The following is a 55888-nucleotide window of genomic DNA, read 5'->3' as shown; positions in this document are numbered from 1 at the left end:
GGGCACGCGTCGGTCGCCGAGTCCCGCCGGATCGCGCAGGCGTCAGTCGCCGAGTCCCGCCAGGTCGCGCAGACGGCGGGCCTGGGCGGCGCGCTCGGCGGTGCGCTGCTCCTCGTACGAGCGGCCGGCGGCACCCTGGAGGAGCGCCTTGGTCTCGGTGACCGCGTCGCGCGGCGCCGCGAGCAGGGCGGCGGCGAGGTCCCGTACCGCGGCGTCGAGTTCGCCGACGGGCACGGACAGGTTGGCGAGACCGGTGCGCTCGGCCTCCTCCGCGTGGACGAAGCGGCCGGTGGCGCAGATCTCGAGCGCGCGGGCGTAGCCGACGAGCGAGACGAGCGGGTGCGTCCCGGTCAGGTCCGGGACGAGCCCCAGGCTGGTCTCGCGCATGGCGAACTGCACGTCCTCGGCCACGACCCTCAGGTCGCAGGCGAGGGCGAGCTGGAAGCCCGCGCCGATGGCGTGCCCCTGGACGGCCGCGATCGACACGAGGTCGCTGCGGCGCCACCAGGTGAACGCCTCCTGGTATGCGGCGATCTCCGCGTCGAGGTCCTCGTCGGAACCGCGCGCGAGATCGAGGAAGGACGGCTCTCCGTCGAAGCCCTCGGGCGTGAACGCCTGCCGGTCGAGTCCGGCGGAGAAGGACTTGCCTTCGCCGCGCAGAACCACGACCCGCACGCTGCCGGGCAACGACCGGCCGGCTTCTGTCAACGCCCGCCACAGAGCGGGAGACTGAGCGTTGCGCTTCGCCGGATTGGTCAGGGTCACCGTGGCAACGGCGTCCTCGACGGTGAGCCGTACACCGTCCTTGTCGAATACGAGCTCAGAGTCGTCGAGCGTAGTCATGGGGCGCCTCCGGTTCCGGTGCAGCACTGCATCCGATGCTAAGTGACTGCACAGTAACCACCTGGCCGGTCCGTGGACCGACCGGGTGGCCACCGAGAGACCCGGTGGCCCGGTCGAGCCGCCCCGATGTCAGGCCGAGGCGGTCTTCTTGCCCCGGGTCGCTCCGCCGCGTCCGCGCAGCGTGACTCCGGACTCGCTCAGCATCCGGTGGACGAATCCGTAGGAGCGGCCCGTTTCCTCGGCCAGCGCCCGGATGCTCGCACCGGAGTCGTACTTCTTCTTCAGGTCTGCCGCGAGCTTGTCGCGCGCGGCGCCGGTCACCCGGCTGCCCTTCTTCAGAGTCTCGGCCACCCGTGCCTCCTCATGGGAAGTGCGCTCTGGACTTCTCATGATCACCCCTCCCGTCCGTCCTGGCCACCCATTCGACAAGGTCCATGCCGCCGGGTTTGTGGACGAGCACGGCGTCGACACGACCGGAAGCTCGAATTCCGCCGGGTCGGAAGAGCGATCCCGCCCCGGCCGGCGCGGGAAGTGCCAGGTCAGCGACGCGGCGGGAACACACGTACGGCGCGGGTCTGCCGGAAGGATTCAGCAGAGCACCGCGCCGGAAGGTACGAGACGCCCTCACTCAGATGAAGGATCTCGCATGAGCCGAATGATCCAGCCCGTCATGATCACCCGAGGCGTTCCGGGGGTGATCGGGGTGTGTTCCGGGGCCGCGGGGGCGAACCCGGGGCACCGGAGCGGCCTCCGGGTCAGGCGAGCGCCACCAGGTCCGCGTAGTCCGGGCCCCACAGGTCCTCGACGCCGTCGGGGAGCAGGATGATCCGCTCCGGCTCCAGCGCGTCGACCGCGCCCTCGTCGTGGGTGACGAGGACGACCGCGCCCTTGTAGGTGCGCAGGGCCCCGAGGATCTCCTCGCGGCTCGCCGGGTCCAGGTTGTTGGTGGGCTCGTCCAGGAGGAGCACGTTCGCCGAGGAGACGACCAGGGTGGCCAGGGCAAGACGGGTCTTCTCGCCGCCGGAGAGGACCCCGGCCGGCTTGTCGACGTCGTCGCCCGAGAAGAGGAAGGAACCGAGCGTCTTGCGGACCTGGACGAGGTCGAGGTCGGGCGCGGCCGAGCGCATGTTCTCCAGGACACTGCGCTCGGGGTCGAGCGTCTCGTGCTCCTGGGCGTAGTAGCCGAGCTTGAGGCCGTGGCCCGGGGTGACCTCACCCGTGTCGGGCTTCTCCGCGCCGGCGAGCAGGCGCAGCAGCGTGGTCTTGCCCGCGCCGTTGAGGCCGAGGATGACGACGCGGGAGCCCTTGTCGATCGCGAGGTCCACATCGGTGAAGATCTCGAGCGAACCGTAGGACTTGGAGAGCCCCTCGGCCGTCAGCGGGGTCTTTCCGCAGGGCGCGGGGTCGGGGAAGCGGAGCTTGGCGACCTTGTCGGAGGCGCGCACCGCCTCCAGGCCGGAGAGCAGCCGCTCGGCGCGCTTGGCCATGTTCTGCGCGGCGACGGTCTTGGTGGCCTTGGCGCGCATCTTGTCGGCCTGCGAGTTGAGGGCGGCGGCCTTCTTCTCGGCGTTCTGGCGCTCGCGCTTGCGGCGCTTCTCGTCGGCCTCGCGCTGCTGCTGGTAGAGCTTCCAGCCCATGTTGTAGACGTCGATCGTGGAGCGGTTGGCGTCCAGGTAGAAGACCTTGTTGACCACGGTCTCGACGAGGTCGACGTCGTGGGAGATGACGATGAAGCCGCCGCGGTAGGTCTTCAGGTAGTCGCGCAGCCAGACGATGGAGTCGGCGTCGAGGTGGTTCGTCGGCTCGTCGAGGAGGAGCGTGTCGGCGTCCGAGAAGAGGATGCGGGCGAGCTCGACCCGGCGGCGCTGACCGCCGGAGAGGGTGTGCAGCGGCTGGCCGAGGACCCGGTCCGGCAGGCCGAGGGCGGCGGCGATGGTGGAGGCCTCGGCCTCGGCCGCGTAGCCGCCCTTGGTCAGGAACTCGGTCTCCTGGCGCTCGTACTGCCGCATCGCCTTCTCACGGGTGCCGCCGGAGCCGGTGGCGATGCGCTCCTCGTTCATCCGCATCTTCTTGAGGAGGACGTCGAGGCCGCGGGCCGAGAGGACACGGTCGCGGGCCAGGACGTCGAGGTCGCCGGTGCGCGGGTCCTGCGGGAGGTAGCCGACCTCGCCGGAGCGGGCGATGGTGCCGCCGGCGGGGACGCCCTCGCCCGCGAGGCACTTGGTGAGGGTGGTCTTGCCCGCTCCGTTGCGACCGACGAGGCCGATGCGGTCGCCCTTGGCGATGCGGAAGGAAGCGGACTCGATGAGGACGCGGGCGCCGGCGCGCAGCTCGATGCCGGAAGCGGTGATCACGGACAGACTCCAGGGCGGTGGGAAACGGCGGAAGGACGGCTGGTGAAGGGCTTCGACGCCGCTAATGCACGGGGAGAATGGCCATACGGCCAGTCTAACGGGCCCCTGCAACTGCTTTTCGGCCATGCGGGCCGCGAGAGCCGGGTCGGGAGCCATCTCACATTCCTGCCGATGTCCCGCAAAAGGGGCGAGCAGGTAAGTACGGCCCGATACTCGGCGCAGGGCGGCGGCCTCTGCCGCGGCGGTGACGCGGAGGGTGGTGGGCCGTGCAGTTCGACGACGACGCCGATCTGGACACCTCGGAGGTCAAGGACGTCCGGACCAGCCGCGTCCCCGGCGGCAGGGCGACCATCGGCGGCGGGATCGCCGGCCTCGTCGCGCTGGTCCTCGGCCTGCTCTTCGGGGTGGGCCCCGATCAGCTCGGGCTCTCCTCGGGCGGCGACGAGCCGGTGGCCGGCTCCTCCTCCGCGGCCCAGGTGAACCAGGCCTGCCGGAAGGGCTCGGACGCCAACACCCGCGAGGACTGCCGGATCGTCGCCGTCGTCAACAGCGTCCAGGACTACTGGCGGACCGAGTACGCGCGCCGGGGCGGCACCTACGGGAACGCCGCCACCGTGATGTTCACCCAGCGGGTCGGGACCGCCTGCGGCTCCGCCACCTCGGCGGTGGGGCCCTTCTACTGCCCCGGCGACCGGCAGGTCTATCTGGACCTGGGCTTCTTCGACGAGCTGCGCACGAAGTTCGGGTCGAGCGGCGGCCCCTTCGCCCAGGCGTACGTGGTGGCGCACGAGTACGGCCACCACATCCAGAACCTGATGGGGACCCTGAGCCGCGCCCAGGACGGGCGGACCGGCGCGGACTCCAACGCCGTGCGGGTCGAGCTCCAGGCCGACTGCTACGCGGGCGTGTGGGCCCGGCACGCCACGGCCACGCCCGACGACCGGACGGGGCGGCCGCTGCTCACCACGCTCACGGACGCGGACATCCGGGACGGCCTGGACGCGGCGGCCGCCGTCGGCGACGACCGGATCCAGGAGAGGTTCCAGGGCCGCGTGACACCGGAGAACTGGACGCACGGCTCCGCGGCCCAGCGGCAGCAGTGGTTCTTCGAGGGCTACCGGACCGGCGACATGGCCCGGTGCAACCCCTTCCGCTGAGTTGTCGGCCGGGACTGCCAGACTGAGACCCAGATCACATACGGCCGCATCGAAGGGAAGTGACCGGGATGGCTGAGGCCCCCCACATCTGTCCGACGCTGACGTACGAGGACGCGAAGGCGGCGATCACCCTGCTCACGGAGGGGTTCGGCTTCACCGCGACCGCCGTGTACGAGGCCGAGGACGGGCGGATCGCGCACGCGGAGCTGTCGTACGGGAACGGCATGGTGATGCTGGGCAGCAAGGGCACCGGCAGCGAGTTCGACAAGCTGATGGCCGGAGCCGGCCCGGTGGGCGTCTTCGTGCACGTGGACGACGTGGACGAGCACCACGCGCGCGCGGTCGCCCACGGGGTCGAGATCGTGATGCCGCCCAAGGACCAGGAGTACGGCTCCCGGGACTACATGGCCCGGGACGCCGAGGGAAACATCTGGAGCTTCGGGACGTACACGCCCGGCGCCGCGGAGTAGCCGGGCGCCGGGCGGCACGCCTGCTCAGGCGCCGCCGGTGTGCACCTGGAAGGCGGCCCTGCGGACCGCCTTGGCCAGGGCCGGGTCCGGGTGAGCCGCGGCGAGGGCGACGAGGACCTGGACGGTACGGGGATGCCCGACGGCCCTGACCTCGTCGAGCAGCGCCGGGACGGTGCCCTGCACGGCCGAGTCGAGGTGCCGGACGAGCAGCGCGCTCTCGCCGTGGTCGGCGACGGCGGCGGCCGTGTCCACCCAGAGCCAGGTCGCCTCCTCGCGGGTGAGCACCTCCTGGGCGTCGTCGGGGTCGGCGCCGTCGTACTCCGCGAGCCAGAGCAGCGCGTACGGGCGCAGCGAGGGCTCGGCGACGGTGGCGCGCACCTCGGCCTCCGCGGGGGCACCGACGACTCGGAGCGCCTCGAAGGCGAGGCCGCGCAGCAGGGCGTCCTCCCCACGGGCGACGGCGAGGAGTTCGGTCACCGCGCTGGAGAGGGTGCGGGCCGCGAGCCAGGCACGGTACTCGGCGCGGGCCGGGCCGGGGGTGAGCCGGGCACAGCCGCGCAGCATGTCCTCTGCGGACTGCTCGATGTTCCCCGCGGGGCTCTGCGCGGCGACGCAGATCTGCTCCAGCTTGACCCAGACCGCCCAGTTGCCGAGCGGGGTCAGGGTGGCGTGCCGCCCCTCCGCGCCGGGGTCCAGGGTGAGCGCGCCGACGGCCGCGAGGCCTTCGAGCGCCCAGTCGAGGAGAGCCGGGAGCCCGTCGGTGCCGCCGCTCACGCCGGGGGCGCCGGCGGCCTCGGGAGCCTGCTCGGCCGGCGGGACCTCGCAGCGCTCCTCGCGCAGCTCCTCGACGCGCTGGCCGAGCAGGTCGAGAAGGGCGGGGACGAGGACCGGGCCCTGCGAGAGCTGAAGCAGCGAGAGGACCTGCGGGACGGCCTCGACGACCTCGGCGACGGCGCTCGGTTCGACCCCCTCGGGGGCCGGGTGGACCAGCGACCAGGCGTCGAAGAGGGCGACCCAGCCGCGCAGCACGGCGGAGTCGTCGCGGTCCCAGGCGTGCAGCCGCCAGCCGGGGCGTGCGGTGTCGCCGTGGAGCTCGATGAGTCCGGCGAGCCGGGCGCGGTCCCAGCCGGCCCTGACCTGGCCGGGCGTCAGGTCCAGTGCGGCCGCGGCCCGTTCCTGGGGGGTGACGGCCCCGGCACCGGTGCGGGGTGCCGCTTCGGCGCCGCGCTCGACGGCGGCCCAGCGGGCGATCCGTACGGCGTCCGCGAGGACGTGCCTGGCCTGGCGGGCGAGTTCCGCGCGGGGCGGAGTGCCCTCGGGCGGCCGCGGCGCCGGCCTGGTGCGCCGGGTCGTCACGGCCCGTCGGGCGGTGGCGAGGGACCGCGGGCGGACGAGTCGGAGTCTGGAGTTGCGCGCCAATGGTTCATCGGGCTTTCGAGACGTCACGGGGGCAGTCTTCCCGCTGACGGCCCGAAAGCCCAATCGGAATCGGACACCCCGTCGGAACGGGCCCGGTGCCGGGCCCGGGAGGGGCGTACCGGAGGCACCGGAGCCCGTCCGGAAAGCGGCGGCGTCCGCCCGGGGAAGGCGGTACCCGGGGTTTCCGGGCGGGCCCTGGGGCGCGTGCGGGGCGCCGAGAGCCCGGCTGATCGACAAGACACGCCCGGAGACACCCCTTAGAGGAGCGGAGTGAGGAAGCGGCGCAGGGACTCCTCGTAGCGGACCGGGTCGGCGTTCCACATGGCCGCGTGCGGAGCCTGCCGCACGGTCTGGAGGGTGACCAGATCGGGGCGGCGGGCGGCGAGTCCGACGGACGGTTCCCAGGGGGCGATGGTGTCGTCGGGGCCGTGCAGAAGGAGGACCGGGACACGCAGGGCGTCCGGTGCGGAGGCGGCCCTGAGGAGGTCGCCGTGCGGTCCCGTCCTGCCCTGGGCGGCGCGGACGGCGAGCGGGAGCAGCGGGGCGGGGACGTGCCGGGCGGCCGCGAGGTTGCGGAGGGTGGCCTCCCAGTCCAGGACCGGGGAGTCGAGGACGAGGCCGCCGATCCTGTCGCGCACCCCTGACTCGGCGGCGGCGCGCAGGGCCATCGACGCCCCTGTCCCCCAGCCGTGCAGGACGACCTTGGCCGCGCCCCTGCGGACCGCGTACCGGATGGCGGCGTCGACGTCGCGCCACTCGGAGTCGCCGAGGCGGGCCAGGCCGTCGGCCGTGGCGGGCGCCCCCTCGTCGCCCCGGTAGGCGGGGACGAGGACGGGGACCTTGCGGCGGTTGTAGAAGGGGACGACGTTCAGCGGGTGCTCGCGGGTGGTGCCGAGGCCGTGGAGGGCGATCACCCAGGTGGGGCGGGGGCCGGGCACCAGCCAGGCGGGCAGCGGGCCGAGCTCGCCGGGGATCTCGACGTCGTCGTGGGCGAGCCCGAGGGCGCCGAGCGGCGTGCCGCGGTGGAGCTGGGGGGTGAACCGGACACGGGCGCCGGGGCCGAGCGCCCCGAGTTCGACGCGTTCCAGGCGGCGGACGACGGTGTCGGCGGTGTGGGGGACCCGGTCGAGGACAGGGCCGACGACGGCGTGCAGGTCGGGGCCTTCGAGGCCGTACGTGCCGGGGCGCAGCGAGGCGAGGCTGCGGGTCAGGGTGATCCGCTCGGGGCCCGTGGCGTGCACGGTCAGCCGTGGGTCCCCGGGCAGGGGACGTCCGGACGGCGCCCTGAGGGCGACGTCGCTGGCGTACCGGCCGGCCGCGACCGCGACCGCGCCGACACCGAGCAGGGTGGTGACGGCCGCTGCCGTCGCTGTAGCCGGGCGCACGCTCCCAGTCTCGGCAGGGCGGGGAGGACCTGCCACCGGACGCACCCGGCCGGGGTGGGGGCGGGCCCGGCGGGCCACCCCGGGGAGTGACATGGGTCTCCTCCACGGGGTCACCCTGTCGGGTGGTTCCGTCCGGGGAGCGGAACGGGGTGCCGGGGGAGGAAGCGGGGCAGGTCGTATGTGCCCGGTGAGGGCCCGGATTGCCCGGGGTCGGGGGTGACCGCATGGTGGACAGTTCAGTCGCCGGGACCGTAAACGGAATCTCTTGACACCGGATCGGGACACCACACCGCCCGGCCCAGTTCACCTTCCGTTCACTCAGGTTGCTTACGTTCGACGAGCCACTGACGTCAAACGATTGCCTGGGTAAATGGAACACATCTCGCTGCTGCTCGCCATTGTGGTCGTGACAGCCCTGGTGTTCGATTTCACGAACGGTTTCCACGACACCGCCAACGCGATGGCCACGACCATCTCGACCGGTGCGCTCAAGCCGAAGACGGCGGTGGCCATGTCCGCCGTGCTCAACCTCGTCGGCGCGTTCCTGTCCGTGGAGGTCGCGAAGACGATCTCCAGCGGGCTCGTCAAGGAGGAGGGAATCCAGCCAGAGGTCATCCTCGCGGCGCTCGTCGGCGCGATCCTCTGGAACCTGGTGACCTGGCTGGTCGGTCTGCCCTCCAGCTCCTCCCACGCCCTGATGGGCGGCCTCATCGGCGCCACGATCGCCTCGATCGGCTTCAGCGGTGTCAACGGCGGGGTCGTCGTCAGCAAGGTGCTCATCCCGGCGGTCGCCGCCCCGCTCGTCGCCGGCCTGGCCGCGATGTTCGCCGCGCGACTGACGTACCGCATGGACAAGAACGCCGACAAGAAGACGACCGAGAAGGGCTACCGGGCCGGTCAGATCGCCTCCGCCGGTCTCGTCTCCCTCGCCCACGGCACCAACGACGCCCAGAAGACCATGGGCATCATCACCCTCGCCCTGGTCGCCGGCGGCATCCTCGCTCCCGGCTCCAACCCGCCGGTCTGGGTGATCGTCTCCGCCGGCCTCGCGATCGCGCTCGGCACCTACCTGGGCGGCTGGCGCATCATCCGCACCATGGGCAAGGGCCTCACCGACCTGCAGCCGCAGCAGGGCTTCGCCGCCCAGACCAGCGCGGCGGCGGTCATCCTCGCCTCCTCGAACCTCGGCTTCTCGCTGTCGACCACCCACTCCTGCTCCGGCGCCGTCATGGGTGCGGGCCTGGGCCGCAAGGGCGGTGTCGTCCGCTGGTCGACCGCCACCCGGATGTTCGTCGCCTGGGGCCTGACCCTTCCGGCCGCGGGCCTGGTCGCAGCCGGTGCCGAGTACGTCGCCCGCCAGGGCGACTGGGGCGTCTACACCGTCGCGGCCTTCCTGGTCGCGTCCTGCCTCGCCATCTGGGTCTTCTCCCGCCGCCAGGTGGTCGACCACACCAACGTCAACGACGTCGAGGCCGAGGCCCCGGGTGCGGTGTCCGCCGCCGTCGCGGCCGTCACCCCGCCGGCCGCCGGTTCCGTCGCCGCCGTCGCGGACGAGGACCTCAAGACCACCATCCCCGCGCCGGTTCCCACCGACCCGGCCGCTCCCCCCGCCCCCGCCGCAGCGGTGTAAGGAACGAACGACATGAAGATCGACTGGGCAGCTCTCGGCTCCGTCTTCGGGGTCAGCCTCGTGGCGACCGTCGCCCTCGTGGGCCTCTTCACCCTCGGGATCGTCGGCCTCGGCAAGCAGGCGGAGGCCGCCGCCCAGGGCGGCACCGCCACCCTGGCCCGTACCGGCGCCTACGCCTGCTTCGCCCTGTGCCTCGCGGCCGTGGCGTACGGGATCTACCTGATCGTCGTCTGACGCGACGAGCAGCACGGGCGGGGCGGTCCGCACCTTCGGGTGCGGGCCGCCCCGCCGTCGTGTTTGTGGTGCTTCGCACAGTGACACGGTGCAGGTCAAGCGCGGGTTGACGGGTGTTCTCGGGGCGTGGTGGACTGCCGAGGCCATTACGGCGGCAGTAGAGGAAGTCCGGTGCGAATCCGGCGCGGTCCCGCCACTGTGACCGGATCCGAAGGGTCCGGGAGTCAGGAACTCACGCCGCCGGTCACGTCGATCCAGGGCGCGGACCCTGAGTGAGGACATGCGCCATGCCCGGCCGCAGCAGAACCAGCCGCCCCTTCCCCGACGGATTCGCGTACGGCGCGGCCGCGGGTCTCGCCGTCGACCTGCTCGTCGGAGACCCCCGCCGTGGACACCCCGTCGCCGCGTTCGGCCGGGCGGCCGCCGCGGTCGAACAGCGCCTCCACCACGATCACCGCGGCTGGGGCGCCCTCCACACCGCAGTCTGCGCCGGCTCCACGATCGCCCTTGGCGCGCTCGCCGCACGGGCCGTACGGAACCGGCCGGCAGCGGCAGCGGCCCTGACCGCCGCCTCCGTCTGGGCCGTCGTCGGCGGTACGACCCTGGGCCGGGAGGCCCGCGCCATCGGCGGGGCGCTCGCGGCGGGCGACCTGGAGGTGGCCCGGGAGCGGCTGCCGCACCTGTGCGGACGCGACCCGCAGTCCCTCGACGGGCCGGCGATGGCCCGCGCGGTCGTCGAATCGGTCGCCGAGAACACCTCCGACGCCGTGGTCGGCGCCCTCTTCTGGGGAGCGGTCGCGGGCGTGCCGGGTCTCGTCGGCTTCCGGGCCGTCAACACCCTGGACGCGATGGTCGGCCACAAGTCCCCCCGCCACCGCCGCTTCGGCTGGGCCTCGGCCCGGCTCGACGACGTGGCCGGCTGGCCCGGGGCCCGGCTGACGGCCGTCCTCGCGACCGTCGCGGGCGGGGACCCGCGCGGGGCCGCCCGGGCCTGGCGGGCGGACGCCGCCAAGCACCCCAGCCCCAACGCGGGACCGGTCGAGGCCTCCTTCGCGGGCGCCCTCGGCGTACGGCTCGGCGGGACGCTGTCGTACGGCGGACGGGTCGAGCACCGGCCGGTGCTCAACGGGGAGGGGCGGCCCGTCGAGGTCGCCGACATCGACCGGGCGGTCCGGCTGTCCCGCCGGGTCACCGGACTGACCCTGGCCGCCTGCGTGGGCGGCCGGCTGATCGGATACGCGCTGAAGCGGAGGAACGCATGAGGGGTGGGGGGCTGCTCGTCGCCGGGACCACGTCCGACGCCGGGAAGAGCGTCGTGACGGCCGGCATCTGCCGCTGGCTGGTCCGCAAGGGCTTGAAGGTGGCGCCGTTCAAGGGGCAGAACATGTCCCTCAACTCCTTCGTCACCCGCGAGGGCGCCGAGATCGGGCGGGCCCAGGCCATGCAGGCCCAGGCCGCCCGCGTCGAGCCGACCGCGCTGATGAACCCGGTGCTGCTCAAGCCGGGCAGCGACCGCTCCAGCCAGGTCGTCCTGATGGGGAAGCCGGTCGGTGAGCTGAGCGCCCGTGGCTACCACGGGGGGCGACAGAAGGAGCTCTTCGAGCCGGTCCTCGCGTGCCTGGAGGAGCTGCGGAGCACGTACGACGCGGTGATCTGCGAGGGCGCGGGCAGTCCGGCCGAGATCAACCTGCGGCGCACGGACATCGTCAACATGGGGATCGCGCGGGCCGCGCGGCTGCCCGTCGTCGTGGTCGGGGACATCGACAGGGGCGGGGTCTTCGCCCAGTTCTTCGGTACGACGGCACTGCTGGGCCCCGAGGACCAGGCGCTCGTCGCCGGGTACCTCGTGAACAAGTTCCGGGGCGACGTGACCCTGCTCGAACCGGGGCTCGACATGCTGCACGGCCTCACCGGGCGCCGGACCTTCGGCGTCCTGCCGTACGCGCACGGGCTCGGCATCGACGAGGAGGACGGGCTCCGGGTCTCGCTGCGGGGCGCGGTGCGCGAGTCGGTCGTCGCGCCGCCGGTGGGCGAGGACGTGCTGCGGGTCGCGGTCTGTGCCGTCCCCCTGATGTCGAACTTCACGGACGTGGACGCGCTGGCCGCCGAGCCGGGTGTGGTCGTGCGGTTCGTGGATCGGGCCGAGGAGCTCGTCGACGCGGACCTGGTCGTCGTGCCCGGCACCCGGGGGACGGTCAACGCGCTGGCGTGGCTGCGGGAGCGGGGTCTGGCGGACGAGCTGGCCCGCCGCGCGGCCGCGGGGCGTCCGGTGCTCGGCATCTGCGGCGGCTTCCAGGTGCTCGGCGAGCGGATCGAGGACGACGTCGAGTCCCGGGCGGGAGCCGTCGACGGGCTCGGGCTGCTGCCTGTACGGGTCCGGTTCGCGCGCGAGAAGACCCTGGCGCGGCCGGTCGGCGAGGCGCTCGGCGAGCGGGTGGAGGGGTACGAGATCCACCACGGCGTCGCCTCCGTGGACGGCGGGGAACCGTTCCTCGACGGATGCCGGGTCGGCTCCGTGTGGGGCACGCACTGGCACGGCTCCCTGGAGAGCGACGGGTTCCGGCGGGCGTTCCTGCGCGAGGTCGCGGCGGCGGCCGGACGGCGGTTCGTACCGGCCCCGGACACGTCGTTCGGGGCGCTGCGCGAGGAACAGCTGGACCGGCTCGGCGATCTGATCGAGGAGCACGCGGACACGGACGCGCTGCTGCGGCTGATCGAGGAGGGGGCCCCGGCGGGCCTGCCGTTCGTGCCGCCGGGAGCGCCGTGAGCATGACGACCGCCGAACATCAACGAGTTGAAGGAGTGACCAGCCGATGAGCACCCGGTATCCGTTCACCGCCGTCGTCGGCATGGACGATCTGCGGCTCGCGCTGCTGCTGAACGCCGTCAGCCCCGCCGTGGGCGGTGTCCTCGTACGGGGGGAGAAGGGGACCGCCAAGTCCACCGCCGTGCGGGCGCTCGCCGAACTGCTGCCCGCCGTGCCGGTGGTCGCGGGCTGCCGGTTCAGCTGTGACCCGGACTCGCCCGACCCCGGCTGCCCCGACGGACCGCACGACGACGGCCCCGGGGCCCGCCGGGCCGCGCGGATGGTCGAGCTGCCCGTCGGTGCCTCCGAGGACCGGCTCGTCGGCTCGCTCGACATCGAGAAGGCGCTCGCCGAGGGAGTGAAGGCCTTCGAGCCCGGGCTCCTCGCCGACGCCCACCGCGGCATCCTGTACGTCGACGAGGTCAATCTGCTCCACGACCACCTCGTCGACCTCCTGCTCGACGCCGCGGCCATGGGCTCCTCGTACGTCGAGCGCGAAGGCGTCTCCGTACGGCACGCCGCCCGGTTCCTGCTCGTCGGCACGATGAACCCCGAAGAGGGCGAGCTGCGGCCGCAGTTGCTCGACCGGTTCGGCCTGACCGTGGAGGTCGCCGCGTCGCGCGAGCCCGTACAGCGGGTCGAGGTCGTCCGCCGGCGGCTCGCCTTCGAGGACGACCCGGCCGCGTTCGCCGCGCGCTGGGCGGACGACGAGGCCGAGCTGCGCGGCCGGATCTCCGCCGCCCGCGCCCTGCTGCCGCGGGTGACGCTCGGGGACGCCGTACTGCTCCAGATCGCCGCGACCTGCGCCGCTTTCGAGGTGGACGGCATGCGCGCCGACATCGTCATGGCCCGCACCGCGACCGCGCTCGCCGCGTGGGCGGGGCGCACCGACGTCACCTCCGAGGACGTACGGCAGGCCGCGCTGCTCGCACTCCCCCACCGGCGGCGGCGCTCGCCCTTCGACGCGCCCGGCCTCGACGAGGACAAGCTCGACGAGACCCTGGAGCAGTTCAAGGGGGACGAGCCCGAGGAGGACCCGGAACCCGACGGTCCGGGTGACGGCGGTGGCGACGGCCCTGACGGGGGTGGTCCCGGCGGGGGCATTCCTCCGCAGAACGAGGGCCCCGTGTCCGAGGACGTATCCGCTCCGGAGGCCGACGTATCCGCTCCCGAGGACGTACCCGCCCCCGCGGAGTCCCCGGCACCCGCGCCGCAGGGCTCCCGCGCCGGGGAGCGTGCCGCCGTACAGGCCGCCGAGCCCTTCCGTACGAAGGTGCTGAGCGTCCCCGGTCTCGGCGAGGGCGCGGCCGGGCGCCGCTCCCGGGCCCGAACCGAGCACGGCCGTACGACGGGTTCCGTACGCCCGCGCGGCGCGCTGACCAAGCTGCACCTGGCCGCGACCGTACAGGCCGCGGCCCCGCACCAGAAGGAGCGCGGGCGGACCGGACGCGGGCTCGTGATCCGGCGGGACGACCTGCGGCAGACCACCCGGGAGGGACGGGAGGGGAACCTGGTGCTGTTCGCCGTGGACGCCTCCGGTTCGATGGCGGCCCGGCAGCGGATGAGCGCCGTCAAGGGCGCCGTCCTCTCCCTGCTGCTCGACGCCTACCAGCGGCGCGACAAGGTCGGTCTGATCACCTTCCGCGGCCGGGAGGCCGAGGTCGCGCTGCCGCCGACCTCGTCCGTCGACGCGGCCGCCGCCCGCCTGGAGAAGCTCCCGACCGGCGGCCGCACCCCGCTCTCGGCCGGGCTCCTCAAGGCCCATGACGTGCTGCGGGTCGAGCGGCTCAGGGACCCCTCGCGCCGCCCGCTGCTCGTCGTCGTGACCGACGGACGGGCCACCGGCGGCGGGGGCGGCGACCCGGTGGCGCTCGCCGCCCGCGCGGCACGGCTGCACGCCGCCGAGGGCACGGCCTCCGTCGTCGTGGACTGCGAGACCGGACCGGTGCGGCTCGGGCTCGCGGGGACCCTCGCGCGCGAACTCGGCGGCACCGCCGTCACCCTGGACGAGCTGCGTGCCGACTCGATCGCCGGACTCGTCAGGGACGTACGAGACGTCCGGTCAGGACAGACAACCAGGAGGGCCGCTTAATGCCGCAGGGACAGCCGACCGTCGTACCCGACGACGGTCTCACCACCCGTCAGCGACGCAACCGCGCGCTGGTGATGGTGCACACGGGCGTCGGCAAGGGGAAGTCGACCGCCGCGTTCGGCATGGCGCTGCGCGCCTGGAACCAGGGCTGGCCGATCGGGGTGTTCCAGTTCGTCAAGTCCGCCAAGTGGAAGGTCGGCGAGGAGAACGCCCTCAAGGCGCTCGGCGAGACCGGCAAGGGCGGCACCGTCACCTGGAACAAGATGGGTGAGGGCTGGTCCTGGATCCAGCGCGAGGTCGCCGAGGGCGAGCAGTCGCACGAGGACAAGGCACGCGAGGGCTGGGAGCAGGTCAAGCGGGACCTCGCCGAGGAGAAGTACCGGTTCTACGTCCTCGACGAGTTCGCCTACCTCCTGCACTGGGGCTGGATCGACGTCAAGGAGGTCGTGGAGGTGCTGCGCGACCGCCCCGGTCAGCAGCACGTCGTCATCACCGGCCGCAACGCGCCCCAGGAGCTCGTCGACTTCGCGGACCTCGTCACCGACATGTCCAAGGTCAAGCACCCGATGGACGCCGGTCAGAAGGGCCAGCGGGGCATCGAGTGGTAGCACGTCTCGTCATCGCCGCGCCGTCGTCGGGCGCGGGCAAGACCACGGTCGCGACCGGCCTGATGGCCGCGTTCGCCGGCCGTGGTCTGGCCGTCTCCCCGCACAAGGTCGGCCCCGACTACATCGACCCCGGCTACCACGCCCTCGCGACCGGCCGTCCCGGCCGCAACCTCGACGCGTACATGTGCGGTACGGGGCTGATCGCGCCGCTCTTCGAGCACGGGGCGCGCGGCTGCGACCTGGCCGTGGTCGAGGGGGTGATGGGCCTGTACGACGGCGCCGCCGACCAGGGTGAACTGGCCTCCACCGCACAGGTGTCGAAGCTGCTCAGGGCGCCGGTGGTGCTCGTCGTCGACGCGTCCTCGCAGTCGCGGTCGGTGGCGGCGCTGGTGCACGGGTTCGCGTCATGGGATCCGGAGGTGCGGATCGGGGGCGTGATCCTCAACAAGGTCGCGACGGACCGGCACGAGCATCTGTTGCGGGAGGCGCTCGGGGAGTCGGGCGTTCCCGTGCTCGGGGTGCTGCGGCGGGCGCCTGCCGTTGCGACGCCTTCGCGGCACTTGGGGCTCGTGCCGGTGGCGGAGCGGCAGGCCGCCGCGGTTGCCGCTGTCGCGGCGCAGGCGGAGCAGGTGCGGGCCGGGTGCGACCTGGAGGCCCTTCTGGCGCTGGCCCGCAGCGCACCGGCGCTGCCCTCCGAGCCGTGGGTGCCCGAGGTGGCCGGAGGGCCGCACGCCGGTGGCTCCGGTGTGCCCGCGCCCAGGATCGCCGTCGCCGGTGGGGCCGCCTTCACGTTCTCGTACGCCGAGCATGCCGAGTTGTTGACCGCCGCCGGGGCCGAGGTCGTCACCTTCGATCCGCTGCGGGACGAGGGCCTTCCCGAGGGGACCTCCGGGCTCGTCATAGGGGGTGGGTTCCCCGAGATGTACGGGGCCGAGCTGTCCGCCAACGAGCCGCTGCGGAAGGCCGTCGCCGGGCTCGCCGCCTCCGGGGCGCCGATCGCCGCCGAGTGCGCCGGGCTGCTGTATCTGGCGCGGTCGCTCGACGGCAGGCCCATGTGCGGGGTGCTCGACGCGGACGCGCGGATGTCGGAACGGCTCACCCTCGGGTACCGGGACGCCGTCGCCGTGAGCGACAGCGTGCTCGCTCCGGCCGGGGCGCGGATGCGGGGGCACGAGTTCCACCGGACCGTGATCGATCCGGGTGCCGGGGCACAGCCGGCCTGGGGGCTGCGGCAGCCCGTGCGGCGCGTGGAGGGCTTCGTCCAGGGAGGGGTGCACGCCAGTTACGTGCACACGCACTGGGCGGGTGCTCCCGAGGTGGCCGCGCGGTTCGTCGAGCGGTGCGCGGGCGGTCCGGTCGCGTGAGATCAGCCGCCGGAGACGCCCACCACGAGCCAGATGAAGGCCACGCCCGCCACCGTGCACAGCAAGGTGGAACGGGCGGGGTGGTCGTGGTGGGCCTCCGGCAGGATCTCGGCGGCCGCCAGGTAGAGCAGGGCGCCGCCGAAGAAACCCAGATAGCCGCCGAGAAGTTCCTCCGGAAGGGTGAACAGGAGGGTGGAGGCCGCGCCGAGGACCGGCGCGACCGCGTCGGCGACGAGCATCGCGACGGCCTTGCGCCGGGCGTTCCCGTAGAGGCTCGTGATCGTGTACGTGTTGAAGCCGTCGGCGAAGTCGTGGGTGATGACGGCGACGGCGACGGTGGCTCCCATGCCGCCGCCGATCTGGAAGGCCGCGCCGAGGGCGATGCCGTCCATCAGGCTGTGCAGGACCATCGCGGCGGCCGCGGTGAGGCCGACCTGCGGGACCCGCCCGCCCGTCTCCCGGCCACCGCCCCTCATCGAAGTGCTTTGCGCTGCCCCCCAATCGGCCCCGACCCCGTGTGCCGCACGGCGGACGGCGAGGAGGCGTTCCACGACATGGGCGAAGAGGAAGCCGCCGACGAAGAGCAGCAGGGCCTCCGGGACGCCGAACACCTCGGCGCCCGCCGCCTCCAGTGCCTCCGGCAGCAGGTCGAGTCCGACGACGCCGAGCATGAGCCCGCCGGCGAGGCCGAGGACGAGGTGGCGCCGGTCGGTGACGCGCCCCGCGACCCAGCCGCCGAAGAGCGTCATGAGGAACGCGCCGAGCGCGACGACTACAGCCATGGGCCTTTGGTACCGGATCGGGCGGAGTCCGCGCACCTCGGTGCGGGCGCCCGGGCTCAGGGTGCGGTGGGGGCGTCGGCGTCGCACGTCGGCGCCCGGGGCCAGAGTGCGGTGGGGACGTCGGCGTCGCACGTCGGCGTCGGTGCACCGGCTCAGAGTGCAGTAGGGACGTCGGCGTCGCACGTCGGCGTCGACGCCCGGGGCCAGAGTGCAGTAGGGACGTCGGCGTCGCACGTCGGCGTCGGCGCCCGGTCGGGGGTCACGGTGGACGAGGTGCTCGGTCTGGTCGACGCGGTGCTCCGGGAGGCGGGGCTGACCCGCGCCGACGTCCGGTCGCTCGGCACGCTCGACGCGCGGGCGGCGGAGCCGGGCCTGACGGGGGCGGCGGCGGTTCTCGGCGCGCCGGTACGGGGGTACCCGGCCGCCGAGTTGGCCGCCGTGTCCGTACCGCATCCCTCGGCGCTTCCGCTGGCGGTGACGGGCACGGCGTCCGTGGCGGAGGCGGCGGCGCTCCTCGCGGCGGCCGGCTTCCCCACGCGGGCGTGTACGGGAGCCGGGGCGGAGCCGGACGGGGGCACGGGCGCGCGTACGGGAACCTGGGCGGAGCCTTGTGCGGGGGGTGCGGGGGCCTCCGCCGGGTCGGCGGCAGGGGACGGCTCGGCGCTCTCGGGCGGCTCGGCGGCAGGGGATGGCGGGGAGGCGTCGGCTGGTGACGGAGGGCCGGGTGGGGCGGCCGGCGGCGCCGTGCTGCTCGTACCGAAGCGCAAATCCCGGCGCGTAACGTGCGCCCTCGCCGCTTCCGTCCCGTTTCGTCCGAACGAAGACGCCCCGGACGTACGGTTGTTGCCTCTGCCTCACGGGTACATCGCTGGCGAGCCTGGCTCACCCCCCACCATCCCCACCCCCCACACGACGGCGGCCATGGACATGCACACGCATACCGACGCCCACGACCTGCGCCACCACGGTGACGCCGAGGTCCGGGACGAGAAGCTCATCGATCTGGCGGTCAACGTCCGGACGAACACCCCCCCGGACTGGCTGCGGAAGCGCATCGCGGACTCCCTGACCGGACTCGCCGCCTATCCCGACGGCCGGGTCGCGCGGGCGGCGGTCGCCGAGCGGCACGACCTGCCGCCGAACCGGGTGCTGCTCACGTCCGGCGCCGCGGAGGCCTTCGTGCTGCTCGCGCGGGCGCTGCCGGCGCGGAGACCCGTGGTGGTGCATCCGCAGTTCACCGAGCCGGAGGCGGCGCTGCGTGACGCCGGGCACGAGGTGCGCCGGGTGCTGCTGCGCGAGAGGGACGGTTTCCGGCTCGACGCGGCGGTGGTCCCCGAGGACGCGGACCTGGTGGTGATCGGGAACCCCACGAACCCGACGTCCGTGCTGCACCCCGCCGCCTCGATCGCCGCGCTCGCCCGGCCGGGGCGGATCCTGGTGGTGGACGAGGCCTTCATGGACGCGGTGCCGGGTGAGCGCGAGGCGCTGGCCGGGCGGACGGACGTGCCGGGCCTCGTGGTGCTGCGCAGCCTCACGAAGACCTGGGGTCTGGCCGGGCTGCGGATCGGGTACGTGCTGGCCGAGCCGGACACGATCGCCGCCCTGGAGCGGGCGCAGCCGCTGTGGCCGGTGTCGACTCCGGCCCTGGTGGCGGCGGAGGCGTGCATGTCGCGGGGGGCGCTCGCGGAGGCCGAGCACGCGGCCCACCGGATAGGAGTGGAGCGGGCCCATCTGCTCGCCGGTCTCGCGGAGTTCGAGGAGGTGCGGACGGTGGAGGGATCGGAGGGTCCCTTCGTGCTGATCCGTATCGACGGGGCGGACACGGTCAGGGAGCGGCTGCGGTCGCTGGGCTTCGCGGTCCGCCGGGGCGACACGTTCCCCGGGCTCGACCGGAACTGGCTGCGGCTCGCGGTCCGGGACCGGGCGACGACGAACCGCTTCCTCCAGGCCCTCGACCAGGCGCTGCTGATCGGCGGCTGACCGCCCGGCGTCCGACGCGGGTCCGGGGAGGGCGACGTCGTCACCGTCGCCCTCCCCGGACCCCACCCCTCGCCCTCCTGTCCCCCTGCACGGCTCCCCCCGGAGCCTCCCGGGCGCTCCCCCCTACGACACCCCCCGCGCCCGTCCCCCTCGGGCCGTCAGCCTCGGGCGCGCGAGCGGGTCAGCGCGAGGGCTCCGCCGCCGGCCACGACGAGGGCGAGCGCCCCTCCCGCGATGTACGGGGTGGTGGAGCTGCCGCCGGTCTCGGCGAGATTCTCGGTGGGCGTGGCGCCGCCGTTGTCGGTGGTGATGCCGCCGCCGTCGTCGCTCGGCTTGGCCGTGGGCTGGTGCGTGGGCTGCTCGGAGGGCCGCTCGGTGGGCTTCTCGGTGGGCTTCTCGGTGGGCTTCTCCGTCGGCTTCTCGGTGGGCTTCGTGCCCTTGGGTGTCTCGCAGGTCGCCTCGGCGAGGGTCACGGTGCCCTTGACCTCGGCCACGCCGAGCTTCAGCGGGTCGACGTCCACGGTGAGTTCGAGGGCCGTCGCCGCGGCCGTGCGGGAGGTCGTGGAGGTACGGGAGAGGTCCAGGGTGACCTGGCCGACGTCCGGCACGGTGACCTGGGTCCGGCCGCCCGTGGCGAGGGTGGTCTTCTTGCCGAAGACCGTGACGTGGCCGAGGACGTTCGACTCGGCGACCGGCCGCTCGCCCACCGCGCACAGCGCCTTGGAGGTGACCTTCTCGACCTCGATGAGCGAGAGCAGCGGGATACCGGGCACGTGCACCTGCGCCTTGACGAGGTTGACGTACCCCTCGGCCTTCTTCTCGTCGACGGTGGCCTTCGACGTGGCCACGTCGGCGGCGAGGATGTCGATCGGCCGGCCGTCCTCGGCCCCCTGCACCTTCACGGAGAGCGCGGTCTCGCTCTCGGTCTCCGGCGCCTTGACCTCGTTGAGGGAGGTCCGCAGCGGTACGTGGACCGCCTTGCCGAGGAGGGAGACGTCGAGGCCGGTCCGCAGGACGACGGCGGTGGCGCGCCCTTCACCGCCCGTGGCCTGCGCCGCCGGAGCCAGGAGGAGGACAGGGCCGGCGGTCAGGGCGGCGACGGTCGCGGCGGCGGCGGTACGGCGTACGGGCATGCGGAAGGTGTTGCTGTTCAAGGTGGTGGAACCCCCACAAGAGACATGGCGTCGCCGGCCGCTCACCACGGGGACGGTGGGTCGGCGCGGCCTCGGCGACTTGAGACACCGGAATCTTTACGCACGGAGAGTGAACCAGCAGTCGCCTGGCGTGAGTTCACTCCAAAGGGGGGTTTCCGTGTTCATTTTCGATTTTTTGCGGCACAACCGTTCTCGGGCGTCCCGCGTCTCTCGCACGTGCGGGCGGGAACACCGCCGGGCGAGAGGAAGGAGAACGATCCGCACACCGCCGAAGTAACGGATCGTCAACGCGGCGCGTTCAGCTCGGGCGCCAGTACCCGAGGGCGTGGACGCGCTCCTTGGGGAGGGCCAGCTCCTTGCGCGCGTACGCGGCGAGGGTGCGGGTGGTCGTGGTGTCGCAGGCGATCCAGACGTACGAGGAGGCGTCGGCGAGCGCGGGGAGCTCGGCCTTCACCCGGGCGACCAGACCGGCGCCGCCGTCCCTGCGCGGAACCCGGCGCAGCTCGTGCCGCTCGACGTCGAGCCGGACCGGCAGATCCTCGTCGGAGGCGTGCTGGGTCTCGAACCAGATGGTGGCCGGAACGCCGGGAAGCGCGTCGAGGAGGGAGTTGACCGCGGGCAGGGAGGCCGGGTCGCCGACCACGAGCAGCCGCCCGGGGAGCGGTTCGGGTGTCTCGAAACCGGTGCCCTGGAGGGTCGCGTCCACGGTGTCGCCGGGGGCGCAGGTGCGGGCCCAGCGGCTGGCGACGCCGTCGTGGAGGGCGAACTCCAGGCTGAACGTGCCGGCCTCCACGTCCGGGTCGACCAGGGTGTAGGCGCGCTGGTGGGGCTTGCCCGCGCCGTCGAACCAGACGCGTACCCACATCGTGGGGTGGACGCCGGTGGCGGCGAGCAGACCGCCGTCCGTGAGGTGCACCCTGCGGTAGTCGTCGGTGACCTGCTCGGCCCCCGTCACGGTGAACGTGAAGTCCTTGCCGCGCATCAGCTTGAGAACGGCACCCTGCCAGCCGTGACCCACTGCGATCCCCTCCGCCGAGCTCCTGTAGATTAGGTCAGCCTAACCTAAAAAAATCGCAGGACGGCATGGCAGCGGGCCATGCACGACACAAGGACGGGATCGGGGTCTCCGTGAGCATCGAGGTCTACCGGGACGACTGGGGCGTCCCCCATCTGCGCGCCGCGGACCCGGACGAACTCGCCTTCGCGCAGGGCCGGGTCACCGCCCACGACCGGGCCTGGCAGCTGGAGGTCGAACGGCACCGGGCCCAGGGCACCACGGCCGCCTTCCTCGGCGCCGCCGAACTCGGCTGGGACACCTTCGCCCGCAGGTCCCGGCTCACCGACACCGCCCGACGCTGCTTCGAGCGGCTCGCACGCGAGGACGCGCGGACGGCCGCGTGGGTACGCGCGTACGTGGAGGGGGTCAACGACGGTCTGGCGGAAGGGGCGCGGCGCGCCCCCGAGTTCACGGAGACCGGCCTCACGCCCGGCCGGTGGGAGCCGTGGACCCCGCTCGCCGTCTGGCTCTCCACCCACATCCTGTTCGCCGGCTTCCCCACCAAGCTGTGGCGCGAGGAGGTGGCCCGGCGGCTCGGCGAGGAGTGGACGGAGCTCTTCGCGACCGACGGCCCCGGCACCTCCGGCTCCAACGGCTGGCTGGTCGCGGGCGAGCGGACCGCGAGCGGGGCGGCCCTGGTGGCCGGCGACCCGCACCGGTTCATCGAGGCACCCGGCGTCTACCAGCAGATCCGGCTCGCCTGCCCGGCGTACGACGTCGTGGGCATCGCCGTGCCCGGCGTCCCCGGCCTCGCCCACTTCGGCCACACCGGTCCGGTGGCGTGGGCCATCACCAACGCGATGGCCGACTACCAGGACCTCTACCGGGAGCGGCTGCGGCGGCTCCCGGACGGCGGGGTGGAGGCGTACGGCCCCGAGGGCTGGCGCCCGGCGGCCACGCACACCGAGAAGATCGAGGTCGCGGGCGCGGAAGCGGTCGTCGTCGAGGTGATCGAGACGGACCGGGGCCCGGTGATCATCGGAGCGGACGAGGAGCCCGGCTCCGTCGCGTGGGAGGCCGTCAGCCTCCGCTACCCGCCCCGCGTCACGAGCGAGCTCGGCTTCGGCGTGCTGCCCGCGCTGCTGCGCGCCCGGACCGTCGGCGACGTGGACGCGGCCCTCGACGGCTGGATCGAACCCGTTAACGTCGTCCTCGCCGCCGACACCGCGGGCGGTCTGCTCCACCGGGTCGCCGGCCATGTCCCCGTCCGGGACCGGGCCAACTCCCTGCGGATCGTGCCCGCCTGGGATCCCGCGCACGAGTGGGCGGCGGCTCCGGCGCCGCTGCCCCGCGCCGAGGTGCGCGGGCACGCCGTGATGGCCAACGCCCGGGGCCTGGCCTCGCCCCTGGGCATCGAGTTCGCCCCGCCGCACCGCGCGGCCCGGATCGACGCGCTGCTCGGCGCCTCGGCGGAGTGGACCCCGGAGACGACGGCCGCGGTCCACAGGGACACGGACAACCCGTCGGCGGCCCGCCTCCTCGCGGCGGTGGCGCGGGCGGGCGACGCGGGGGCGGGCGGTACCGGTGTGGGTGCCGAGCTCTCCCCCGCCGCGTCCGCCGTACGGGACCGGCTGCTCGCCTGGGACCGGCGGATGGACGCCGGGAGCACGGACGCCGGGCTCTACGCCGCCGTGCGCGGGGCCGTGGTGCGCCGGCTCGCCGCCCACGAGGCCTTCGCCGCGCTGCGCGAACCCGCCCCGTACCCCGAGGTGTTCCGGCCCTGGCTGGCCCTCGGACCGCGCGTCGCCTACGCCCTGGAGACGCTGCTCGTGGCCGGGCCCGTGCCCGCCGGTGACGTCGACCGGATCGTACGGGAGGCGCTCGACGAGGTCGGGGCGGGCGAGCCGCCCGCCGCCTGGGGCGTCACGCACCGGCTCGCGCCCTGGCAGGCGCTGCCCGACGCCGACGACGGGCAGTGGCCGGGGCTCGGCGGGGACCACGACTGCGTGCTCTCCACCTCCAGCGTGCCCGGGTGGACCGACCGCAGCGCCCGTGCTTCCGCCGCCCGCTACGTCTGGGACCTCGCCGACCGCGAACGGAGCGGCTGGATCGTGCCGTTCGGCGCGTCCGGTGTCCCCGGCGACCCGCACCACCGCGACCAACTCCCCCTGTGGCTGAGGGGCGAACTCGCCCCCGTCACCACCGACTGGCAGAACCTCACCGAGGAGCAGGGATGACCACCGCCGTATACGTCCACCCCGTCGAGGGCTTCGGCACCGTCACGGTCCGGCCCGTCGAGCCCGGGCACGACGCCCCGCTCCTGCACGGCTGGGTCAACGAGGAGCGGGCCCGCTTCTGGGGCATGACCGGAACCACCGTCGAGCAGGTGCGGGAGATCTACGCGCACCTCGACTCGCTCACCACCCACCACGGGTTCCTGGTCAGCCTGGACGACGAGCCGGTCGCCCTCTTCCAGACGTACGACCCCCGGGCCGACCGCGTCAGCGAGTGCTACGAGGCGCTGCCGGGGGACATCGGCGTCCACGTGCTGGTCGCCCCCGGCACGACCCGGCGGCCCGGCTGGACGGGCCGGCTGCTCAGCACGCTCATCGCCTTCTCGCTGCGGGACCACACCAGGATCGTGGTCGACCCGGACGCCGCCAACGAGAAGGCGATCGCCCGCATGGTGCGGGCCGGGTTCGAGCTGGGCCCGGAGGTCGTCCTGCCCGAGGTGGACCTGCCGGAGGTCTTCATCCCGGAGAAGAAGGCCCGGCTGGCCTTCCTGACCCGCCGCTGACCGGCGGGGGCTGCGGGCCGGCGGGGGCCGCGGGGACCGCGGGTCAGCCGACCACCCGGCCGTTGACGACGACCCGGCGCGGCGCCGCGAGGACGCGGACGTCCGCGCGCGGGTCCTCGCCGTAGACGACGAGGTCGGCCGGGGCGCCCTCCTCCAGGGACGGGCGGCCCAGCCAGGACCTGGCCCCCCAGGTGGTGGCCGCGAGCGCGGCGATCGGCGGGATGCCCGCCCGGGTCAGCTCCACGACCTCCTCGGCGACGAGCCCGTGCGCGAGGGAGCCGCCCGCGTCGGTGCCCACGAAGACCGGGACGCCCGCGTCGAAGGCGGCCCGCACGGTGTCGTACCGGCGCTCGTGCAACCGGCGCATATGGGCCGACCAGCGGGGGAACTTCTCCTGGCCGCCGTCGGCGAGGTGCGGGAAGGTCGCGATGTTGACCAGGGTCGGCACGATCGCGACACCCCGCTCCGCGAAGAGCGGAATCGTGTCCTCGGTGAGTCCGGTGGCGTGCTCGACGCAGTCGATCCCCGCCTCGACGAGGTCGCGCAGCGAGTCCTCCGCGAAGCAGTGCGCGGTGACGCGGGCGCCGAGCCGGTGCGCCTCGGCGATGGCCGCCTCGACCTCGGGGCGCGGCCAGCAGGCCGTGAGGTCGCCCGCCTCGCGGTCGATCCAGTCGCCGACCAGCTTGACCCAGCCGTCGCCGCGCCGCGCCTCGCGGCCGACGTACGCCACCAGGTCGGCGGGCTCGATCTCATGGGCGTAGTTGCGGATGTAGCGCCGGGTGCGGGCGATGTGCCGCCCCGCGCGGATGATCTTCGGCAGGTCCTCGCGCTCGTCGATCCAGCGGGTGTCGGAGGGCGAGCCGGCGTCCCGGATGAGCAGGGTGCCCGCGTCCCGGTCGGTGAGGGCCTGCTTCTCGCTGGTGGCCTCGTCGACGGGGCCGTGCCGGTCGAGGCCGACGTGGCAGTGGGCGTCGACGAGTCCGGGCAGCGCCCAGCCCTCGACGGTGACCGCCTCGGCGGCGGGCCGGTCGAAGGTGATCCGTCCGTCGACGCACCACAGTTCGTCCCGTACGTCATCGGGGCCGACGAGCACCCGTCCCCTCACGTGCAGCACCGCGTGATCGCTCATGCCTGCACTGTACGAGGACGGGTGCCCGGCGGGGAGTCCGGGCCCCGGGGCTTCCGGGCGGCCGTGGCGGGGGCCTCGGTACCCTGCATCCGGAGTTCCGCCCGCACCGCACCGAGTCGAAGAAGGCACCACCGTGACCGTGACACATCCGCTCCTGGACCTGGCCCCGCTGACCGCCGCGCATTTCGCGTCGATCGAGCGGCGGGTGGCCGCGCTGCTCTCCACGGAGCAGGACGTGGTGATCACCCAGGGCGAGGCGCTGCTCCCCCTGGAGGGGTGCATCCGCAGCGGGGCGCGGGCCGGATCGACCGCGCTGAACGTCGTCACCGGGCCGTACGGGCAGACCTTCGGCAACTGGCTGCGGGACTGCGGCGCGACCGTCGTCGACCTGGAGGTGCCCTTCCACACCGCCGTGACGGCCGAGCAGGTGGAGCAGGCCCTCGCCGAGCACCCGGAGATCGACTTCGTGTCCCTCGTGCACGCCGAGGCGGCGACGGGCAACACCAACCCGGTGGCGGAGATCGGAGAGGTCGTACGGGCCCACGGCGCGCTGTTCTACCTGGACGCGGTGGCGTCGATCGGCGCCGAGCCGGTGCTGCCGGACGCGTGGGGCGTGGACATGTGCATCATCGGCGCACAGAAGGCGATGGGCGGTCCCGCGGGTGTGTCGGCGGTGTCGGTGAGCGCGCGGGCCTGGGAGCGGTTCGCCGCCAACCCGGCCGCGCCGCGCCGCTCGTACCTCTCGCTCCTCGACTGGAAGGAGCGCTGGATCGACGGCGGCCGGAAGGCGCTGCTCCACGCTCCGGCGCAGCTGGAGATGCTGGCCCTCGAGGCGTGCGTGGAGCGGATCGAGGCGGAGGGTCTGGACGCCCTGATGGCGCGGCACGCCTCGGCGGCCGCGGCGACCCGGGCGGGTGCGCTGGCTCTCGGCGGCGGTCTCGAACCGTATGTGTACGAGGCTAAGGACGCGGCCCCCGTCGCGACGACGCTGCGCACGCCGGCCGGGGTGGACGCCTCCGAGCTGGTGGCGAAGGCGCTGGCCGCGGACCCGTCGCTGCCGCTGATCGCGGGCGGTGGGGCGCTCGCCGCGGAAATGATCCGGGTCAACCACTACGGGGTGGACGCGACGCCGGGCGCCGTGCAGTCCTCGCTCGCCGCCCTCGGCGCGGCGCTCGGCGAGACGGGCCGCGCGGTGGACCTGGAGGGCGCGCGCCGGGCGGTCACGGAGGCCTGGGCCTGATCGGAGCGGCTGTGACGGAAGGGGCGGGGTCCGGGGTCCGGACCCCGCCCCTCCGCCGTGCGGGGCGGGCGGGACGGCCCCTCGGACACCGGTCCCGGACCCCCGCGTAACCCTCAGGGGCGGTACGGCGCCCCCGGCCCCCGCGTAACCCTCAAGGGCGGTGCGGCGCGCCGCCGGCTCCCCCGTAACCCTCAGGTGCGGTACCGGCCTCAGCCCGAGAGGACGTCCAGGGTCCGGTCCACGTCCGCCGCCGTGTTGTACAGGTGGAAGGAGGCCCGCAGGTTGCCCGCGCGGGCGGAGAGCAGGACGCCGGCCTCGCGCAGGGCGTCCGCGCGGTCCCCGAGGCCGGGGACGGCGACGACCGTCGAGTCGTCCGCGACCGGCTCGTGGCCCAAGGCGGCGAGTCCGGAGCGGAAGCGGGCCGCGAGCCCCTTGTTGTGGGCCTCGATCCGCTCGATGCCGGTCTCTTCGAGGAGCGCGAGCGAGCGGGCCGCCCCGTGGTACGAGAGGAAGGCCGCGGGCTCGTCGAACCGGCGTGCGGTGCGGGCCAGTTCGCGGACCGGACCGTAGCTGTTCACCCACAGCTCCTCGCCCGTGACCCAGTTGGCGTGGATGGCGAGGAGCGAGTCCTGCGCCTCCTCGGTGACGGTGAGGAAGGACGCCCCCCGCGGGCAGAGCAGGTACTTGTAGCCGCCGGCGACCGTGTAGTCCCACTCCCCCGCGCGCAGCGGCAGCCAGCCGGCCGACTGCGTGGCGTCGAGGAGCGTACGGGCGCCGTGCGCGGCCGCCGCGGCCCGGATCGCCGCGAAGTCGGCCGTCCTGCCGTCCGCCGACTGCACGGCGGAGAAGGCGACGAGCGCGGTCTCGGGCCGGACAGAGTCGGCGAGCCGCTCCAGGGGCACGAACCGGGTCTTGAGGTCGCCGCGGATCGTGAAGGGGGTGATGACGGAGGAGAACTCGCCCTCGGGGAAGAGGATCTCGGACCCGGCGGGCATCGACTGGGCGATCATTCCGCAGTGCACGGCGACGGAGCTGCCGACGGCGACGCGCTCGTGCGAGACCCCGGCGAGGCGGGCGAAGGCGGCACGGGCCTCGTCGACGATCGCGAAGCTTCCGGCGCCGTCGGGACGGCCGTCGGCGGTCTCCTCGGCGAGGAGCGTCACGGCCTCGATGGTCCGGCGGGGCAGCAGCCCGCAGGCGGAGGTGTTCAGATACGTCTTCTTGGGCGCGAACTCGGCGCCCCCGAGGGGCCGGTCAAGGGATTCCATGACCCCACCCTGGTTTCCCCGCGATCACCCGTCAATGGCGATCCGATCGCGAGGAAACCCAAGCCGCGCTTATCTCCGCAGGTCAGAGGGGGAGGCCGGAGGGTCAGGCGCCCGGAACCTCGCAGGCGCCGTCCGGTCCGCACGCCTCCGCGCCGGAGCCGACGGGCTGGAGGACGCGGCCCTGCCAGGCCTGCTCCAGGGCCTGGGTGAAGACCTCGGCGGGCTGGCCGCCCGAGATGCCGTAGCGACGGTCGAGGACGAAGAACGGCACGCCGTTCGCGCCGAGTTCGGCGGCCTCACGCTCGTCCTCGCGCACGGCCTCGGCGTAGGCGGAGCCGTCGGCGAGGACGGCGCGGACCTCGGTCTCGTCGAGACCGGCCTCGACGCCGAGCGTCACGAGGGTCTCCGTGTCGAAGACGGAGCGCTCCTCGGCGAAGTTGGCGCGGTAGGCCAGGTCCAGGAGCTCGTTCTGCACCCCGCGGTCCTTGGCGAGGTGGAGCAGCCGGTGGATGTCGAAGGTGTTGCCGTGGTCGCGGCCCTCGGTGCGGTAGCCGAGGCCCTCGGAGTGCGCGTTGGACGCGACGTGCGCCTCCATGGCGCGGGCCTCGTCGAGCGTACGGCCGTACTTCCTGGCCAGCATCTCCAGGACGGGGCCGGTGTCGCCCTTGGCACGGTTGGGGTCGAGCTCGAAGGAGCGGTGCACGACCTCGACGTCGTCGCGGTGGGCGAAGTCCGCGAGCCCCTTCTCGAAGCGGGCCTTGCCGATGTAGCACCAGGGGCAGGCGATGTCGCTCCAGATCTCGACGCGCATGTGACTTCTCTCCGAGGGTTGCCGGTGGGGGTGTGCGGTCGCGACAACGTCACCGCCGGCACGGTTCATTCCGTTTCCGGGCCCAGTGTGAGCCGGAGCACGAGGTGGGCGCCGTCGCGCGGCTTCTCCGTGTCGGGGGTCCAGCCGTGGGCCGCGTAGAAGGCCTGGGCGCGCTCGTTCTTCTCGAAGACCTCCAGGCGGGCCTCGGTCACCCCGGCGGCCCGCCAGGCGCCGGTGCAGGCGGCGTGCAGCTCGGCGCCGACGCCCGCGCGCCAGCGGGCGGGGAGCACATGGAGCTGGGTGAGGTGCATGAGGCCGTCGCGCTCCCCGTACGCGGCGATCCCGGCGATCTCTCCGTCCCGTACGGCGCAGAGCACGGCCCCGCGGTCGACGGCCGCGGCCCATCCCGCCCGGGAGCGGGCGACCTCCTCGGGGCCGAGGAACTCGGCGTCGGGGACGTGTCCGCGGTAGTAGGTGGCACGGGCCTCGGTGTGGAGGGCGACGACTGCGTCGAGGTCGGCGGCGTTCGCGATTCTGATCATGCTCCTTCAGGACGCGCGGGGGAACGGACCGGTTGCGGTACGCGGGCGCGGGGGCACCTCCGGAGGGAGGGCGCTGCGGGAGCGCGCGGGCCTCACCGGAGAGACATCGGTACGCGCACGCGTGGGCGTCTCCGAAGGCGCGTCCGTACGCGCGCGTGTGGGCGCCTCCCCAGCGGTCGCCGGAGGCCCTGTGAGGCGGGTGAAGGCCGACCGGTAGGCGCTCGGGGTGAGGCCCGTGCGGCGCAGCAGATGCCGGCGCAGGGAGTCCGCCGTACCCAGGCCGCTGGCCCGGGCCACCCCGTCCATCGGGAGCGCGGTGGTCTCCAGGAGTTCCTTCGCCCGCTCCACGCGCTGGTGCAGCAGCCACTGGAGCGGGCTGACGCCGGTCTCGGCGTGGAACCGCCGCGAGAGGGTGCGGACCGAGACCCCGGCGTGCCGTGCGAGGTCGGTGAGGCCGAGGGGTACGTCGAGGTGTTCCATGGCCCACGCGCGCGTGACGGCGAAGGAGACCCCCCGTTCGGGCGGCAGCGGGGTCTGGGTGAACTGGGTCTGCCCGCCTGGCCGTACGGGTGCGACGAGGGCGAGGCGGGCCACGGTGTTGGCGACGGCGGCGCCGTGGTCGGTCCGGATGACGTGCAGGCAGAGGTCGATGCCCGCCGCGTACCCCGAGGAGGTGAGCACGGGCCCGTCCTGGACGAAGAGGACGTCGCCCTGGAGGTCGACGGCCGGGTGGCGGGCGGCGAGCAGCGGCCGGTAGGTCCAGTACGTCGTCGCCGCCCGGCCGTCGAGCAGTCCGGCCCCGGCGAGCGCGAAGGCTCCGGTGCAGAGGGAGGCGATGCGCCTGCCCGCGGCCGCGGCGCCGCGCAGGGCGTCGAGGATGCGCGGGTCGGGGTCGGTGGAGGTGCCGCTGCCCGTCAGGATCACGGTGTCGGCGTCCGCGACGGCGTCGAGGCCGTGGGGAACGACCAGGTCGAGGCCGCCTGTGGTGGCCACGGGCCCGGGGTCGGGGGCGCAGATGACCGTCTCGTACCCGGGTTCGCCGTCGATCTCGACCTTGCCGAACAGCATCTCGGGGATGGCCAGGTTGAACATCGAGACGGGCGGGACGGCGATCACGGCGACGCGCCGGACCCGGGGCGGGACCCTCATGGCCAGAACCTCCGGAGGTATGGCATTCGGGCCGCTACTGTACGGCTCCGCCGATCATGAAGCTGGGGGCATGTCCTTCACGCTCCGCCGCCCCGAGGCCTCCGTCGGCCGGCCCGCTTCCCCGAGGCCCGCCCTGGCCGCCGCGATGCTCGGCTTCGCCCTCATCACCCTCGACACGTCCGTCGTGAACGTGGCCCTGCCGGCGATCGGCGCCGACCTGGGGGCCGGGACGGCCGGGCTGCCCTGGGTGGTCGACGCGTACACGCTCGTCCTCGCCGCGCTGCTGCTGTCCAGCGGGGCGCTCACCGACCGGGTCGGGGCGAGCCGGGCGTACGGGGCCGGGGTTGTCGTCTTCGTCCTCGCCTCGGCGGCCTGCGGTCTCGCCCCGGGGTTTCCGGCGCTCCTCGCGGCCCGGGCGGTGCAGGGCGCGGCGGCGGCCGTGATGCTGCCGGCCTCGCTCGCGCTCGTACGGGAGGCGTACGGCGATCCGGCGCGGCGGGCCCGCGCGGTGTCGCTGTGGGCGGCGGGCGGCACGGTCGCGGTGGCGCTCGGGCCCGTCGTGGGCGGGGCGCTGACCACGGGGTGGAGCTGGCGGGGGGTCTTCTTCGTGAACCTGCCGCTGGGGCTGCTGGCGCTCGTCCCGCTGACCCGGGTGGCGCGTTCGGCGCGCGGGTCCGCCCCGCTCGACCTGCCGGGTCAGCTGACGGCGGTGACGGCGCTCGGGGCGCTGACCTTCGCCGCCGTCGAGGGCGGTACGGAGGCCTGGTGGGCGCTGGGGCTCGCGGGCTGCGCCTTCGCGGCGTTCCTGATGGCGGAGGCGCGGCGGCGGCATCCCATGGTGCCGCTGGGCCTCTTCCGGAACACGACGGTGGCCGTGGCGATGGCGGCGGGCTCGGCGAACAGCGTGGCCTTCTACGGGACGCTGTTCGTGTTCAGCCTCTTCTTCCAGCAGGTGCTGGGGCTTTCGGCACTGTCCGCGGGACTGATGTTCCTGCCGATGACGGGGCTGCTCGCCGGGGTGAACCTCCTGTCGGCGCGGGTGGCGGCGCGGTACGGGGCAAGGCTGCCGGTCGTCCTGGGGCAGGCGGTCGCGGTGGCGGGTCTCCTCGGGCTGCTCACGGTCGACGCGGACTCCTCGCGGGTGGCGCAGGCCCTGCTGCTCGTCCCGCTCGCCCTCGGCGCGGGCTTCTCCCTCCCCCCGCTGATCGCCTCGATGATGGAGGCGGCCCCCGCGGAGCGCGCGGGCACGGCCGCGGGCCTCCTGAACGCGGTCCGGCAGACGGCGGGCACCCTCGCGGTCGCCGTGTTCGGCTCGATGGCGGCCCGGTCCGTGGAGACGGCCCTGCGCACGAGCCTCCTGATCAGCGCGGGCCTCCTGACCCTGACGGCCCTGGCGTCCCTGCGCCTGCCGGGCCGCCGGGTGACGGAGGCGTCCGGAGAATGAGGCCGCATCCTGTCAGGTCGGTCACCACTGTCGGGCTCGGGTCCTCCGCCGCCGAGGAAGCCGCCTCGTCGCCCCGCGCAGCTCCGGCATCCCGTGGGCGCGCGGGGAGGTCGGCCGGAGCGAACCGGGCGGACGTCGACTGCCTTGTCCTCAGGCCCCCTTGCGGTACTGCCCCGGCGCCACTCCGTACTCCCGTTTGAAGGCCTTGGCGAAGGCGAACTCCGACGAGTAGCCGGAGCGTTGGGCCACCACGCGGAGCGGGAGGTCGGCGGAGCGGAGCAGGCGGCCCGCCGTGGTCATCCGCCACCAGGTGAGATACGCGAGGGGGGAACGGCCGACCAAGGCCGTGAACCGGCGGGCGAAGGCGGCGCGGGAGAGGCCGGTCAGGGCGCCGAGTTCCTCGACCGTCCACGCGCGCGCGGGATCTCCGTGGAGGGCGCGGAGGGCCCCCGCGACGGCCGGGTCGCCGAGGGCCGCCGACCAGCCGGTGGACCGGTCGGCGCGTTCGGTGAGCCACCAGGTGCGCAGGAGGTACAGCAGCAGGGTGTCGAGCAGGGCGGGCACGACGGCGTCGGCCCCCGGCTGGTGTTCGGCGAGTTCGGCGCCTAGGAGGTCGACGGCGGCGCGCAGCCGGGGGTGGGCGCCGACCCGGGCGGGGAGGTGGACGTACGGGGGCAGTTCGGTGAGGAGCGGGTGGGCGCGGGCGCGGCTGAGCTGGTAGGCGCCGCACAGGAGCAAGGTCTCCTCGCCGTCGACGGGTCCACGGACGGGCGGGGTGGGCCAGGAGCCGTCGGGGGCGGGGCGGGCGTCGACGAGGGGGGTGTCGGGGTGGTCGGCGAGGCCGTGGCCGGCGCCGTGGGCGAGGAGGACGACATCGCCGGGCCCGAGCCTGACGGGGGCGGCGCCGTCCGGGGGCATCAGCCAGGCGGCGCCCTGGAGAACGACGTGGAATCCGGCGCCCTTGCTCTGCGGGAAACGGAAGCCCCAGGGGGCGAAGCGGACCGTGCGGGAGGAGTGGGGGCGGCCGGTGCGCATGGCGGCGATGGCATCGCTCAGTACGTCCATTCCGGCACCGTACTCGCCTCAGGGTGTGCGAGACGATCGGACATCGAGGGGAGCCATGAGGACATGGATCGTCTCGCCCCGTCCTCCTAGGGTCGACGTCATGACGACAACGGATGTGACGACGAGGGCAGTTCTCTTTCACGAGCTCGGCGGTCCCGAGGTGCTGAAGGTGACGGAGGTGCCGCTGCCGGCCCCGGGACCCGGTGAGGTGCTCGTACGGGTCCAGGCGATCGGGCTCAACCGCGCCGAGGCGCTGTTCCGCGCGGGCACCTACTACTACCCGCCCACGCTGCCGGGTTCGCGGCTCGGTTACGAGGCGGCCGGGGTGGTGGAGGCGGTCGGTGCGGGGGTCACGGCGTACGCGCCGGGCGATCCGGTGATGGCGGCGGCCAACTTCGACTTCGGGGTGCACGGCGTGTACGCGGAGCGGGTGGTGCTGCCGGAGGAGTACGTGGTGGCCCGCCCGGAGGGGGTGGACGCGGTGACGGCGGCGGCGGTCTGGCTGACGTACTTCACCGCGTACGGAGGCATGGTGCTGACCGGCGGCCTCGGCCCCGGCGACCACGTGGTGATCACGGGCGCGTCGAGCGGGGTGGGGACGGCGGCGATCCAGACGGCGCTGCGGGTCGGTGCCGTGCCGATCGCCACCACGCGCCGCGAGGGCAAGCGGAAGCGGCTCCTGGAGCTCGGGGCGGCGCACGTGATCGTGACGGAACCCGAGGGCGCGGGGGACGGAGGGCAGGCGGGGGACGCCGGGGACCTGGTCGCGGAGGTGCGGCGGATCACCGGCGGGGCCGGGGCGGACCTGGTGTTCGACGCGATCGGCGGGCCGGGGTTCGCCCGGCTCGGCGACGCGCTGCGGCCCGGTGGCACGGCGGTGCTGTACGGGTGGCTGGACCTGCGGCCGACGGCCCTGTCGATGAACTGGCCGCAGACCGTCCACACCTACGCCAACGGGGTGCTCGCCAGGACCGAGGAGGGGCGCCGCCGCGCGGCCGGCTTCATCGGCTCGGGGCTGCGCGACGGCTCCCTCGCGCCGGTGATCGCCGAGACCTTCGACGGTCTGGAGCGGATCGCCGACGCCCATCGCCTGATGGAGTCCGACGCGCACCTCGGGAAGATCGTGGTGCGCGTCGGATCCTGAGGCCTGGCGGGCTCAGCGGCGGGGCAGCCCCAGGGGGTTGGCGTCGCGGAGCTCCGGCGGGAGCAGGTGGTCGGGGGTCGACTGGTAGGTGACCGGGCGCAGCCAGCGCTCGATCGCGGTCGCGCCGACCGAGGTGGACGTGGAGGTGGTGGCCGGGTAGGGGCCGCCGTGGTGCTGGGCCTGGGCGACGGCGACGCCGGTGGGCCAGCCGTTGACGAGGACGCGGCCGGCCAGCGGGGTGAGTTCGGCGAGCAGCGAGGCGGCGTCGGCGTCCTCGCCGGCCTCCGTGGCGATGTGGAGGGTGGCGGTGAGGTTGCCGGGCAGCCGGGAGAGGACCTCGGTGATCTCGGTCCGCGAGTCGTAGCGGGCGACGACGGTGACCGGGCCGAAGCACTCCTCCAGGAGGAGGTGGTGCCGGTCGCCCTCGGTGAGCAGGGCGGCGTCGACGGCCAGGACTCCGGCGCTGACCGTGTGCTCGTCGCCCGCGCCGGGGGTGACCGGGGCCCGTACGCCGTCGAGCGCGGTGCGCTCGGTGACCCCGGCGACGAAGGCGTCCCGCATCCGGTGGTCGAGCAGCACGGCCGGTCCGGTCTCGGAGACCCCGGCGGCGAGGGCGTCGAGGAAGCGGTCGCCGGCTTCGCCCGAGGGGGCCAGGACGAAGCCGGGCTTGGTGCAGAACTGGCCGCCGCCCAGGGTCATGGAGCCGGCGAGGCCCGCGCCGATCTCCTCGGCCCGTTCCTCGGTCGCCGCGCTGGTGAGCACGACCGGGTTGAGGGAGCCGAGTTCGCCGTGGAAGGGGATGGGGACGGGCCGGGCGGCGGCCGCGTCGAAGAGGGCCCGTCCGCCGCGGACCGAGCCGGTGAAGCCCGCCGCGGCGACGAGCGGGTGCCGGACCAGTTCCACGCCGGCGTCGAAGCCGTGAACGAGGGTGACGACGTCCTCGGGGAGGCCGGCCTTGGCGGCGGCCCCGCGCAGCAGGGTGGCGCAGAGCGCGGAGGTGGCCGGGTGGTCGGGGTGGGCCTTGATCACGACGGGGCAGCCGGCCGCGAGGGCGCTCGCCGTGTCGCCGCCGGGGACCGAGAAGGCGAGGGGGAAGTTGCTGGCGGCGTAGACGGCGACGACGCCGAGCGGGATCTTCCAGCGGCGCATGTCGGGCCGGGGCGGGACGGCGCCGGGGTCGGGCAGGTCGATCCGGATGTCGAGGAAGGAGCCCTCCTCGACGACGTCGGCGAAGGCCCGCAACTGACCGGTGGTGCGGGCGAGTTCGCCGGTGAGGCGGACCGGTCCGAGCGCGGTCTCGGCGTCGGCCGTCTCGACGATCCGCTCGCGCGCCCCGTCGAGGACGTCGGCCGCGGTACGGAGGAAGGAAGCCCGTACGCCGCGGTCGGCGAGACTCTCACGGACGTCGTGGGCGGCCCGTACGGACCGGTCGACGTCCTCGGCCGTGGCCTCCACCGCGACCTGTTCGCGCGGCTTCCCCGTCCGGGGGTCCACACTCCACACTGGTTCTGCCGCCACCGCCACGCCCCTGTTCGCTATTCTGAACACAGTTCTTGTAGATGAACGCATCTGTACGGGACTCTAGGGACGGCCGGGCCGTCTCCACAAGGGGCCCCGTTCGGCCAGGTGGCCACGGGACGACCGGACGAACGGAAATGGGGCGAGGGTCATGGCGACTGCCGACGCGGGCGGAGCGCAGGTGAAGTCCGCTGTGCGGACCGTGGAGCTGCTCGAGTACTTCGCCGGCCGCCCCGGGATGCACTCGCTGGCCGCCGTCCAGGAAGCCGTCGGCTACCCGAAGTCCAGCCTGTACATGCTGCTTCGCACCCTGGTCGAACTGGGCTGGGTGGAGACGGACGCGACCGGCACCCGGTACGGCATCGGGGTGCGGGCGCTGCTCGTCGGCACCTCGTACATCGACGGCGACGAGGTGGTGGCCGCCTCCCGGCCCACCCTGGACCGGCTCTCCGACGACACCACCGAGACCATCCACCTGGCGCGGCTCGACGGCACCAACGTCGTCTATCTGGCGACCCGTCAGTCCCAGCACTACCTGCGGCCGTTCACCCGGGTCGGGCGGCGGCTGCCCGCGCACTCGACCTCGCTCGGCAAGGCGCTGCTCGCCACCCACACCGACGAGCAGGTGCGCAAGCTGCTCCCGGAGACCCTGCCGGCGCTGACCGAGCACACCATCACCGACCGCGAGCAGCTCATCGAGGAGCTGCGTGTCATCCGTGAGCAGGGCTTCTCGGTGGACCGCGAGGAGAACACGCTGGGGCTGCGCTGCTTCGGCATCGCGATCCCGTACCGGACCCCGGCGCGGGACGCGATCAGCTGCTCGGTGCCGGTGGCGCGGCTCACCCCGGCCCACGAGCAGATGATCAAGGACGCGCTGTTCGACGCGCGGGACCGGCTGACGCTGGCGACCCGCCGCCTCTGAGCCCCTGGGGACTCAGCCCCGCTCGGCCAGGGCCGCCTGCCAGACCGGGCTGTCCACGTAGTGGTTGTCGTACTGCTCCGACGAGGCCTTGATCTCCTCGAAGCTCGCCTCACCGCGCATGACCCGGCCGAGGAGCCGCAGGTAGTCGAAGCGGGCCATGCCGGGCGTGAAGACGAACAGCACGTCGGCCTCGGCGCCGGGCGCGGCCGCGAAGGCGTGCGGGGTGTGGGGCGGGACGAGGAGGAAGTCGCCCTGCTCCAGGACGGACAGTTCCTCGCCGACCAGGACCTGGAGCGAGCCGCCGAGCACGAAGAACATCTCCGAGGCCCTGGTGTGGAAGTGCGCCGGGGCACCGACCGCTCCCTTCGCGAAGGAGGAGCGGTAGCTGGTGAGCCGGCCGCCGGTGGTGTCCGAGTCGGCGAGCAGGGTCATCACGCTGCTGGGGTCGGCGGTGGTCTCGGCGTCGGCGGCGCGGGTCAGGAGCGGGGCGAAGGGCGCGTTCTCGTTCATGATCCTTACTCTAGAGGGCTATTGACCATGCCCAGGGGTGCAATTGATCATCAAAAACATGGGTCAATTCACGTGAGGAATGAGGGCTCCTCCCCCGCGCGGCGGAGACGGATCACCGGTGCGCAGGACGTGGCACCGGGCCGCCACGCGCGAGCGTGGAGCCATGACACAGACCGCGCACCTCCCCGCCCCCGCACCCCGCGCCGACCACCGCACCAGCACCGCCCGCCGGGCGCTGCGCGTGCTCGCGATCCTCGCCTGCCTCCCGTACATCTCGCTCAAGATCGCCTGGGTGGCGGGCAGCGAGATCGGCATCCCGGCCGGGAGCGTGCTCCTGGAGCACCCCAGGATGCTGGCGATCGGCAACGCGGTGACGGTGCTGGCCGACGCCCTCGTGATCGTCCTCGCCCTGCTGCTCACCCAGGCCTGGGGCCGGCGGTTCCCCGCCTGGCTGCTCGCCCTCCCCATGTGGGCGGCGACCGGACTGCTCGTCCCGATCATGACCGGATACCCGGCACAGCTCGTGGTCGCCGCCGTCACCGGCGACGAGCGGGCCGCCGCACCCGCAGAACCCTTCCTGGACCCCTGGGTCTTCGCTGTCGTCTACGGCGGCTTCATCCTCCAGGGCCTCACCCTCGGCACCCTCTTCGTCCTGTACGCCCGGGACCGCTGGGGTCACCTCTGGAGCGGCCGGCTCGGCGAGCTGCCCGCCCGTACGTCCGGGCCGGGAGTGCGCGTCGCCGCCCTGGCCGGCTCGGTGACCGCGCTCGTGTCGGCCGTGCCGCACCTGCTGTGGGCGGTGGGCGCGACCACCGGCCTGTCCGCCCGGCGGATCGCCGAGCGGGACGCCGACTTCCACGTCCTGGAGGCCCAGTGGCTCGGCTTCCTCCTCGTCGCCGTGGTCTTCACCCTGCTCCTGGTCCTGCGCAGGCCCGCCGGGGCGCGGGTCCGCTCCACCCTCGCCCTGGCCTGGACGGCGTCGGCGGTGGTGGGCTGCTGGGGTGCCTACATGTCGCTCGTCGCGCTGCTGCCGGAGACGGATCCCGCCGAGCGCGTCCCCGAGCTCGTACAGCTGTCCTACGCTGGCGACATGATCACCGGGTTCCTCCTCGCCGCGTGCGTGGCAGTCGTCCTGCGGCGCCGGAGCGCCGAGGCGTGAGACGGTACGCGGCCGCCCTCCTCGGGCAGCGGGCCAGGCGGCGCTGGCTCCATCTGATCGTGGGCGGCGCGCTGTTCATGCCGTTCTGGATGGTCGGCTCCGTGATCGTCGCGCTGCTGCTCGGCGGCGGCGGCGGGATGTTCTCCGGGGGGATCGGGGGGCAGTTCGGGGCGTACGCGGCGGGGTTGCCGCTCGTCACGGTCGCCGCGCTGTCCCCGCTGACCCGGCCGATGTCTGCCGCGGCGGCGCGGGCGCTCTGCGGGGTGCCGGCGGACCGGTTCGCGGACGGCCCGGCGCGGGGCACGGAGGCGAGGGCCAGGACGGCCGGCTGGTTCACCCTGCACCTGGGCGTGGGAGCGCTGATCAGCGGGGCGACGCTGGCGCTGCCGCCGTTCGCGGTGTCGGTGATGGCGCTGCCGTTCTCGCCGGCGCTCCGGGAGTCGGAGCTCGGCAGGCTGTGGGGGCTCGACCGGCCCTGGTGGGGCTGGGCGGCGCTTCCCGCGGGGCTCCTGATGCTGCTCGCGCTCGCCGCCACGGCCGCCGGGACCGGCGCCCTGCTGGCCCGGCAGGCGCCCCGGCTGCTCGGACCGAGCCCGAAGGACCGGCTCGCGGCGGCCGAGCGGCGCGCGGCGGAGGCGGAGTCCCGCAACCGGCTGGCCCGGGAGCTGCACGACTCGGTCGGTCACGCGCTGAGCGCGGTCACCCTCCAGGCGGGGGCGGCCCGGCGGGTCCTGGACAGCGGGGCCGGAACGGACCTGGCGTTCGTGCGGGAGGCGCTGACCGCGATCGAGGAGACCACCCGGCGCACGGTCGGCGAGCTGGACCGGGCCCTCGGCCTGCTGCGCCGGGGCGACGAGGTCGCGGAGGGCGTGGGCCCGGGGCTCGACGCGCTCGGGTCCCTGGTGCGGGGCGCGGGGCCGAGGGTGGCGCTGACCGTGTCGGGCGACCTGGGCACCGTACCGGAGGCGCTGTCCCGGGAGGCGTACCGGATCGTTCAGGAAGGGCTGACGAACGCGGCCCGGCACGCGGGCGGGGAGCCCGTCACCGTACGGCTCGACGCCGGTACCGAGAAGATGGAGATCACCATGGAGAACCCCCTGCCCGAGCGGCCCCCGGTCGCCCGTCCGAACGGCGGGCGCGGGCTGCGCGGTGTCGCGGAGCGGGCCCGGCTGCTCGGCGGCACCGCGGAGGCCGGCCCGGTGGACGGTGTCTGGCGTCTCGCGGTCAGGATCCCCCGGTGAGCGCGGCCGCGATCAGGGTCGTCCTGGCCGACGACGAGCGGATGGTGCGGACCGCCCTGCGGGTCATCCTGGACGCGGAGTCCGGCATCGAGGTCGTCGGGGAGGCGTCCACCGGCGCGGAGGCGGTGTCGGTGGTGCGGGCCGAACGGCCGGACGTCGTCCTGATGGATGTGCGGATGCCGGAGATCGACGGTATCCGGGCCACCGAACAGATCCTCGCCGGGATGGCGGAGCCGCCGCGGATCGTGGTGGTGACCACCTTCGAGAACGACTCCTACGTGTACGACGCGCTGCGCGTGGGCGCGGCCGGCTTCCTCCTGAAGCGGGCCGCGGCGGAGGAGCTGGTCGGCGCGGTCCGGCTGGTCGCGCGGAGCGACTCGCTGCTCTACCCGGCGGCCGTACGGGGCCTGGCCGCCGAGCACGCCCGCCACCGGCCGCCCGTTCCGCCGCCGTGGGTGGGGCGTCTCACCGAACGGGAGGCGGAGGTGCTGCGGCTTGTGGCGACGGGCCTGACGAACGCGGAGATCGCGGACCGGATGGGCGTCGGCGCGGCCACGGTCAAGACGCATGTGGCGGCGGTCCTGGCGAAGTCGGGCGCCCGCGACCGTACGCAGGCGGTGATCCTGGCGTACGAGTCGGGGTTCGTACGGGCAGGGTGAGACCCGGCCCGCACGACCGTCCCGGATGAAGGTTCCCTGAGAAACCGGACACATCCGGAACGTCTCCTGCCGGCCCGTTCGTCCCCACAGGTGCGATGAACAAGACGATCAGGCACACGTCGGTCTTCGTGCTGCTCCTGGTGCTCGCCCTCCTGGGCCGGGCCACCTGGGTGCAGGCGTACGAAGGCAAGGCGCTCGCGGACGACTCGAAGAACCGGCGGAAGACCATCGCGCAGTACGCGCAGCCGCTCGGCGACATCGTCGTGGCCGGCTCGCCGGTCACCGGCTCGAAGAGAACGGAGGGGGACGACCTCGCGTACAAGCGCACGTACACGGACGGCGAGCTGTACGCGGCGGTCACCGGCTACAGCTCCCAGGCGTACGGGGCCACCCAGCTGGAGGGCATCTACGACGACGTCCTCGACGGCACCGACGACCGGTTGAAGAACCCGCTCGACGCCCTCACCCGCAAGCAGCAGGATCCGGGCACGGTCATCACCACGATCGACCCGGACGTACAGAAGGCCGCCTACCGGGCGCTCGGGAACAAGAAGGGCGCGGCCGTCGCGATCGACCCGGCGACCGGCCGGATCCTCGCCCTCGCCTCCACCCCGTCCTACGACCCGTCGAAGATCACCGGGACGACGGATGGCGCCGCCTGGAAGGAGCTGACCACCGACGAGGACAAGCCGATGGTCAACCGGGCCCTGCGCCAGCCGCTGCCGCCCGGCTCCACCTTCAAGCTGGTCGTCGCCGCGGCGGCCCTGGAGGACGGCCTTTACAGCTCGGTGGACACGGCGACGGAGAGCCCCGACCCGTACACCCTCCCGAACACCCGGACCGTGCTGAAGAACGAGAACGCCTCGGCGCCCTGCGAGAACGCCACGATCCGCACGGCTCTCCAGTACTCCTGCAACAACGTCTTCGCCAAGATGGCCGCCGACCTGGGGCAGGACAAGGTGAGGGCGATGGCGGAGAAGTTCGGCTTCAACGACGCCGAGCTCGACGTCCCGGTCCGCGCCTACGCGAGCGTCTACCCGTCCGGCATGGACGCGGCGCAGACCGCGCTCACCGGCATCGGGCAGTTCGACGTGACCGCCACCCCGCTCCAGATGGCCATGGTGTCGGCGGCGATCGCCAACGACGGCCTCCTCGCGGCCCCGCACATGGTCTCGGAGGTCGTCGACTCCGACGGCGACGCGCTGACCTCGTTCAAGGACGGGGACAGCGAGCGGATCGTCTCCGCCTCGACGGCGGAGCAGCTGCGCAGCGCGATGGTGACGGTGGTCGAGAAGGGCACGGGCACCAACGCGGCGGTGGACGGCGCCGAGGTCGGCGGCAAGACGGGCACGGCCCAGCACGGCGAGAACAACAGCAAGACGCCGTACGCCTGGTTCACCTCGTACGCGAAGGACCCCTCGACCGGGAAGGGGGTCGCCGTCGCGGTGATGATCGAGGACTCGGGCGCGGCCCGCTCCGAGGTCAGCGGCAACGGCCTGGCGGCGCCGGTGGCGCAGAAGATGATGGCGGCGGCGCTGAAGTGACCTGGGGCGGGACGGGGTTCGGGGACGCCTGAGGGGCGAGCGGGGCCCCGCGAGAGGGGATTCGGCGGGCCCGATTAGCCGTCGCACCCCGCGAGAGGGGATTCGGCTGGCCCGATGGGGCGTCGGCCCCCGCGAGACGGGATTCGGCGGGCCCGATGGGCCGTCGCACCCCGCGAGACGGGATTCGGCGGCATCCGATTGGCCGTCGGACCCCGTCACACGGTATGCAGGGCACGCTCGCGTTCGAGCACGTTTGCGAGCCCCGACCCCGTACTCACCTCGCGGAGGACCCGCCGTGCGCCTGCCCCGTTCCCTGTCCGGCTGGACCATGGCGGTCTTCGGCGTGCTCGCCGCCGCGCTGGGGGTGGTGGGCCTCGTCGTCCCGGACGCCCTGCTCACGGTGATGGGCTTCGAACCCGTGCCCGCGGACGGCCGCGCGGACGGCGACCACACCCTCGTCTTCCTCACGGCGTCCTCGATGGCCGCGCTCAACATGGGCGTCTACTACGTCCTGGCCTCGCTCGCCGACTGGAAGCCCTTCTTCCGCTGGACGGTCCCGTTCCGGCTCCTCACCTGCGCGGTCTTCACCCTCGCGGTCGTCACCGGCCGCGCCCCGGCCGGTTTCCTGGGCGTGGGCCTGTGGGAAGGCCTGGGCGCGGTGGTGACGGGGGCGGCGCTGCGGCACGAGAGGCGGGGGGCGGCGGCCCCGGAGACCCCCTAGGGAAGGTGACCGATCCGCGGGGCCGACGGGGGCGGGGGTCGGGTGGCGGCCACCACGAACACCCTGGTCCTCGCCCCGAACGCGCCGGCCCTCGCCCTCGGCGCGGGCCTGGTGGCCCTGGTCGACGTCCGCGTTCTGCCGCCGCTGCTCGCGGTGGCGGGCACGGCGTGGGCGGGTGGCACCGGCCGTACGGATGCCCGGCCGTCACGCGTGACCGGCGGCGCTCGCGGTGCGGGGCGACCGGCGGGCGGCGAGCATGGAAGGAGGCGCGCGCGGCGGGAGGAGGGCAGTGTGACGGCCGGTTCCTTCCCGGGGGCGACGGGGCGGGTGGGTGTGCCCCTGGACGGCAAGGGGCTCCTCGACGTGATCGGGGTCGCCGCGATCGTCGTGGACGCGCGCGGCCGGATCGTGCTGTGGAGCCCGCAGGCGGAGATCCTGTTCGGCTTCCGCTCCGACGAGGCGCTCGGCCGGTACCTGGCCCGGCTGATCGTCGGCGCCGAGCACCGGGAGGAGGCGATGCGCCTCTTCGGCGAGATGCTGCGCGAGGGCGCGGCCTGGGCCGGCACCTTCCCCGTACGGCACAAGGACGGCAGCGTCCGGCGCGTGGAGTTCCGCAACATGCGGCTCACCGACGACCTGGGCGGCCTGTACGCGCTCGGGATCGCCGCCGACCACTCCGCCGTCGAACGGGTCGAGACCGAACTCGCCCTCACGGACCGGCTCGTCACCCAGTCCCCGATCGGCCTCGCCGTCGTGGACGGCGACCTGCGGTACGTCCTGGTCAACCCGGCGCTCGAACGGATCAACGGCGTACCGGCCACGCTGCACATCGGACGGCGGATCGGCGAGGTGCTGCCGCTGTTCGACACGCGTGTCATCGAGACGTCGCTGCGGACCGTACTGGCCACGGGGGCGCCTCTGCTCGACCGGCACATCGTCGGACGGACGCCCGCGGACCCCGACCGCGACCACGCCTGGTCGGTGTCCTTCTACCGGCTGGAGGGGGCCGAGGGCCGGATCCTGGGTGCCGCGACCTCGGTGATCGACGTGACCGAGCGGCACCGGGCGGACACGGTCGCGGACCGGTCCCGGCGGCGGCTCGCGCTGATCGCGGACGCCTCGGCCCGGGTGGGCACCACCCTGGAGGTGGAGCGGACGGCGGACGAGCTCGCCTCGGTGGTGGTCCCGGAGCTCGCGGACATCGCCGCCGTCGACGTCCTCGACTCCGTCCTGACGCTGCGGAGGCCGGGCGCGCCGGAGGAGGGGCCCGAGCTGTTCCGGGCGCTGGCGGTGAAGGCGGCGGCGCGGACGGAGGCGCTGCCGGCGGCGGACCCGCCGGGGGCGGTCGCGATGTACGGGGCGGACCGGCTGGTCACCCGCTGTGTGCACACCGGTCTGCCGGTCCTGGTGGAGCACGTGGGCCCCGGTGATCTGTCCCGGATCGCACGGAGCCCCGAGGCGGCGGAGCTCCTCGCCCGGGCCGGGGTGCACTCGTATCTGGCGGTGCCGCTGATCGCGCGCGGCGAGGTGCTCGGCGCGCTCGACCTCAAGCGGGACCGGAACGCGCTGCCCTTCGACGGCGACGACGTGCTGCTCGCGACGGAGCTCGCGGCCCGCGCGGCGGTCAGCATCGACAACGCGCGCTGGTACCAGAGCGTGCGGAACTCGGCCGTGACGCTCCAGCGCAGTCTGCTGCCGGGCACGCCGCCGGAGCGCGCGGGCCTGGAGATCGCGGCCCGCTACCAGCCGGCGCAGGCGTCGAGCGAGGTCGGCGGCGACTGGTACGACGTGATCCCGCTGCCCGACGACAAGACGGCCCTGGTCGTCGGGGACGTCATGGGCAGCGGGATCGACGCGGCGGCCACGATGGGGCGGCTGCGGACCGCCACCTGCGCGTTCGCGGACCTCGATCTCGCGCCCGCCCAGGTGCTGCGGCATCTGGACCGGATCACGGCGGGCCTCGAGCACTACATCGCGACCTGTCTGTTCGCCGTGCACGACCCGGCCCTGGGCCGGTGCCGGATCGCGAACGCCGGCCATCTGCCGCCGGTACGGGTCCCGGCGGAGGGACCGGCCGAGCTGGTGGACATGGAGCCGGGGCTTCCGCTCGGGGTGGGCGGCGCGACGTTCCGTACGACCCGGGTGCCCTTCCGGCCGGGGGACCTGCTCGTGCTGTACACGGACGGTCTGATCGAGACCCGCGACGAGGCGATCGACGAACGGCTCGCCCTGCTGGTGGGCCTGCTCGACAAGGCGCGCGGGCCCCTGGAGGAGACCTGCGACACGCTGCTGCGGGCGCTGCGCCGTCCGGGCGCCGCGGACGACGTGGCGCTGCTCATCGCCCGGAGCACGGGATGACGGCCCGGGAGCGGTGGGCCGAGCGGCGGGCGCGCGAGCGGCGGCCCGGTGGGGGCGGGCGCGGGACCGGGCTGCGGAGCGTCGCCGGGCAGGTGTTCGCACTGGAGGCGCTGATCGCCCTCCTGGTGATCGCGGCGGCCGTGTTCGTGACGTTCCACCAGGCGCGCAGCGACAGCGAGCACGACGCCCAGATCCGTTCGCTCGCGGTCGCGGAGGCCTTCGCGAAGGCGCCCGGCGTCGACGACGCGCTGACCTCCGCCGACCCGACGGCGGAGCTCCAGGACCGGGCGGAGGCGACCCGGCGGGCGACGGGCCTGGACTTCATCGCGGTCCTCAGCAGGGACGGCGTGCGGTACACCGATTCGCAGCCGGAGCTGATCGGCCGCAAGGCGACCGGCGACCTGACGCGTGCGACGGTGGACGGCGAGTCCTACACCGAGCTGTTCCGTGGCGCCCCCAACGACGCCGTACGGGCCGTGGTGCCCGTGGTCGACGACCGGGGCAGGATCGTCGGCCTCGTCACCAGCGGCATCGAGGTGGAGAACATCACGGACGCGGTACAGGGGCGGCTGCCGCTCCTCATCGGCGCGGCGGCCGGCGCGCTCGTGATGGCGGTGGGCGGGGCCGCCCTGGTGAGCCGGCGGCTGCGGCGGCAGACGCACGGCCTCGGCCCGGCCGAGATGACCCGGATGAAGGAACACCACGAGGCCGTCCTGCACGCGGTCCGCGAAGGGGTCCTGATCGTGGGCGCCGATCACCGGCTGCTGCTCGCCAACGACGAGGCGCGCCGGCTGCTCGGGCTCACGGAGGACGCGGAGCGGCGGCACGTCTCGGAACTGGGCCTCGACCCGCGGACGGTCGAGCTCCTGGAGTCGGGCCGGTCGGCGACGGACGAGGTGCACCGCGCGGGCGACCGGCTGCTCGCGGTGAGCGTGCGGCCCACGCTCCCGGCCGGGCGCGAGTCCGGTTGTGTGATGACGATGCGGGACACCACGGAGCTGGCCGCCCTCAGCGGCCGGGCGGCGGTGGCCCGCGGCCGGCTCCAGCTGCTCTACGAGGCGGGGGTGCGGATCGGAACGACGCTGGAGGTCGTACGGACGGCGGAGGAGCTGGCGGAGGTGGCGGTGCCGCGGTTCGCGGACTTCGCGACGGTGGAGCTGCTCGAACCGGTGCTGCGGGGCGAGGAGCCGCCCGAGTCCTCGTCGGCGACCACGGAGATGCGGCGGACGGCGCTGAGCGGGCTGCGGCCCGACCAGCCGCTGCAGCCGGTCGGGGACACCGTACGGTTCGACGTCCCCAGCACGCCGATGGCACGGGCCCTGGACGCGGGTCACGCGGTGGTGCAGGCGGAGCTGGCCTCGGCGGAGGGCTGGCGGGCGCAGGACCCGGAGGGGGCCGCGCAGGCCCTCGCCTTCGGGATGCACTCGCTGCTCACGGTGCCGCTGCTGGCCCGTGGGGTGGTCCTCGGGATGGCGAACTTCTGGCGGGCGGACACTCCGGAGCCGTTCGGGGAGGAGGATCTGTCGTTCGCGGAGGAGCTGGCGGCGCGGGCGGCGGTCGCGATCGACAACGCGCGCCGGTTCACCCGGGAGCACGCGATGGCGGTGACGCTCCAGCGGAGCCTGCTGCCCCGGGTGCTGCCCGAGCAGAGCGCGGTGGACGTGGCGTACCGGTATCTCCCGGCCAAGGCGGGGGTGGGCGGCGACTGGTTCGACGTGATCCCGCTGCCGGGGGCGCGGGTGGCGCTGGTGGTGGGTGACGTGGTGGGGCACGGGCTGCACGCGGCGGCCACCATGGGACGGCTGCGGACGGCGGTGCACAACTTCTCGACGCTCGACGTGCCGCCGGACGAGCTGCTCGGTCATCTGGACGAGCTGACGGGCCGGATCGACGCGCGGGAGTCGGAGGGGCCGGAGGGCGAGGGGCGGCGGCGCGAGGAGGGCATCACCGGGGCGACCTGCCTGTACGCGATCTACGATCCGGCGTCCGGCCTGTGCACGGTGGCGAGTGCGGGGCATCCGGGGCCGGCGCTCGTGGGTCCCGACGGGCGGGTGGAGTTCCCCGAGCTGTCGCCGGGGCTTCCGCTGGGTCTTGGTCTCGGCGACGTGCCGTTCGAATCGACGGAGCTGTGGCTGCCGGAGGGCAGCAAACTGGTGCTCTTCACGGACGGCCTCCTGGAGAACCGGGCGCGTGACCTGGACACGGGGCTCGGGCTGCTCCGGTCCGCGCTCGCCCACTCGGACCGGAATCCGGAACAGACCTGTGCGGACGTCCTCGCTACCCTTCTGTCGCCGACGCCGAGTGACGACATCGCTCTCCTCGTGGCCAGCACGCGGCTGCTGGAGCGTGACCGGATCGCGGAGTGGGAGGTGGCCCGTGACCCGTCGGCGGTGTCGCCGGTGCGGAACGCGGCGGCGGCGAAGCTGGCGGAGTGGGGGCTCGACGGGCTCGCGTTCTCGGCGGAGCTGATCCTCAGCGAGCTGATCACGAACGCGGTGCGGTACGGCGCCGACCCGGTGCGGGTACGGCTGCTCCACGACCGGACGCTGATCTGCGAGGTGTCGGACGGCAGCAGCACCTCGCCGCACCTGCGCCACGCGGCGGCGACGGACGAGGGCGGCCGCGGGCTGTATCTGGTGGCGCAGTACGCGGAGCGCTGGGGCACCCGGTACGCCCGGCGGGGCAAGACGATCTGGGCGGAGCTGCGGGTGGGCGCGGAGGGTGCGGAACCTGCGCCCCCGGTGGTGCCCGACCTGGACGCCCTTGAGGATCTGGCCTGGTGAGCGGGGTGTCCGGCGGATCACGGCGGGGACGGCCGGATCCGCCGGGACGGTCTCAGCTCAGCTTCCGCAGGGCCGTGCGGACCGCGGTCAGATCCTCGTCGGAGGCGAGTCCCGCGTGGTAGAGCCGCAGTTCCGTCGCGCCCGCGTCACGGGCGTCCTCGGCGTCGTGGGCCAGCCGTCCCGGGGCGCCGCCCATGCCGGAGACGACGGACAGGTTCGCGGCGATGACGGTGTCCTGGCGGGCGTGCGCGGCGAAGGCCGCGACCCGGGGCGGGCGGGCGACCACACCGTCCGCGAGGCCCAGGACGTGCGCCGGGTCCGTGCCGGAGTCGGCGCCGCAGCGGTACGGGTCGGGGTCGGCGTGCAGCAGGATCCGGAAGCCGGGCGGGGCCGCTGCCCGTACGGCGGCCACGGTGGCTTCCTGGAAGGTGCGCGCGGTCCGGGCGCGCCAGGCGAGGACCGGGGCCTCCAGGTCGCCGAGCCCGCCCGCGGGGCCCGCTCCGGCCCAGACCGGTTCCAGGGCGGCGCGGACGGCGGCGGCCAGCTCGTCGGGTTCTGCGCCCCCGTCCCCGTATCCCGTGCGGCAGGAGGGGCAGAAGCAGAGCGACATCAGGTACTGCTCCCGCTCCCCCAGGGCGACGCCGCCGGTCTTGTCGTGGGCGTGCAGGTGGGCGAGGCCGTACCAGCCGCAGGACTCCAGCTCGGTGCCGGCCGCGCCGGGCCGTACGGCGGCCTCGGCGGCGAGGCCGACGAGCAGGGTACGGACCTCGGGGCGGGCGATGCAGGGGGCCCAGGGGTAGCGGTCGCCGTAGGCGTTGACGACGGAGGTATCGGGATGCTCGGCGCCCAGGCGGGAGTTGTGGGCGAGGACGACCCAGCTGTGCACCTCGACGCCGGTGGCGGCGAGGGACTCGGCGGCCCGCCCGAAGGAGTCGCCGGGCGCCCACCGCCCCGCGGGGTACGGGCGCAGCGGGCGGTCCGCCCAGCGGTCGTGGTCGGGCGGGTAGAGCACGGCGGCGTGCTCGGCGGTGACGACGCGGTGCGCCGGGTGACGGGGGGTCAGCGCCCTTGTGGAGTGGTAGGCGGCGGCGAGGGTGATCTGCGCGACGCCGAGCCCGGCGAGGAGCGCGGGCGCTGCGGGGTCGCCGTCGATGTCCCAGGGGTAGGCGAAGGCTCCCGCCCTCATGCTCCGGCCTCCTTCAGGAGGGCCCGGCCGCGCTCGACGAGCAGCATGAGCTCGTCGATGTGCTCGGGGGCGGGGTCGCTGAGCGGGGGCCGTACTCCGCCCACGTCCAGGCCTCCCCTGCGGACCGCCGCCTTCACGAGCGAGACGGCGTACCCCCGTCCCTGGGAGCGGAGTTCGACGAGGGGCCGGTAGAAGCCGTCGACGAGCAGGTTCGCGGTGGTGGTGTCGCCGGTGGTGAGGGCGCGGTGGAAGGCGAGGGCGATGTCGGGGGCGAAGCAGAAGACGGCGGAGGAGTAGAGGGTGACGCCGATGCCCCGGTAGGCGGCGCCGGTGAGTTCGGCGGTCGGCAGGCCGTTGAAGTAGAGGAGGTCGAGGCCCTCGGCGCGGACGGCGCTGACGATCCGCTGCATGAGGTCGAGGTCGCCGAGGCCGTCCTTGAGGCCGATGATGCCGTCGGTGCGGGCGAGGGCGACGGCGGTGGCGGGGGTGAGGATCGCGTTGTCGCGCTGGTAGACGATGACGTCGAGCGAGGTGGCGGCGGCGAGTTCGGTGTAGTGGCGGAGCAGTCCTGCCTGGTCGGCGACGACGAGGTACGGCGGCATGGCGAGGAGCCCGTCGGCGCCGGCCTCCTCGGCGAGCCTGGCGTACTGGACGGCGAGTGCGGTGCCGTAGCCGGTGCCCGCGACGACGGGGACGCGGCCCGCGGTCTCCTCGACGGCGGCGGCGACGCAGTCCCGGAACTCCTCGGGGGTGAGGGCGTGGAACTCGCCGGTGCCGCAGCAGGCGAAGACGGCCGCGGCGCCCGCGTCGACGCCCGCGCGCACGTGCGCGCGGAAGGTGTCGAGGTCGACGGAGCCGTCCGGCGCGAAGGCGGTGACGGGGAAGAACAGCAGGCCGTCGAGCCGGCCGGCGAGCGGGGCAGTGGTCACGGGCACTCCTGGGAATCCGTCGTGCACAGCCGTCGTGTGCACAGTTATGACTGTCATCCATATTCTTGAACAGCGACGCTCCGCACGCTAGAACAGCCCGGAGGGGCGGTCAAGGAGAGAACGCGGTCTATCGCACGCTCTTGACGCTCCGTCGCACCGCTCCCTAGCGTGTCCACGGTTGTGAATAACGCCCATCAGAGGAGACCTGCTCCATGTCCGCACCCCGCACCGTCCTGCTCACCGGCGCCGCCGGGGGCGTCGGCACGCTGATGCGGGAGCTGCTGCCCCCGTACGGCTACGAGCTCCGCCTCCTGGACGTCGCCCCGGTGCCGGGGGCCCCGGACGCGATCGTCGCCGACCTCGCGGACCGGGCGGCGCTGGCCGAGGCGGTCCGGGGCGTCGACGCGATCGTGCACCTGGCGGGCATCTCCCTGGAGTCGAGCTTCGAGAAGATCATGGCCGCCAACATCGCCGGGACCTACCACCTCTATGAGGCCGCGCGCGAGGAGGGCGTCCGTCGCGTGGTGTTCGCCTCCAGCAACCACGCCGTCGGCTTCACCCGCCGCCCCCGCGAGGGCGAACCGCTCGTCCCGGTCGGCACCCCGCACCGCCCCGACACCTTCTACGGCCTCTCCAAGTGCTTCGGCGAGGACCTGGCGCAGCTCTACTGGGACCAGCACGGCATTGAGACCGTCTCCGTCCGCATCGGCTCCTGCTTCCCCGAGCCCACCTCGGTGCGGATGCTGTCGATGTGGCTCAGCCCCGCCGACTGCGCCCGGCTGCTGCACACCACGCTCACCGCCCCGGACGTCGGCCACACGGTGGTGTACGGCTCCTCCGCCAACACGCGCGCGTGGTGGGACCTCTCCACGGCCCGCGCGCTCGGCTTCGAACCCCGGGACGACTCGGAGGCGTACGCGGAGAAGCTCATCGCCGAGAAGGGCCTCCCGGCCGAGGGCAGCGCCGACGACCTCTACCTGGGCGGCCACTTCTGCGTGGACCCGCCCCGGTGGCCGCACTGAGACGGCGGACGGACGGACCGCGCGGAGGCGGAGATACGCAGGACCCGGCCGGACTGATACGGGGGAGCCGGCCGGGGCCCGGGTCGCGGCGCGCGCTGGCAGACCGGACGTGATCACCGTAGGCCGGGCCGAAGATCATCGCGAGCCGCGGAACGCGGCACCTGTCCGGATTGCGCGGTGGGTCGTCGCACCGGGTCACGGCGGGATGCCCGCGCCACGGCCGGCGGGCGGCGCTCTCAGCGTGACGCGCGCAGGGTGCGGGACGGCGACTCGCCGAACTTCTCCCGGTAGCTCGCCGCGAACCGGCCCTGGTGGGCGAAGCCCCAGCGCCAGGCCACCTCGCTGACGCTCACCTCGTCCGGCGCGGCCGCCCGCAGCTCCTCGCGGACCCGGTCGAGGCGGACCTCCCGTACGTACGCCATCGGCGACATCCCCACGTACTCGCGGAACGACTCCTGGAGGCGGCGCACGCTCACCCGTGCCAGGGCCGCGAGCTCCGTGGTCGTGAACGGGTGCTCGGGCCGTTCCCGCACCGCGTCCATCGCACGCTTGACGGGGGCCGGCCGCCGCGGCTCCCCCGGATGGGCCAGCGCCTCGCGCCAGGGATGCTCGGCGGCGAGCAGCAGCCCGTTGAGCAGCGCCTCCTGCAGGGGCCCCGCCACCAGTTCGTGCCGGGCGATGCCCTCCCCCGCGAGCGCCTCCGCGGCGACCTGGCGGGCGAAGCGCACCCAGCTCAGGCCGGGACCGCGGCTGATGTCCAGGCCGGGCGCGAAGACCAGCGGACCCCGGGGCGGGCGGCCGATCAGTCGCTCCAGGCGGTCGCGCAGCTCGGCCGCCCCGATCTTCACCGACAGGGTCCGGCAGTCCCCGCTCCAGCGGTCGAGGAAGGTGTCGCCCGCCGGGTCGAGGAGCAGCGCCTCGCCGGCCGTCGCCACGATCGCGGACCCGCCCTGGCGCATCTCCATCCTGCCGCTGAGCGGAGCGTTCAGGTGGTACGCGCCCAGTTCCCCGAAGCTCATCCGCACATCGGCACCGCAGCTCAGGTCGCCGATGACCAGCGGGCCGAGCTCGACGGTGTCGAAGCGCGCCGCGAAGGGGCGCCGCTCCCGGTCGACGACGTCCATCCGGTTCGCGTAGTAGCGGGCGTCGAGCTCCTCGCGCGCCTCGTCCACGTCCCGCGTCCGGAAACGGCTCCCCGCCACGGCCTCTCCCCCCACCCCACCCATGGGTCGAAAGAATATTCATATGACGGATCTGACCGGGAACGGCAGGATGCCCGTCATGCCACGACCCCATGGATTCACCTACGAGCGGCGCCGCGACGGCTCCGTCGTCCTCACCCACCTCGGCCGCGCCGCGGGCGTGCTGCGCGGCGGGCGGGCCGAGAAGTTCCTCGCCGAGGTCGGGTCGGGTGACGAGCAGCTGGTGATGGCCCGGTGGACGGGCGCGTACCGCTTCGGCAACGAGCGGCAGGCCAGGAACCATCCGCGTCATCAGGGTGGCCGAACCCGGCGGGGGTGAGGGAACGGCGAGGGTGCCCGGATCGTTAGCCCTGGCATGACCGCTATGACCCCCGGCTCGAACATCCCTCTCACCGTCACGCGCGTGGCGGTGGACGTCGCCGCCCCGGTGCGGCTCGACGTCTCGGGCCTGCTGCTCGGCGCCAACGGCAAGGTGCGCTCGGACGACGACTTCATCTTCTACAACCAGCCGTCCGGCCCCGGTGTCACCTACCGCTCCGGCGGCGGTGCCGCCCCCGACGCGATCCTGGTGGACACCGGCGCAGTCCCGGCCGGGATCGAGAGGATCGTCGTCACCGCGAGCCCCGACGCCGCGGGCCAGACCTTCCAGGGCATCGAGCCCACCGCCACCCTGCGGAACGCGGACGACGGCAGCGTCCTCGCCACCTTCACCCCGCCCCAGCTGGCGACCGAGACCGCGCTCGTCGTCGTCGAGATCTATCTGCGCAACGGCGCGTGGAAGGCCCGCGCCGTCGGCCAGGGCTATGCGAACGGGCTCGCCGGCATCGCGACGGACTTCGGCGTCTCCGTGGACGACGAGCCGGCCGCCGCCCCGGCGGCGGCTCCCGTCGCGCCCGCCCCCGTCGCCCCGCCCACGCCCCCGTCGGCACCGCCCGTCGCCCCGGTGGACCCCCGGATCGCGGCCGGTGCGCCGTCCGCTCCCCCGGCCGCCGCCCCGAGCGGCAAGATCAACCTCGACAAGGGCCGGGTCAGCCTCCAGAAGAACCAGACCGTGTCCCTGGTCAAGGGCGGCCGCCCGCTGCTCTCGCAGGTCAAGATGGGCCTCGGCTGGGAGCCCGCGTACCGGGGCAAGGACATCGACCTGGACGCCTCCGTCATCGCGTACGGCCCCCAGCGCAACCACCTGGACAGCTGCTACTTCGGCAAGCTCTCCATCCTGGGCGGCTCGGTGAAGCACTCCGGCGACAACCTCACCGGTGAGGGCGCGGGCGACGACGAGGTGATCGTCGTCGACCTCGGCCGTCTCCCGGCCGAGGCCACCGGTCTGGTCTTCACGGTCAACTCCTTCTCCGGCCAGAAGTTCACCGAGGTCGCCAAGGCCTACTGCCGGCTGATGGACGCGGCGACGGGCGAGGAGCTGGTCCGCTTCGACCTGACCACCGCGGAGCCGCAGACCGGCGTGATGATGGCCAAGCTCATCAAGCAGTTCAGCGGTGAGTGGGAGATGACGGCGATGGGCGAGTTCGTGAAGTCCCGGACCGTCAGGGGCATGGTGAAGCCGGCCGCCCAGTCCCTCTGAGCGACCGGCCACCAGGTCCAGTCGTCGCACTCCCACCGTCGCCCGGAGTGCGGGCCGGGCGGGAGTGCGACGGCAGGGCCTAGAACAGCGCGCTGTAGGCGTTGAGGGCGGGCTGGCCGCCGAGGTGGGCGTAGAGCACGGTCGAGTCCCGGCCGATCTCCCCCCGGTCCACCAGGTCGACCAGGCCCGCCATCGACTTCCCCTCGTAGACGGGGTCGGTGACCATGCCCTCGGTGCGGGCGGCGAGCCGCATCGCGTCGAGGGTGGTCTCGTCGGGGATGCCGTACACCCCGGCGTGGTAGCGCTCGTCCAGCTCGACGTCGGCCGCCGTCAGCGGCCGTTCGACGCCGATGAGGGCGGCGGTGTCCCGGGCGATCCGGGTGATCTGCTCATGCGTGGGGCCGGGCTTCGCGGAGGCGTCGACGCCGATGATCCGGCGGGCCGGGCCGCCCTCCTCCGCCAGCGCGGCGAAGCCCGCGACCATGCCCGCCTGGGTGGATCCGGTCACCGAGCAGACGACCACCGTGTCGAAGAAGACGCCCAGCGCGCGCTCCTGCTCGGCCACCTCGTACGCCCAGTTGGCGAAGCCGAGTCCGCCGAGCGGGTGGTCGGACGCGCCCGCCGGGATCGCGTACGGCTTGCCGCCGCCCTCCTCGACCTCCCGCAGGGCCTGCTCCCAGCTCTCCTTGAAGCCGATGCCGAAGCCGGCCCGGACGAGCCGTACGTCGGCGCCCGCGAGACGGCTGATCAGGATGTTGCCGACCTTGTCGTACACGGAGTCGGGCCAGTCGACCCAGCTCTCCTGGACGAGGACGCAACGGAGGCCCGCGCGGGCAGCGACGGCCGCGACCTGGCGGGTGTGGTTGGACTGGACGCCGCCGATGGAGACGAGGGTGTCGCAGCCCTGCGCGAGGGCGTCGGCGACCAGGTACTCCAGTTTGCGGGTCTTGTTCCCGCCGTACGCGACACCCGAGTTGCAGTCCTCGCGCTTGGCCCAGAGGGTGGCGCCGCCGAGGTGGTGGGTGAGCCGTTCGAGCGGGTGGACCGGCGAGGGCCCGAAGAGGAGCGGGTAGCGGTCGAAGTCGGTGATCGGCAAAGCGGCTCCCGGTGAGTGACGGCTGCTGGTCCTGGACGCTCCTACGGAACCGCGGGCCCCGGGATGCCGGTGACATCGGCCACGTCGATGGCGTCGTCCGCGAGTTGTTCGAGCGCCGCCCATATCGCCGTGGTGACCCGTACCGCCTCCGCCGCGTCCCCCGCCGCGCACGCGTCGATGAGCCGGGCGTGCAGCTCGGCCGAGCCGCAGCTTCCGGCGTCGCCGAAGAGCCGCCGCTCGACGCGGCGGATCAGGGGGGTGTACCGCGCGATCGTGGCGGCGGCGGCGTGGTTGCCGCTGGCGACGACGAGGACCTGGTGGAGCTCGTCGTCGGCGTTCAGGGCGGCTTCCACGTCGGAGGCGCGGACGGCCGCCGCGAAGCGTTCGTTGGCCTCGCGCATCGCCCGGACGCCCTCGGGCCCGAGGAGGGGCACGCCGGTCCTGGCGGCGAGTTCGTGCATGACCCGCACCACCGACGCGGCGTCCCTGACGACCCGGCTGACCGGCCGGGTGACACGGGTGTAGCTCTGCGGCTTGGACTCGACGAGCCCCTCGTCGCCGAGCCGGGCCAGGGCCTCGCGCACGGGTGCGCGCGAGAGCCCGAGCCGGTCGGCGAGGTCGGCGTCCTTGAGCGGGGCGCCGGGGGCGAGGTCGCCGCGCACGATGGCCTCGCGCAGCGCCTCGTACGCCCGGTCACGCAGCAGGGTCCGGCCCACGGGCCGTAGTGCGTCCATGGACTGACATGTTAGATGTCAGTCCATGGAACTGACCAGGGGTCAGCGGCGGGGCTGGCGGCGCCAGGGGCCGGTGATCGCGACCATGATGCCCGGGTTCTGGATGCCGGCGAACAGCGTGTCGCCGTCGGGCGAGAAGGTGACGCCCGCGAACTCGCTGTCGTTCAGGTCGTTGCGGGCGATCGGGTAGGTGCGGCCCGAGTCGGTCGCGCCGAAGAGGTGCTGGACGCCCTCGCCGTCCTCGGCGATGACGAGCCCGCCGTACGGGGAGACGGTGATGTTGTCGGGGCCGTCGTAGGCGCCGTCCGCGCTGTCGTCGTCGGGATGTGCGTTCACACCGAGCAGCACCTTCAGGGTGAGGGTGCGGCGCTTCGGGTCGTAAAACCAGACCTGGCCGTCGTGCGCGTCGCCGGGGCTCTCCGCGCGCGCGTAGGAGGAGACGACGTAGGCGCCGCCGTCGGCCCACCACATGCCCTCCAGCTTGCGGGCGCGGGTGACCTGGCCGTCCGTGAACTGTTTACGGACGGAGGTGGTGCGGCCGTCGCGGTCGGGAACGTCGACCCAGTCCACGCCGTAGACGGTGCCGATCCGGCTCGCCCGGGAGAGGTCGTCCACGAAGCGGCCCGAGGGGTCGATGCACTTGGCGGCCTGGAGCACGCCGGCGTCGTCGGCGAGCGTGCGGAGCTTGCCCCTGCCGTGCTCGAAGCCCTTCGGCGGCACCCAGCGGAAGAGCAGTCCGTTGGGGTTGGAGGCGTCCTCGGTCAGATAGGCGTGGCCGCGCTTCGGGTCGATGACGACGGCCTCGTGGTCGTACCGGCCGAAGGCCTTGATCGGCTTCGGGTCGCGGTTGGCGCGGCGGTC

At 73.9% G+C, this 55888-nt stretch carries 48 protein-coding genes and 1 riboswitch (1 of these 49 only partly in view); of the genes, 26 read left to right on the top strand and 22 right to left on the bottom strand.

What is annotated here, in order from left to right; translation table 11 throughout:
- Window positions 1-42: 42 nt before the first annotated feature.
- From ACFVYX_RS28885 to ACFVYX_RS28875, 3 genes are all read right to left on the bottom strand, one after another.
- Window positions 43-843: an enoyl-CoA hydratase/isomerase family protein gene (locus ACFVYX_RS28885; protein WP_389684422.1), complete on the bottom strand. Its 801-nt coding sequence runs from the start codon at window positions 841-843 to the stop codon at window positions 43-45.
- A 129-nt stretch (window positions 844-972) separates the two neighbouring features.
- A complete protein-coding gene (locus ACFVYX_RS28880; protein ID WP_005477683.1) occupies window positions 973-1194 on the bottom strand; it encodes a helix-turn-helix domain-containing protein in 222 nt (73 codons plus the stop codon).
- A gap of 404 nt (window positions 1195-1598) precedes the next feature.
- Window positions 1599-3197: an ABC-F family ATP-binding cassette domain-containing protein gene (locus ACFVYX_RS28875; RefSeq protein WP_389684421.1), complete on the bottom strand. Its 1599-nt coding sequence runs from the start codon at window positions 3195-3197 to the stop codon at window positions 1599-1601.
- 266 nt (window positions 3198-3463) lie between these two features.
- Between ACFVYX_RS28875 and ACFVYX_RS28870 the strand changes: the two genes are divergently transcribed.
- Together ACFVYX_RS28870 and ACFVYX_RS28865 are read left to right on the top strand one after the other, a co-directional pair.
- Window positions 3464-4354, top strand: coding sequence for a neutral zinc metallopeptidase (locus ACFVYX_RS28870; RefSeq protein ID WP_389684420.1), 891 nt, complete (start codon window positions 3464-3466; stop codon window positions 4352-4354).
- 68 nt (window positions 4355-4422) lie between these two features.
- A complete protein-coding gene (locus ACFVYX_RS28865) occupies window positions 4423-4824 on the top strand; it encodes a VOC family protein (RefSeq protein WP_389684419.1) in 402 nt (133 codons plus the stop codon).
- Window positions 4825-4848: 24 nt separating this feature from the next.
- Here the strand turns inward: ACFVYX_RS28865 and ACFVYX_RS28860 are convergent, their stop codons facing one another.
- Complete coding sequence (locus ACFVYX_RS28860; RefSeq protein WP_389684418.1) at window positions 4849-6270, bottom strand: hypothetical protein; 1422 nt, start codon at window positions 6268-6270, stop codon at window positions 4849-4851.
- A gap of 230 nt (window positions 6271-6500) precedes the next feature.
- Window positions 6501-7628, bottom strand: coding sequence for an alpha/beta hydrolase (locus ACFVYX_RS28855; RefSeq protein WP_389684417.1), 1128 nt, complete (start codon window positions 7626-7628; stop codon window positions 6501-6503).
- A 370-nt stretch (window positions 7629-7998) separates the two neighbouring features.
- Here ACFVYX_RS28855 and ACFVYX_RS28850 point away from each other — a divergent pair, with 370 nt between their 5' ends.
- The 7 genes from ACFVYX_RS28850 (at window position 7999) to ACFVYX_RS28820 (ending at window position 16362) form a co-directional block, all read left to right on the top strand.
- Window positions 7999-9258, top strand: coding sequence for an anion permease (locus tag ACFVYX_RS28850; RefSeq protein WP_389684416.1), 1260 nt, complete (start codon window positions 7999-8001; stop codon window positions 9256-9258).
- Window positions 9259-9270: 12 nt separating this feature from the next.
- Window positions 9271-9492, top strand: coding sequence for a hypothetical protein (locus ACFVYX_RS28845; RefSeq protein WP_389684415.1), 222 nt, complete (start codon window positions 9271-9273; stop codon window positions 9490-9492).
- A 112-nt stretch (window positions 9493-9604) separates the two neighbouring features.
- Window positions 9605-9747, top strand: a riboswitch (cobalamin riboswitch).
- Window positions 9748-9779: 32 nt separating this feature from the next.
- Window positions 9780-10754: a cobalamin biosynthesis protein gene (locus ACFVYX_RS28840; protein ID WP_389684414.1), complete on the top strand. Its 975-nt coding sequence runs from the start codon at window positions 9780-9782 to the stop codon at window positions 10752-10754.
- Entirely contained in the window at window positions 10751-12259 is a 1509-nt protein-coding gene (locus ACFVYX_RS28835) for a cobyric acid synthase (protein WP_389684413.1), read from the top strand. Before ACFVYX_RS28840 ends, ACFVYX_RS28835 begins: the two co-directional genes overlap by 4 nt.
- Window positions 12260-12305: 46 nt before the next feature.
- Entirely contained in the window at window positions 12306-14390 is a 2085-nt protein-coding gene (locus tag ACFVYX_RS28830) for a putative cobaltochelatase (RefSeq protein ID WP_389684412.1), read from the top strand.
- Window positions 14390-14998: a cob(I)yrinic acid a,c-diamide adenosyltransferase gene (gene cobO / locus ACFVYX_RS28825; RefSeq protein WP_056561183.1), complete on the top strand. Its 609-nt coding sequence runs from the start codon at window positions 14390-14392 to the stop codon at window positions 14996-14998. The genes ACFVYX_RS28830 and cobO overlap by 1 nt, the downstream gene beginning before the upstream one ends.
- Window positions 14992-16362, top strand: coding sequence for a cobyrinate a,c-diamide synthase (locus ACFVYX_RS28820; RefSeq protein WP_389684411.1), 1371 nt, complete (start codon window positions 14992-14994; stop codon window positions 16360-16362). Before cobO ends, ACFVYX_RS28820 begins: the two co-directional genes overlap by 7 nt.
- 2 nt (window positions 16363-16364) lie before the next feature.
- On the opposite strand, the gene ACFVYX_RS28815 is transcribed toward ACFVYX_RS28820, so the two are convergent.
- Complete coding sequence (locus tag ACFVYX_RS28815; protein WP_389684410.1) at window positions 16365-17144, bottom strand: ZIP family metal transporter; 780 nt, start codon at window positions 17142-17144, stop codon at window positions 16365-16367.
- On the opposite strand from ACFVYX_RS28815, the gene cobC reads away from it, so the two are divergent.
- Window positions 17061-19124 carry an Rv2231c family pyridoxal phosphate-dependent protein CobC gene (gene cobC, locus ACFVYX_RS28810; RefSeq protein ID WP_389684409.1) on the top strand — a complete coding sequence of 688 codons (2064 nt, stop codon included), beginning with the start codon at window positions 17061-17063 and terminating at the stop codon, window positions 19122-19124. The two genes, ACFVYX_RS28815 and cobC, sit on opposite strands and share 84 nt — an antisense overlap.
- 158 nt (window positions 19125-19282) lie before the next feature.
- Here the strand turns inward: cobC and ACFVYX_RS28805 are convergent, their stop codons facing one another.
- Both ACFVYX_RS28805 and ACFVYX_RS28800 read right to left on the bottom strand, forming a co-directional pair.
- A complete protein-coding gene (locus ACFVYX_RS28805) occupies window positions 19283-20278 on the bottom strand; it encodes an SCO1860 family LAETG-anchored protein (RefSeq protein WP_389684408.1) in 996 nt (331 codons plus the stop codon).
- Window positions 20279-20576: 298 nt separating this feature from the next.
- Entirely contained in the window at window positions 20577-21296 is a 720-nt protein-coding gene (locus ACFVYX_RS28800; protein WP_389684407.1) for a siderophore-interacting protein, read from the bottom strand.
- A 110-nt stretch (window positions 21297-21406) separates the two neighbouring features.
- Between ACFVYX_RS28800 and ACFVYX_RS28795 the strand changes: the two genes are divergently transcribed.
- The gene (locus ACFVYX_RS28795) at window positions 21407-23512 is read left to right on the top strand and encodes a penicillin acylase family protein (RefSeq protein ID WP_389684406.1); all 2106 of its coding nucleotides are present in this window, start codon (window positions 21407-21409) and stop codon (window positions 23510-23512) included.
- Window positions 23509-24072 (top strand): GNAT family N-acetyltransferase, encoded by a 564-nt coding sequence (locus ACFVYX_RS28790; RefSeq protein WP_389684405.1) that lies wholly within the window; start codon window positions 23509-23511, stop codon window positions 24070-24072. Before ACFVYX_RS28795 ends, ACFVYX_RS28790 begins: the two co-directional genes overlap by 4 nt.
- A gap of 43 nt (window positions 24073-24115) precedes the next feature.
- Here the strand turns inward: ACFVYX_RS28790 and ACFVYX_RS28785 are convergent, their stop codons facing one another.
- Window positions 24116-25201: an amidohydrolase family protein gene (locus ACFVYX_RS28785; RefSeq protein ID WP_389684404.1), complete on the bottom strand. Its 1086-nt coding sequence runs from the start codon at window positions 25199-25201 to the stop codon at window positions 24116-24118.
- Between the two features lie 139 nt (window positions 25202-25340).
- On the opposite strand from ACFVYX_RS28785, the gene ACFVYX_RS28780 reads away from it, so the two are divergent.
- A complete protein-coding gene (locus tag ACFVYX_RS28780) occupies window positions 25341-26441 on the top strand; it encodes a pyridoxal-phosphate-dependent aminotransferase family protein (RefSeq protein ID WP_389684474.1) in 1101 nt (366 codons plus the stop codon).
- Between the two features lie 209 nt (window positions 26442-26650).
- Here ACFVYX_RS28780 and ACFVYX_RS28775 read toward each other — a convergent pair whose 3' ends face one another.
- From ACFVYX_RS28775 to ACFVYX_RS28760, 4 genes are all read right to left on the bottom strand, one after another.
- Entirely contained in the window at window positions 26651-27709 is a 1059-nt protein-coding gene (locus ACFVYX_RS28775) for an aminotransferase class V-fold PLP-dependent enzyme (RefSeq protein WP_389684403.1), read from the bottom strand.
- 103 nt (window positions 27710-27812) lie between these two features.
- On the bottom strand, window positions 27813-28520 hold the full coding sequence (locus tag ACFVYX_RS28770; protein WP_389684402.1) for a DsbA family oxidoreductase: 708 nt from the start codon (window positions 28518-28520) through the stop codon (window positions 27813-27815).
- Between the two features lie 65 nt (window positions 28521-28585).
- Window positions 28586-29062, bottom strand: coding sequence for a GNAT family N-acetyltransferase (locus ACFVYX_RS28765; RefSeq protein WP_389684401.1), 477 nt, complete (start codon window positions 29060-29062; stop codon window positions 28586-28588).
- Between the two features lie 6 nt (window positions 29063-29068).
- The gene (locus tag ACFVYX_RS28760) at window positions 29069-30211 is read right to left on the bottom strand and encodes a helix-turn-helix domain-containing protein (RefSeq protein WP_389684400.1); all 1143 of its coding nucleotides are present in this window, start codon (window positions 30209-30211) and stop codon (window positions 29069-29071) included.
- A gap of 70 nt (window positions 30212-30281) precedes the next feature.
- Here ACFVYX_RS28760 and ACFVYX_RS28755 point away from each other — a divergent pair, with 70 nt between their 5' ends.
- Entirely contained in the window at window positions 30282-31655 is a 1374-nt protein-coding gene (locus ACFVYX_RS28755; RefSeq protein ID WP_389684399.1) for an MFS transporter, read from the top strand.
- 150 nt (window positions 31656-31805) lie between these two features.
- Here the strand turns inward: ACFVYX_RS28755 and ACFVYX_RS28750 are convergent, their stop codons facing one another.
- Window positions 31806-32720 (bottom strand): AraC family transcriptional regulator, encoded by a 915-nt coding sequence (locus ACFVYX_RS28750; RefSeq protein WP_389684398.1) that lies wholly within the window; start codon window positions 32718-32720, stop codon window positions 31806-31808.
- Window positions 32721-32820: 100 nt separating this feature from the next.
- On the opposite strand from ACFVYX_RS28750, the gene ACFVYX_RS28745 reads away from it, so the two are divergent.
- Complete coding sequence (locus tag ACFVYX_RS28745) at window positions 32821-33864, top strand: zinc-dependent alcohol dehydrogenase family protein (RefSeq protein WP_389684397.1); 1044 nt, start codon at window positions 32821-32823, stop codon at window positions 33862-33864.
- Between the two features lie 12 nt (window positions 33865-33876).
- On the opposite strand, the gene ACFVYX_RS28740 is transcribed toward ACFVYX_RS28745, so the two are convergent.
- Entirely contained in the window at window positions 33877-35382 is a 1506-nt protein-coding gene (locus tag ACFVYX_RS28740) for an aldehyde dehydrogenase (NADP(+)) (protein ID WP_389684396.1), read from the bottom strand.
- Window positions 35383-35533: 151 nt separating this feature from the next.
- Here ACFVYX_RS28740 and ACFVYX_RS28735 point away from each other — a divergent pair, with 151 nt between their 5' ends.
- Complete coding sequence (locus ACFVYX_RS28735; RefSeq protein ID WP_389684395.1) at window positions 35534-36304, top strand: IclR family transcriptional regulator; 771 nt, start codon at window positions 35534-35536, stop codon at window positions 36302-36304.
- 12 nt (window positions 36305-36316) lie between these two features.
- Here the strand turns inward: ACFVYX_RS28735 and ACFVYX_RS28730 are convergent, their stop codons facing one another.
- A complete protein-coding gene (locus ACFVYX_RS28730) occupies window positions 36317-36814 on the bottom strand; it encodes a cupin domain-containing protein (protein WP_389684394.1) in 498 nt (165 codons plus the stop codon).
- Window positions 36815-36977: 163 nt separating this feature from the next.
- Here ACFVYX_RS28730 and ACFVYX_RS28725 point away from each other — a divergent pair, with 163 nt between their 5' ends.
- The 7 genes from ACFVYX_RS28725 to ACFVYX_RS28695 all read left to right on the top strand — a co-directional run bounded on the left by ACFVYX_RS28725 (window position 36978) and on the right by ACFVYX_RS28695 (window position 47279).
- Window positions 36978-37973, top strand: a complete 996-nt coding sequence (locus tag ACFVYX_RS28725; protein WP_389684393.1) for a hypothetical protein — start codon at window positions 36978-36980, stop codon at window positions 37971-37973.
- A complete protein-coding gene (locus ACFVYX_RS28720; protein WP_389684392.1) occupies window positions 37970-39214 on the top strand; it encodes a sensor histidine kinase in 1245 nt (414 codons plus the stop codon). The genes ACFVYX_RS28725 and ACFVYX_RS28720 overlap by 4 nt, the downstream gene beginning before the upstream one ends.
- A 41-nt stretch (window positions 39215-39255) precedes the next feature.
- Window positions 39256-39873, top strand: a complete 618-nt coding sequence (locus tag ACFVYX_RS28715) for a response regulator (RefSeq protein WP_389684473.1) — start codon at window positions 39256-39258, stop codon at window positions 39871-39873.
- A 95-nt stretch (window positions 39874-39968) separates the two neighbouring features.
- Window positions 39969-41417 carry a peptidoglycan D,D-transpeptidase FtsI family protein gene (locus ACFVYX_RS28710; protein ID WP_389684391.1) on the top strand — a complete coding sequence of 483 codons (1449 nt, stop codon included), beginning with the start codon at window positions 39969-39971 and terminating at the stop codon, window positions 41415-41417.
- Between the two features lie 328 nt (window positions 41418-41745).
- Complete coding sequence (locus tag ACFVYX_RS28705; RefSeq protein ID WP_389684472.1) at window positions 41746-42138, top strand: hypothetical protein; 393 nt, start codon at window positions 41746-41748, stop codon at window positions 42136-42138.
- Between the two features lie 291 nt (window positions 42139-42429).
- Complete coding sequence (locus ACFVYX_RS28700; protein WP_389684471.1) at window positions 42430-44496, top strand: SpoIIE family protein phosphatase; 2067 nt, start codon at window positions 42430-42432, stop codon at window positions 44494-44496.
- Window positions 44493-47279, top strand: coding sequence for a SpoIIE family protein phosphatase (locus tag ACFVYX_RS28695; RefSeq protein ID WP_389684390.1), 2787 nt, complete (start codon window positions 44493-44495; stop codon window positions 47277-47279). Before ACFVYX_RS28700 ends, ACFVYX_RS28695 begins: the two co-directional genes overlap by 4 nt.
- Before the next feature lie 52 nt (window positions 47280-47331).
- On the opposite strand, the gene ACFVYX_RS28690 is transcribed toward ACFVYX_RS28695, so the two are convergent.
- A complete protein-coding gene (locus ACFVYX_RS28690; protein ID WP_389684389.1) occupies window positions 47332-48465 on the bottom strand; it encodes a hypothetical protein in 1134 nt (377 codons plus the stop codon).
- Complete coding sequence (locus tag ACFVYX_RS28685) at window positions 48462-49394, bottom strand: 5-dehydro-4-deoxyglucarate dehydratase (RefSeq protein WP_389684388.1); 933 nt, start codon at window positions 49392-49394, stop codon at window positions 48462-48464. Before ACFVYX_RS28685 ends, ACFVYX_RS28690 begins: the two co-directional genes overlap by 4 nt.
- Before the next feature lie 212 nt (window positions 49395-49606).
- Between ACFVYX_RS28685 and ACFVYX_RS28680 the strand changes: the two genes are divergently transcribed.
- The gene (locus ACFVYX_RS28680) at window positions 49607-50416 is read left to right on the top strand and encodes an NAD-dependent epimerase/dehydratase family protein (RefSeq protein WP_389684387.1); all 810 of its coding nucleotides are present in this window, start codon (window positions 49607-49609) and stop codon (window positions 50414-50416) included.
- Between the two features lie 236 nt (window positions 50417-50652).
- On the opposite strand, the gene ACFVYX_RS28675 is transcribed toward ACFVYX_RS28680, so the two are convergent.
- Window positions 50653-51618, bottom strand: a complete 966-nt coding sequence (locus tag ACFVYX_RS28675) for an AraC family transcriptional regulator (RefSeq protein ID WP_389684386.1) — start codon at window positions 51616-51618, stop codon at window positions 50653-50655.
- A gap of 79 nt (window positions 51619-51697) precedes the next feature.
- On the opposite strand from ACFVYX_RS28675, the gene ACFVYX_RS28670 reads away from it, so the two are divergent.
- Together ACFVYX_RS28670 and ACFVYX_RS28665 are read left to right on the top strand one after the other, a co-directional pair.
- Complete coding sequence (locus ACFVYX_RS28670) at window positions 51698-51937, top strand: hypothetical protein (protein ID WP_389684385.1); 240 nt, start codon at window positions 51698-51700, stop codon at window positions 51935-51937.
- Window positions 51938-51973: 36 nt separating this feature from the next.
- Window positions 51974-53197 carry a TerD family protein gene (locus tag ACFVYX_RS28665; protein WP_389684384.1) on the top strand — a complete coding sequence of 408 codons (1224 nt, stop codon included), beginning with the start codon at window positions 51974-51976 and terminating at the stop codon, window positions 53195-53197.
- Between the two features lie 79 nt (window positions 53198-53276).
- Here ACFVYX_RS28665 and ACFVYX_RS28660 read toward each other — a convergent pair whose 3' ends face one another.
- The 3 genes in view from ACFVYX_RS28660 to ACFVYX_RS28650 are tightly spaced (at most 42 nt apart) and all read right to left on the bottom strand, a layout consistent with a single transcriptional unit that may run on beyond the window.
- Window positions 53277-54293: a 1-aminocyclopropane-1-carboxylate deaminase gene (locus ACFVYX_RS28660; RefSeq protein ID WP_389684383.1), complete on the bottom strand. Its 1017-nt coding sequence runs from the start codon at window positions 54291-54293 to the stop codon at window positions 53277-53279.
- Between the two features lie 41 nt (window positions 54294-54334).
- Window positions 54335-55027, bottom strand: a complete 693-nt coding sequence (locus tag ACFVYX_RS28655; protein ID WP_389684382.1) for a GntR family transcriptional regulator — start codon at window positions 55025-55027, stop codon at window positions 54335-54337.
- Window positions 55028-55069: 42 nt separating this feature from the next.
- Window positions 55070-55888, bottom strand: partial view of an alkaline phosphatase PhoX gene (locus tag ACFVYX_RS28650; RefSeq protein WP_389684381.1) — the 3' portion only. 627 nt of this gene lie beyond the right edge of the window; only the last 819 of its 1446 coding nucleotides appear in the window; the start codon falls outside the window, past its right edge; it ends in the stop codon at window positions 55070-55072.

The sequence above is a fragment of the Streptomyces sp. NPDC058326 genome, from assembly GCF_042879855.1.
GTDB lineage: Bacteria > Actinomycetota > Actinomycetes > Streptomycetales > Streptomycetaceae > Streptomyces.
This window is presented reverse-complemented; position numbering and strand designations above follow the sequence as displayed.

Bases quoted from the DNA above. Each gene is read 5' to 3' on its own strand.
- ACFVYX_RS28885 (WP_389684422.1), bottom strand. From the start codon at position 843: ATGACTACGCTCGACGACTCTGAGCTCGTATTCGACAAGGACGGTGTA.
- ACFVYX_RS28865 (WP_389684419.1), top strand. From the start codon at position 4,423: ATGGCTGAGGCCCCCCACATCTGTCCGACGCTGACGTACGAGGACGCG.
- ACFVYX_RS28850 (WP_389684416.1), top strand. From the start codon at position 7,999: ATGGAACACATCTCGCTGCTGCTCGCCATTGTGGTCGTGACAGCCCTG.
- ACFVYX_RS28845 (WP_389684415.1), top strand. From the start codon at position 9,271: ATGAAGATCGACTGGGCAGCTCTCGGCTCCGTCTTCGGGGTCAGCCTC.
- ACFVYX_RS28840 (WP_389684414.1), top strand. From the start codon at position 9,780: ATGCCCGGCCGCAGCAGAACCAGCCGCCCCTTCCCCGACGGATTCGCG.
- ACFVYX_RS28835 (WP_389684413.1), top strand. From the start codon at position 10,751: ATGAGGGGTGGGGGGCTGCTCGTCGCCGGGACCACGTCCGACGCCGGG.
- ACFVYX_RS28830 (WP_389684412.1), top strand. From the start codon at position 12,306: ATGAGCACCCGGTATCCGTTCACCGCCGTCGTCGGCATGGACGATCTG.
- cobO (WP_056561183.1), top strand. From the start codon at position 14,390: ATGCCGCAGGGACAGCCGACCGTCGTACCCGACGACGGTCTCACCACC.
- ACFVYX_RS28815 (WP_389684410.1), bottom strand. From the start codon at position 17,144: ATGGCTGTAGTCGTCGCGCTCGGCGCGTTCCTCATGACGCTCTTCGGC.
- ACFVYX_RS28790 (WP_389684405.1), top strand. From the start codon at position 23,509: ATGACCACCGCCGTATACGTCCACCCCGTCGAGGGCTTCGGCACCGTC.
- ACFVYX_RS28785 (WP_389684404.1), bottom strand. From the start codon at position 25,201: ATGAGCGATCACGCGGTGCTGCACGTGAGGGGACGGGTGCTCGTCGGC.
- ACFVYX_RS28775 (WP_389684403.1), bottom strand. From the start codon at position 27,709: ATGGAATCCCTTGACCGGCCCCTCGGGGGCGCCGAGTTCGCGCCCAAG.
- ACFVYX_RS28770 (WP_389684402.1), bottom strand. From the start codon at position 28,520: ATGCGCGTCGAGATCTGGAGCGACATCGCCTGCCCCTGGTGCTACATC.
- ACFVYX_RS28765 (WP_389684401.1), bottom strand. From the start codon at position 29,062: ATGATCAGAATCGCGAACGCCGCCGACCTCGACGCAGTCGTCGCCCTC.
- ACFVYX_RS28760 (WP_389684400.1), bottom strand. From the start codon at position 30,211: ATGAGGGTCCCGCCCCGGGTCCGGCGCGTCGCCGTGATCGCCGTCCCG.
- ACFVYX_RS28755 (WP_389684399.1), top strand. From the start codon at position 30,282: ATGTCCTTCACGCTCCGCCGCCCCGAGGCCTCCGTCGGCCGGCCCGCT.
- ACFVYX_RS28750 (WP_389684398.1), bottom strand. From the start codon at position 32,720: ATGGACGTACTGAGCGATGCCATCGCCGCCATGCGCACCGGCCGCCCC.
- ACFVYX_RS28745 (WP_389684397.1), top strand. From the start codon at position 32,821: ATGACGACAACGGATGTGACGACGAGGGCAGTTCTCTTTCACGAGCTC.
- ACFVYX_RS28735 (WP_389684395.1), top strand. From the start codon at position 35,534: ATGGCGACTGCCGACGCGGGCGGAGCGCAGGTGAAGTCCGCTGTGCGG.
- ACFVYX_RS28730 (WP_389684394.1), bottom strand. From the start codon at position 36,814: ATGAACGAGAACGCGCCCTTCGCCCCGCTCCTGACCCGCGCCGCCGAC.
- ACFVYX_RS28725 (WP_389684393.1), top strand. From the start codon at position 36,978: ATGACACAGACCGCGCACCTCCCCGCCCCCGCACCCCGCGCCGACCAC.
- ACFVYX_RS28715 (WP_389684473.1), top strand. From the start codon at position 39,256: ATGGTGCGGACCGCCCTGCGGGTCATCCTGGACGCGGAGTCCGGCATC.
- ACFVYX_RS28710 (WP_389684391.1), top strand. From the start codon at position 39,969: ATGAACAAGACGATCAGGCACACGTCGGTCTTCGTGCTGCTCCTGGTG.
- ACFVYX_RS28705 (WP_389684472.1), top strand. From the start codon at position 41,746: ATGGCGGTCTTCGGCGTGCTCGCCGCCGCGCTGGGGGTGGTGGGCCTC.
- ACFVYX_RS28695 (WP_389684390.1), top strand. From the start codon at position 44,493: ATGACGGCCCGGGAGCGGTGGGCCGAGCGGCGGGCGCGCGAGCGGCGG.
- ACFVYX_RS28690 (WP_389684389.1), bottom strand. From the start codon at position 48,465: ATGAGGGCGGGAGCCTTCGCCTACCCCTGGGACATCGACGGCGACCCC.
- ACFVYX_RS28680 (WP_389684387.1), top strand. From the start codon at position 49,607: ATGTCCGCACCCCGCACCGTCCTGCTCACCGGCGCCGCCGGGGGCGTC.
- ACFVYX_RS28670 (WP_389684385.1), top strand. From the start codon at position 51,698: ATGCCACGACCCCATGGATTCACCTACGAGCGGCGCCGCGACGGCTCC.
- ACFVYX_RS28665 (WP_389684384.1), top strand. From the start codon at position 51,974: ATGACCGCTATGACCCCCGGCTCGAACATCCCTCTCACCGTCACGCGC.
- ACFVYX_RS28655 (WP_389684382.1), bottom strand. From the start codon at position 55,027: ATGGACGCACTACGGCCCGTGGGCCGGACCCTGCTGCGTGACCGGGCG.